We start from the raw sequence: 57671 nt of genomic DNA on the forward strand, positions 1-57671 counted from the left end.
ATGCCTTGTTTGTACTGAGTGCATTGACCAATCTGTACCTGGCGCGGCGACGATTGCGATGCCCGACATAGGATTGGTGCGCCTGATAAACCGCAACGGCGCACAAAACGGCTAGAAAACGGCCCATGTTGAGCCGAATACTGCCTGCAAACGCTCCTTATGATGAAAAACACAAACATATTGAATCGGCCGTGCTGGTTTGCATAACTTATTCAGACGTTCCTTAAGATTGATTGGCAGAAGATCAATGGATATTCGCAAAGTCAAGAAACTCATAGAACTACTCGAAGAGTCGGGCATCGCTGAGTTGGAGATACGCGAGGGCGAGGAGTCCGTGCGCATCAGCCGCAACTCTCAGGCTCCCACTACCACCTATGTAACGGCACCCCAGATGGCCCCGCAATCGGCCACCGCGGCGCCGGTGCCGCATGATGCACCCACGCCACCGGCACCCGTGGAACACCAGGGTCACACGGTAACCGCACCCATGGTGGGCACTTTTTACCGGGCACCTTCGCCGGGGAGCAAGGTATTCGTCGAAGAGGGGCAGAGCGTCAAGGAGGGCGATACGCTCTGCATTATCGAAGCGATGAAGATGCTCAATCAGATCGAGGCCGACCGCTCCGGCGTGATAAAAAAAATTCTCGCGGAAAACGCTCAGCCCGTGGAGTTCGGACAGCCCCTTTTCGTCATCGAGTAACTGGCGGACAGGGGTTCGCGCAGACAACGGGCGGTGTGGCCCCTGCGGCAGACCGACAAATGCGGGCGACAACTCCTATGGGCAAGCACTCGACATCACCCAACCACAGAAATCACTCATGCTGGACAAAATAGTCATCGCCAACCGCGGAGAGATCGCACTGCGCATCCAACGCGCCTGCCGCGAACTGGGCATCAAGACCGTCGCCGTTCATTCCATTGCGGACCGCGAACTGAAGCATGTGCGGCTGGCCGACGAGTCGGTCTGCATTGGGCCGGCGCCCTCCGTCGATAGCTATCTCAACATCCCCGCAATCATCAGCGCCGCGGAAGTGACTGATGCTGTCGCCATACACCCCGGCTATGGCTTTCTTTCCGAGAATGCGGATTTCGCCGAACGCGTTGAACAGAGTGGGTTTATCTTCATCGGTCCACGCCCCGAGACCATTCGCCTGATGGGCGACAAGGTCTCCGCCATTGCGGCGATGAAGCGTGCCGGGGTGCCGTGCGTCCCCGGCTCCGATGATCCGCTGGGTGAAGATATCGAAGAGAACATGCGCATGGCCCGCAAGATCGGCTACCCGGTGATCATCAAGGCGGCCGGGGGTGGCGGTGGGCGCGGTATGCGCGTGGTCCATACCGAGGGCAATCTGCAGAACGCCATATCGATGACTCGCAGTGAAGCCGCTTCCGCTTTCGGCAATGACATGGTCTACATGGAGAAATTTCTGGAAAATCCACGCCACGTGGAGTTTCAGGTGCTCGCCGACGAACACGGCAACGCCGTGCATCTTGGTGAACGCGACTGCTCCATGCAACGCCGCCACCAGAAAGTCATCGAAGAGGCACCGGCACCCGGCCTCAGCAACGACCAACGCAACGCAATGGGCGAGCGCTGCGCCGCTGCCTGTCGCGAGATCGGCTATCGCGGTGCGGGAACGTTCGAGTTTCTCTACGAGAACGGTGAGTTCTATTTCATCGAGATGAACACCCGCGTTCAGGTGGAGCACCCGGTCACCGAAATGATCACCGGCATCGATATCGTGCGGGAACAACTGCTGGTTGCGGCGGGTCGACCACTGAGCTTCAAACAGGACCAGGTCCGCATCACCGGGCACGCCATCGAGTGCCGCATCAATGCGGAAAACCCTGACAACTTCATGCCCTGCCCCGGCACGATCACGCAGTATCACATGCCCGGCGGCCCCGGCATCCGCATGGATTCACACCTCTACAGCGGCTATACCGTCCCGCCCTACTACGATTCGCTCATTGGCAAGCTGATCGCCCATGGCGATAGCCGCGCCTCCGCGCTGGCACGCATGCGCACGGCCCTGAGTGAGATCGTGATCGGCGGCATCGAGACCAATGTTCCCCTGCATCTGCAAATCATCAATGACGCGGCCTTCCAGGCCGGCGGCACCAACATCCACTACCTGGAGCAACAGCTGCGTTTGCGCAAGCACTGAGCACGGTCGCCGGTGCTATCTCGAGCGTTCAGCGGCATGAGCTGAGCTGATATGCCCTGGACCCAACTGACCATCGCCTCGACCGCCGAGCGCACCGAACTCCTGACCAGGACATTGGAGGCGGCCGGGGCGCTCGCGGTTACGCTGGTGGATGCAGCCGATCATCCCGTCCTCGAACCCGGCCCCGGTGAAACGCCTGTATGGCCCGCCACGCAAGTGGTGGCGTTGTTTCCTGCAGATACCGATCTTGCGCCCCTGCAGGCCGCACTCTCGCCCCATCTGACGCTCACCGAGCAACGCTCCTGGTGCAGCGCGACGCTGGAGGATCAGACCTGGGAACGAACCTGGCTGGAACATTTTCACCCGTTGCGCTTTGGCCAGCGACTCTGGGTCTGCCCCAGCGATCAGCAGCCACCCGTTACCGATGCGGTGATCGTGCGCCTCGATCCAGGTCTCGCCTTCGGCACCGGCACGCATCCCACCACCGCGTTGTGCCTGGAGTGGTTGGACGGAACGCCACTGACCGGCAAAACAATGATCGATTACGGCTGCGGATCGGGCATTCTCGCGGTCGCCGCCGCGAAGCTCGGGGTGGCAGCGATACGTGCGGTCGATATCGATCCCCAGGCATTGGTCGCAACTTGCGAAAACGCTGCACGCAATGCCGTCGAGCAGCGCATTGACACCTGTTTACCCCGGGACCTGGAGCGCACCCCGGCGGATCTGGTCGTCGCCAATATTCTTGCCGGCCCATTGGCTGAGTTGGCGCCCGAACTCATCACCCTGCTCAAACCCGGCGGAGATCTCGTCCTCTCGGGTCTGCTCGGCAGCCAGGTGAGCACGGTGCAAAACGCTTACGGCCCGGCTGTCACCTGGTCTCCACCCGCCTTTCAAGCGGAGTGGGCGCGCCTTCACGGCGTGCGTGCCGGCTGATCCTCGGTTGGGCTTGTAGACGCCTCGCGTTATGCTGTATCAAAACCTGACCGCCGAGTAACCGTGAGTCCACAAAAACTCGTCACCCAATGTCCCCATTGCGACACCCGCTTTCGCATCACTGAGGCGCAACTGGATGCCGCTGGCGGCAAAGCGCGATGCAGCCGTTGCCATCGGGTATTCAATGCACGCGCCTATCTGCAGGAAGGCGTCGGCAAAGCATCGCGTGGGGAAGCCGCCCATCGAGGGCGGCGCGAGACAGCGTCTGCCCCACAACCCGCCCCGCCGCCCGTGGAAACGGAACGCCCTGGGCTCACAGCCACGCCCTCGACCGATCTCGACATCGAATCCTCTGTGGCAGCGGACACCGGCATCGCGCAGGTGGATTTTGAGCTGGCGAGCGACTTCGGCGCCCCCGAGGATCCGTTTCCGTCGCAGCGACCGGCTGATGAGCCCACCCCTGAATTCCAACCCGTCGATACCCCGCCGCCCACACCGGAAACCGCCCAAACAGACGAGAGCACATTCGCCTTTGACGCCGCATCCTGGGAATCGCCACCTGAAGCGGATGCGATCGACTCGGCGGTCGACGCTGCCGGGGAGCAGGCACCGGCCGGGGAGTTCGATTTCGACCTCGCCGGACTGGCGGGCGACCACGCTGCCGACGAATCCGGCTTAACGTCCGAGTTCGAACATTCGCTGACGGAGGATGCCGACGCCGGGGAGATCGAATTCGACTTCCGCGAGCCGGCCAGCGACGAAGTCGCCACGGCTGAACGCGCCGAAGACGAGGAGACAACCCTCGGATTGCCCCCCTGGTCTTTCGATTCACCCGAAACAACCGATCCGTTGTTCGCCAGCATTGCCGAAATCGACACGATGGAGGTGAATGACTACACCGGCGACGCCCCCGAGTCACTCCCGGATTTGGCGGCAACCGCCGCCGAACCAACCAGCAACAGGCCAACAGCAGATCAAGAGTCTGTGGACGACGGCGCGCTCGACAACAGCGATGAGCCTGAGAGCAGCTACGAGCAGGCCATCGACGCTTTGCAAGCGAACGATTCGGTAACCGAATCGTTGTTCGCCGGCTGGGGACACGCCGCGGCGCAGGAACCCACCGATCAGCCTCAATTCGCTGACGAGGTGCCCCAGGTCGAAGTCGAGGCATTATCCCCCTCCGACGCCACGGCGCTCTTCGATGAACCCGAGCCCGATCTGCCCGAGTCCGACGCGCCGCCGCCGCTTCCTGAGACCGACGAACGTCGCACAGAACCTTACAGCAGCGCATTGGCGCAAGAGCTGGAAGCAACCCTCACCCAGCGCAAGCGGCAACTCCCCACCCTGCTCTTCGGGACGGGATCGCTCATTCTGCTGGCGCTGCTGCTGGTTCAGGCGGGCAACACCTTTCGCGCCGAAATCAGCCAATACCCCGCCTTGGCGCCGATTGCCGGCCGGTTCTGCGAAGGCCAGGAGTGTGTAGCGCCGGAAAAGCGCGCGCCTGAAAGAATCCGCATCGTCAATCGCGACGTCCGCCCCCACCCCGAAGTGGCCGGGGCGCTACTGATTTCGCTCAGCTTTGTAAACGAAGCCGAGTTCCCCCAGGCCTATCCGACGTTGGAAGTAAGCTTTTCTGATATCCACGCTCAACTGATCGCGCTGCGCCGCTTTCAGCCCGCCGAGTACCTGGGAGGCGAGCGCCGATCTTCCAGTCCGCTTCCGCCGGGCGAACTGGTGGCGCTCAGCCTGAGCATCGTCGATCCCGGCGAACAGGGTGTCAGCTTCCGTTTCGAGTTTTACTAGAACCCGTGCTTCACCGCGCGGAGCCCTTACATCGGATTGATTCTCATCGCCGCGAACGGCGCTTTCACGCCAAACTGTTTGAAGGTAAACTGTCCGCCCCCTCAGGTCATGGTCTCGCTCGCCGTCCAACAACCGGCAGATCGGATCGGCGGCCTTGGGAGGCACAGGAGTCCTCACCGGGTACCGGCTGAACAGCGCGCCCGGATCGAGACCACAGCTGAAAAACGAGGCGACAACACCCCGGAAAATAAGATGCGGTTCGGGCCACTGCCACCCGCACAGTGTTATGCAGATTGGATCCTACAAACTAACCAACAACCTGGTCCTTGCCCCCATGGCCGGCGTAACGGATCGTCCGTTCCGGCTGCTCTGCCGCCACTTCGGCGCTGGACTGGCGGTCTCGGAGATGGTCTCTGCCAACTCCTTGCTGTGGGGTAGCGAAAAGACCAGGCGCCGCGCCGATCATAGCGGTGAACCTGAACCGCGCTCGGTGCAGATACTCGGTGCCGACCCGGGGATGATGGCCGCGGCCGCGCGCCACAATGTCGCCAACGGGGCCGAGATCATCGACATCAACATGGGGTGTCCCGCCAAGAAAATATGCAACGCGGCCGCCGGATCGGCATTGCTCCGTGATGAACCTCTGGTCCGCAGGATTCTCGAGGCGGTGGTAGGCGCCGTCGATGTCCCGGTGACCCTCAAGATCCGTACCGGGTGGGATGCCCAGAATCGCAACGGGGTACGCGTCGCGCAGCTGGCCGAGCAGGCCGGCATCCAGGCCCTGGCCATTCATGGGCGCACCCGCGCCTGCGGATACTCGGGCGACGCCGAGTACGAAACCATACGCGCCATCAAGGCGGCTGTATCGATCCCCGTCATTGCCAATGGCGATATCCGCACACCGCAAAAGGCGCAGGAGGTACTGGCCTACACCGGCGCCGATGGCATCATGATCGGTCGCGCCGCCCAGGGGCGCCCGTGGATCTTTCGCGAAATCGACCACTATCTGCGCACCGGCCAGGAGCTTGCGCCTCCCGCGCTGGAAGAACTGCGCGCTGTGCTGCGTGGACATCTGCACGCACTTTACCGTTTTTACGGGGAACACACCGGCGCCCTCATGGCTCGCAAGCATGCGGCCTGGTACACCAAGGGACTGCCGCATGGCGCCTCTTTCCGGCGCGCCATCAATGGGGAGACATCCACCGCCAGGCAGCTTGCGCTGATGGATGAATTTTTCGACCGCCTCGGGGACCAGAAGGAGTTGGCGGCGTGAACAGAAAAACGACTGATACATCAAAAACCGAAACCCTGCGCGACTGCGTTCATCGTTCGCTCGACGGGTATTTCGCACAAATGGACGGCCACCCCGCCAGTGATCTCTATCAGCTGGTGATGGGCGAAATCGAGCCGCCCCTGCTGGAGTGTGTGATGCGCCACTGCGGCGGCAACCAGACCCGGGCGGCTTCGATTCTGGGATTGAGCCGCAGCACGCTGCGCAAGAAACTTCGTGCCTACGGCTTGGAGACACCCACCGTCCCGTGAAAGCGGGCGCCGACGGCGCCCTGGCGGAGACTCCGCACCCCGCGTTCCTGCTACGCGACACCAGAGTGCTGTTTTTCGTCAACCAGACCAGAAAGTAGCCATGTCCAAGATTGAACGCGCCCTGATCAGCGTCTCCGACAAAACTGGAATCGTCGAATTCGCCCAGGGCTTGGCGGAACTCGGAGTCGAGATCCTCTCCACCGGGGGCACCGCCAAGCTGCTGTCGGAAAATCACATCGCCGTCGTCGAGGTCTCGGACTACACCGGTTTTCCAGAGATGATGGACGGCCGTCTGAAGACCTTGCACCCGAGAATCCACGGCGGATTACTGGGCCGCCGCGGGACCGACGAGGCGGCGATGCACGAGCATGGCATCAAGCCCATCGATCTCGTGGTGGTCAACCTCTACCCTTTCGAACAGACCATCGCCCGTACCGATTGCAACCTGGCGACGGCCATCGAGAACATCGACATTGGCGGCCCCACCATGCTGCGGGCTGCCGCCAAAAACCACCGCGACGTCGCGGTGGTTGTGGATGCCGGCGACTACGAGATCCTGCTTGGTGAACTGCAGGAGAGTGGCGGCCTGCTCGAGGCGGACACCCGGTTCCGTCTCGCGGTGAAAACCTTCGAGCACACGGCTCGCTATGATGGGGCCATCGCCAACTACCTGGGCAGCATTTCCGATTCCGGGGAGCGCGTCACCTTCCCGCACACCTTCAATGTGCAATTCCGCAAGATGCAGGAGATGCGTTACGGGGAAAACCCTCACCAGGACGCAGCCTTCTATGTCGAGCACCGCCCGAGCGAACCGAGCATCGCCACCGCGCGCCAACTGCAGGGCAAGGAACTCTCTTTCAATAACATCGCCGACGCCGACGCCGCCCTGGAGTGCGTGAAAAGTTTCGACGGCGAAACGGCCTGCGTCATCGTCAAGCACGCCAATCCCTGTGGTGTCGCCTTAGGGGGCGATCTCCTCGAATCCTACGATCGCGCCTACCAGACCGACCCCACATCGGCCTTCGGCGGCATCATCGCCTTCAACCGCATGGTGGATGACGTCACCGCGCAGGAGATCCTCAACCGTCAGTTCGTCGAGGTGATCATTGCCCCGCGTTTCGACGGCGACGCGTTGGAGATTCTGGCGAAAAAACCCAATGTGCGGGTCCTCGAATGCGGCGCCTGGGGCGAGAGCCGCGTTCCGAGCTTCGATTACAAACGCGTCAACGGCGGCCTGCTGGTGCAGGATCGCGATCTTGGCAGTGTCACGCGTGCTGAGCTCAAAGTGGTCACCCAGCGCGCCCCCACCGAACGGGAGCTGGGCGATCTGCTGTTCGCCTGGAAAGTGGTGAAGTTCGTCAAATCCAACGCCATCGTCTATTGCCGCGGCGGCCAGACCATCGGCATCGGTGCCGGTCAGATGAGCCGCGTCTACTCGGCGCGCATCGCCGGCATCAAAGCGGCCGATGAGGGACTGGAAGTGAAAAGCTCGGTGATGGCCTCCGATGCCTTCTTCCCCTTCCGCGACGGTATCGACTCGGCGGCGCGGGCCGGCATCACCGCCGTTATTCAACCCGGTGGATCGATGCGCGACGAAGAGACCATCGCCGCCGCCAACGAACACGGCATGGCCATGGTGTTCACCGGGATGCGACATTTTCGGCATTGAGTTTTTTCTCGCGCCAAGCCGCCAAGTCCGCAAAGGAATATCGGACGCTTCACCGGGCGCCTCCTGGCGTCTTGGCGCGAGATCCAGCCCGATTCAGACCATGGACTACCGACTGACCACTTTTGACGACCTGGCCGTGGGCCAGGAAGCGGACTTCACCAAAACCGTCACCGAGGCGGACATCGACCATTTTGTCGCCATAACGGGTGACACCAACCCGCTGCATGTGGATGCTGAGTTTGCCGGGCAGACCTTTTTCGGCGAGCGCATTGCCCACGGCATGCTGTCGGCCGCGCTGTTTTCCACCCTGGTGGGGCTGCACTTGCCGGGCATTGGCGCGATCTATCGCTCGCAGACGCTGCAATTCCTGCGTCCGGTCCATATCGGTGACACGATCACCGCGCGCTTGCGCATTACCGCCATCGATCGCGAAGCCGAACGCATCGAAATGGAGAGCTGGATCGACAATCAGCGCGGCGAACGCGTCATCGAAGGCACGACCGTGGCGAGCCTGCTGCGGAAGTTGAAGAAGTGATGATAGAGCGCTGGTCTCGCGCCAAGACGCAAGGGCGCCACGACCGCAAAGGGTTAACGAAGAACTTTCTTGGCGACTCTTCGCGTCCTGGCGTCTTGGCGCGAACCCCAAACGCAATGAATATTGGAGCCACACAATGAAAGTACTGGTTATCGGCGGCGGTGGTCGCGAACACGCATTGGCCTGGAAGCTGACCCAATCGCCCAGGGTGGAGCGCGTTTACGTCGCCCCCGGCAACGCCGGTACCGCGCACGAGCCGCGGATGGAGAACGTGCCCATCGGCGCCGAAGATATTGCCAGTCTGATCCACTTCGCACAGGAGGCACAGATCGCATTCACGGTAGTCGGCCCGGAGGCGCCCCTGGTCGCCGGCATCGTCGATGCCTTCGCGGTGGCGGGCTTGCGCTGCTTCGGCCCGACGCGAGGCGCAGCCCAGCTGGAGGGCTCCAAGGCTTTTACCAAGGACTTCCTGGCCCGCCACCGCATCCCCAGCGCCTGGTATCAGGTGTTTACCGAGGTCGAACCCGCGATCGCCTACATTCGCGAAAAGGGTGCGCCCATAGTCGTCAAGGCCGATGGGCTGGCCGCCGGCAAGGGAGTGATCGTCGCGCAAAATGAAAACGAGGCAATTGCCGCCGTGCGCGACATGCTGGCGGATAACGTCTTCGGAGCAGCGGGCAGCCGCGTGGTCATCGAAGAGTTTCTGCGTGGCGAGGAAGCGAGCTTTATCGTGATGGTCGACGGCGAGCACATTCTGCCCATGGCCAGTTCGCAGGACCACAAGGCGCGCGATGACGGCGATCGGGGCCCCAACACGGGCGGCATGGGCGCCTACTCGCCGGCACCGGTGGTCACACCCGAGATGCACCAGCGAATCATGACCGATGTCATCGAGCCGACAGTGCGCGGCATGGCCGCCGAGGGGTATCCCTATACCGGCTTTCTCTATGCTGGCGTCATGATCGACGCTGATGGCGTTCCCAAGGTACTGGAGTACAACTGCCGGTTCGGCGATCCGGAGACCCAACCCATCATGCTGCGGCTGCGTTCCGATTTCGCCGTACTCATCGAGGCGGCTTTGGACCAGCGTCTGGAGCAGGCGGCCGCAGAGTGGGACCCCCGCGCCAGCCTCGGCGTCGTGCTGGCCGCCGGCGGCTATCCCGCCAGCTACCGTAAAGGCGACGCGATCGACGGCCTCCCCTCGGAGGAGGAGACCGATACCAAGGTGTTTCATGCCGGCACCGCCGAGAAAGGGGGCAGGGTGGTCACCAACGGTGGCCGTGTCCTCTGTGCGTGCGCCCTGGGCGCGACCGTCGGCGAGGCACAACGGCGCGCCTATCAACTCGTCCGGCGCATCCACTGGGACGATGTCTACTATCGCAGCGATATCGGCTATCGGGCCGTGGCGCGGGAGAAGGCGGGCAATTAGCCCGGCGCAATAGCTTCAATTCCATACATTGACTCAGGTCAACTCGATTTGGCCGTGCCCCATCGGCCCGGTAGAATGCAGCGCCTATGTCAACCGATACGATTGTCTATCCCATCGGCGAGCGGCTCTATATCAATCTCACCGACCGCTGCACACTGGCGTGCGCGTTTTGCCCCAAGCACAACGGGACATGGCAGCTGCGCGAGCATGACCTGGCGTTGCACCATCGACCCGCGGCGCGGGAGGTGATCGATGCCGTGGGTGATCCCGGCCGTTACCAGGAGGTCGTTTTCTGCGGCTATGGTGAACCGACCCTGCGCATCACAGAGTTGCTGGAGGTGGCCCGCCATATCAAAGGACTGGGCGGCCGCGTGCGGGTCAACACCGACGGGTTGGCGAATCGCATCCACAAGCGCAACGTGTTGCCCGAGTTGGGCACCTGCGTCGATACATTGTCGATCTCGCTGAATGCCCAGAATGCGGCCGTCTACGAGCACCACTGCAAACCGGCTTTTCCCGGTGCTTATCAGGCGATGCTCGATTTTCTGCAACTCGCGCCACGTTATGTAAAAGAGGTTACCGCCACGGCCATCGACGGGCTGGAGGACGTGAACGTCGAGGCCTGCGCCCGCCTGGCGGCGAGCGCCGGGGCAAAATTTCGCCGGCGCGTACTCGACGTCGTCGGCCAATGATCACCGATCGGGCCCGCGCCCGTTAACGGTAAAGCACTCTGGCTTCGCCAAGGGGGAAACAGTATGGAGCTCGTCTGTCCCGCAGGTAACCTGCCCTCGCTGAAGGCGGCCATCGATCAGGGTGCCGATGCGGTCTACATGGGATTCCGCGACGACACCAATGCGCGTCACTTTCCCGGACTGAATTTCACCGAAGGCAACGCCGGCGACGGCATCCGTTACGCGCAGGATCGCGGTCGGCGCGTCTTCGTCGCACTCAACACCTATCCCCAACCGCAGGGCTGGGAACGCTGGCAGCGCGCTGTCGATCACGCCGCCGATCTCGGCGTCAACGCCTTGATCATGGCCGATATCTCGGTCTTCGAATACGCCGCGCGCCGCCATCCCGGTCTCAACCTGCACCTTTCGGTACAGGGCTCGGCCACCACCCCGGAGGCGATCTCGTTCTATCACGAGCACTTCGGCATCAAGCGCGCTGTGCTACCGCGCGTGCTTTCGATGAAGCAGGTGGAACAGGTGGTCGCGGACAGCCCGGTGGAGCTGGAGGTATTCGGCTTCGGTGGGTTGTGCGTCATGGTCGAAGGGCGGTGCACGCTCTCTTCCTACGTCACCGGCGAATCCCCCAACAACTGCGGCGCCTGCTCGCCGGCCAAGGCGGTGCGTTGGGAAGAATCAGCGGGCGGGCTCGAAACCCGCCTCAGCGGCATGCTCATCAACCGCTTCAACAAGGAGGAGAAGGCGGGATACCCCACCATCTGCAAGGGGCGCTACCGGGTGGGTGAACACACCTATTACGCCATCGAAGACCCCACCAGCCTCAATACCCTCGAGCTGCTGCCCGAGCTCTACCGCATGGGTATCGCCGCGATCAAGATCGAGGGTCGGCAACGCAGCCCCGCCTACGTCAAACAGGTGGCGCGCGTCTGGCGTCAGGCGATCGACAGCTGCGAAGCCAATCCCGATGCCTTCACGCCAAAACCCGAGTGGCAGATGGAATTGGCCAAGGTCTCGGAAGGCACCCAGACTACGCTCGGTGCCTACAACCGGCCGTGGCAGTAACACGGTCAAGAACATTCGTCTCACGCAAAGACGCAAAGTTCGCAGAGCCGATTAAGCGAATTGAAAAACTTCGTGACTCTTTGCGTCTTGATGTCTTGGCGCGAGACAAAACTCAGATAGCAGCATGCGCATATGACTGAACACAAAATGAAGCTCTCCATCGGACCCGTGCTCTACTACTGGCCCAAAGAGCAGCTGCGGGACTTCTACGCCATGGTGGCGGAGTCATCCGCCGATATCGTCTACCTGGGGGAAGCCGTCTGTTCCAAGCGCCGCCAGTTTCGCGGCGACGATTGGCTGGAGACCGCCGAGATGCTCGCCCACGCAGGCAAGGAGGCGGTGATCTCAACACTGGCGCTGATCGAAGCCGACTCCGAACGCAAGACTCTGAAGCGGATCTGCGCGAACGGCCGTTTCACGGTCGAAGCCAACGATGTGGGTGCGATCAACCTGCTCGCAAACCAGGCGATCCCCTTCGTCAGTGGCCCAAGCGTCAACATCTACAACGACCGTACCCTCGCCTTCTTCGCCAAACTGGGGTTGAAACGCTGGGTAATGCCCGTTGAACTGTCGCGAGAGACTCTGGCGCAGATCCAGCAAGGGCGTCCGGCAGGCGTCGAAACCGAGGTGATGGCCTACGGGCGCATCCCGCTGGCCTGGTCGGCGCGCTGCTTCACCGCCCGCGCCTACCATCTGCAAAAAGACGACTGCCAGGAAAAATGTATTGCCGATCCCGACGGCCTCACTGTCTACACGCAGGAAGACGATGCCTTCCTGGCGCTGAACGGTATTCAGACCCAGTCGGCCCAGACCTACAATCTGCTGGGCGAGATTGGGGATTTGCGCCGGCTTGGAATAGACGTGTTGCGCATCAGTCCCCAGTCAGCCCATATGCAGAGCGTCATCGAGAAGTTTGCCGCCGTACTGGCGGGCAAGGTGGACGCGCGTGAGGCAGCGCACCAACTGGAGGCGCTGATGCCGGTCGGAAGCTGCAGCGGTTACTGGTTCGGCGACGCAGGAATGCAGACAGGCGCGCCGACCTGAATCGTTTTACGGGCGGACAACGAAGCGCTCGCAGAAGGCGACGGCCCGCTCTCCGGCGCTTTGAATCGGCTCCGGCACATGGGGCAGCGAGTACTCCAAGCCATCCAGCAGGTTCTTCACCATCAGGCCCACCTCGGTATCACCCTCCATGCGCAGGCGCCGCTGAAAGAAAAGCGTGTCCGCATCTTCACGGCGGGTGGCCAGGAGCAGGAAATCGTAGAGCGTACCCGAGATCGAGGCTGCGACGGGTTGCTGGCGATCAACAGCCACCAAACGTCCCCTGCTCTTGGTGAGCCGGTACTCGATTCCCGCATCCTCGATCGCGATGCGCAGTACCCGATCCTGCAGAAAATCGAGTTCACCATCGCGCACCAACAGCGCGAACAGCCGGCTCAGCGCCACACCGAGCGCGGTGGAATGGACGATATTGGGAACCAGGCGCAGCGGTGCAGTTAACAGCCGCGGCAGGGAAGGAGTGCTTTGGCGCATCTTCTCGGACTCCGGACGCTTACCGGGACTAGCGCTTCATCGAATCGAAGAACTCGCTGTTGGTCTTGGTCCCCTTTAGCTTGTCGTGCAGGAACTCCATGGCCGCCAGCTCATCCATGGGGTGGAGCAACTTGCGCAGTATCCACATCTTCTGCAACTCATCGACGAGTGTCAGCAATTCCTCGCGACGCGTACCGGAACGATTGATATTGATGGCGGGGTAGATACGTTTCTCCGCAATGCGGCGATCCAAATGGATCTCCATGTTGCCGGTGCCTTTGAACTCCTCGTAGATCACATCGTCCATGCGCGAGCCGGTATCGATCAGGGCGGTGGCGATGATGGTCAGGCTGCCGCCCTCCTCTATGTTGCGCGCAGCGCCGAAGAAACGCTTGGGCTTCTGCAGGGCATTGGCATCGACGCCACCGGTCAGCACCTTACCCGACGAAGGAACCACGGTGTTGTAGGCGCGTGCCAGACGGGTGATGGAGTCGAGCAGGATCACCACGTCCTTCTTATGCTCCACCAGACGCTTGGCCTTTTCGATGACCATTTCCGCCACCTGCACATGGCGGCTGGCCGGTTCGTCGAAGGTGGAAGAGACCACCTCCCCACGTACCGAGCGTTCCATCTCGGTCACCTCTTCAGGGCGCTCGTCGATGAGCAGCACGATGAGATAGCACTCGGGATGCTTAACCTCGATGGAGTGCGCGATATTCTGCAATAGCATCGTCTTGCCGGCCTTGGGAGGCGAGACGATAAGGCCGCGTTGCCCCTTGCCAACGGGCGACATCAGATCGATGACGCGCGCCGTAATATCCTCGGTGCTGCCATTGCCCAATTCCAGCGACATACGCTTGTTGGGGTGCAGCGGTGTGAGATTCTCGAACAAGACCTTGTTCTTCGCCGTCTCGGGCGATTCGTAATTGATCTGGCCCACCTTGAGCAGGGCGAAGTAGCGTTCGCCCTCCTTGGGTGGACGGATCTTGCCCGAGACAGTATCTCCCGTGCGCAGATTGAAGCGCCGTATCTGACTGGGCGAGACATAGATGTCATCGGGGCCTGCCAGGTAGGAGCAATCCGCTGAACGCAGAAAACCGAAACCGTCCTGCAGGATTTCCAGCACCCCATCGCCAAAGATATCTTCGCCGTTCTTGGCGTGGGCCTTGAGGATGGAAAAGATCACATCCTGCTTGCGCGACCTTGCCATTCCTTCGACGCCCATATCCTGGGCAATTTGTATGAGTTCTGAGGCGGTTTTTTTCTTGAGTTCGGTGAGATTCATGGCGCTGTGTCAGATGGGTTGAAACCGGAAACGGAGGAACATGCACAATGCCTGGCGAGTCCAGACACTATGGAAAATCAGGGGAGTTTTTTTGGGTATGGCTGCGGCCGCAACGACCGCAGCCATACGCTATCACTTTGTTCAGCCAGGGTCTAGGTTTTGGTGTGCTCCGGCCGAAATAACCTTACAGATTGCTATCGATAAACGCGGTAAGCTGCGACTTCGACACGGCGCCCACCTTGGTCGCCTCCACATTGCCATTTTTGAACAGCATCAGCGTTGGAATTCCGCGGATTCCATATTTCGGTGGTGTATTCGGATTCTCGTCGATATTCAGCTTGGCCACCTTGACGCGCCCATCGTACTCGTCGGATATCTCATCGAGTATCGGTGCAATCATTTTGCACGGACCGCACCAGTCGGCCCAAAAATCGACGAGCACGGGGTTTTCGGAATTCAGTACGTCTGCTTCGAATGTTTCGTCGGTAACGTGTACCATGCGTTCGCTCACCTTGATTGCCTCCAGTGGGCTCCTTACCGGACTTCAATAATTGCGATCGGAGAAAGGAACTCGGGAAAGTTGCTGTCACGCGGTGCGTCTTTATTGTGGCTGCATGACTCGCGACACCGCTGACCGACATCCGTACCTCGATGATGCCGGCCCAACCTAGCATCATTTCAGCCGAATCGTCCCCATATTGCAAGCCTAAAAAAGCCTCGCCCCTTGTTCCATATGGGGTATGCTTGCCCGCCATGGATAACTCACATTTGTCGAAAACCACCTTTTCGGAGCTAAATCTGCCCCCTGAATTGCTGCGCGGCACAACCGAAGCAGGCTTTACTCTCTGCACGCCAATTCAGTCCGAAACCCTGCCCCTGGCCTTGTCAGGTAAGGATGTCGCCGGTCAGGCACAGACCGGTACCGGCAAGACCGCCGCCTTTCTGTTGGCCACCATGACGCATCTGTTGCGCCGCGCCCCGCCCCCGGCTCGCAAGGCGACACAGCCCCGGGCGCTCATACTCGCGCCTACGCGCGAACTCGCGATTCAGATTCACCGTGATGCCGAGAGCCTGGGCGCCTATACGGGGTTGACCCTGGGCCTTGTTTACGGGGGAACCGGTTACGAGGAACAGCGCAGAATGCTCCAAGCCGGCGTAGACATCCTGATCGGAACGCCCGGTCGACTGATCGACTACTTCAAACAGCACATCTTCGATCTGAAGGCCATCCAGGTGATGGTGCTCGACGAGGCCGATCGCATGTTCGATCTCGGCTTTATCAAGGATATTCGCTACCTGCTGCGGCGCATGCCATCACCGGATCAGCGCCAGGGCATGCTCTTCTCGGCGACCCTTTCCTATCGCGTGACCGAACTCGCTTACGAGCACATGAACAACCCCGAGTTGGTGATGATCGAGCCCGACAAAGTGACGGCCGACAAGGTCAAACAGACAGTCTATTACACCGCCAACGATGAAAAGATCGCACTGTTGATAGGGCTGCTCCAGCATATGGATCCGAGCCGCAGTATCGTTTTTGTCAACACCAAGCGAACGGCGGAGCGCGTCACTGACTACCTGGAGGCCAATCAAATCCACGCAGCGATGCTCTCCGGCGATGTGCCGCAGACAAAACGCCAACGACTGCTGCTGGCCTTCCAAAAGGGCGAACTGCCGATCCTGGTGGCTACCGATGTGGCCGCGCGGGGCCTACACATCCCGGACGTCAGCCACGTCTTTAATTTCGATCTGCCGCAGGATGCCGAGGACTACGTCCACCGCATCGGTCGTACCGCCCGTGCGGGCGCGCTGGGTGATGCCATCAGCTTTGCCTGCGAGGAGTATTCGTTCTCCCTGCCGGAGATCGAGGCCTACATCAGCCATAAGATCAGCGCTGAATCATTCGATCCATCCCTGCTTACGGATTTGGTCCACCCCAAACGGCGCCAATCGCGCGTGCGACCGGGAGGAGCGCGTCGTCGTCCGACGGGGCAGAACAAACGCCCGCAAAACACCTCACGTCATAAACCGAAGCCGAGAAATTGACCCTCCGCGTCACTTTGTGACCCCGGTCGCATCCCCCACTGTGACCGGATCATCCCTCCCCGCATTCAGGATCGGCACCACTCCCGCGCTTTCAGTGGACAGCAACACTCCCGACGGTTTTCTGTAAAGTCCTGTTATTACAACCTCTTAAGAAAGCGTTGCAAAACGCAGCCGACAAAAAGCGACCAACCGCGCACTGAGTTGGCACGCATAGTGCTTCAGCAATAACGAGTTTCGTTACAAAGGCAACCCGCCCGAAAGGGCTGGATCGCAAAGCTACCTGCCTTGAGGTCGCAAATGACCATGGTAGAGGGGCTGCAGGAGAAACTGATGAACAGAATCAGCCGAATCCGCTCCAGAATCGCACCGCGCCTCAGTCGGCCGGTCGAACTCCTGACGCCGCTCTTCTTACCAATGCTCACCAAGGAGAAGCGGCATGAAAGCAACAACCCGTTTCAACCGCTCTACGCAGAGGCGATCGCGCCGCGCCTACCGCATGCGCCGCAAGACGCGTATCGCTGGAAAAGGAGAGACACCTAGCGGATAGGCTTCAGTTTACGGAATCTGGTCGATTTCCTTCGCTTACTCTCGCTCCTCCTCGCTCCGACCAGATTCCACCAACCGGGGGTGCTGCGGCCCAATTTGGGCCCAGCCATTTCACCCCACCCCTAACCGGGTGGGGTTTTTTTTGCAGTGTGGTCAGCGCTCCACCTTGGTCAACACCTGCGTTTGATTGTCACCCGAGCGCAGGTAGACATAACGCTCCTGCATTTGCTCGAACTCCCTGTCGCGGCGCCGCTCGGAGGCAAACCAGCGAAAGTATTCCAGGTTCTCCAAAAGATGCGCTTTCGCCATAGCATCACCCTCTGGCAAAACAACCCGTATCCCAAATCGCTTATCAGTCATGCCAATTCCCGCCAGCTGTGGATTCGGTGGCGATTATAGCGGATGGCGGCGCTGGCTCAGACCGGTAACGCACGACTGGAATATCAACCGGGCATGCGGCGCGGGGTGGCCCGGTTCAATCGCCGAACCCCTTGCCATTTATCTGCAAAAAGTCCCCAGCCTGCCAATTCCTCCAACACTGATCGCGCGTCATTCGCTCTGCCGCAAGGATTGTGGGGTCACGCGCTCTGCCCGTGAACAGCGCGGCAAAGCGTTAATCGGATTGTTGGTGCTCGAAACCGATCGAGTTGCGCTTTTGACGTTGAAACCACGAGCGACCCGCACAGTTGGCGTGGGATTTTGAGACAGGTTCTAGATGAAGCACGGTTTGCTATACTCGACCCCTTCGTCACTTCTTGCACTTTCGATTCAATGAACAGAGCGAGCGGAAAACACCGCACCATAGAAATCACGCCTGAAACCAAATGCGGTTTCTGTCACAACAGCAAGTGTTGCACCTACATCACACAGCACATCGACACGCCGAAAAAGAAGGAGGAGTTTGACTTTCTGCTCTGGCAGCTGTCCCACGAAAACGTCCAGGCCTATAAGGACGAAGACGGCTGGTTTCTGCTTTTCAATTCGCGCTGCAGACATCTGCTGAGCAACGGTGGTTGTGGCATCTATGAGACCCGCCCCCAGATCTGTCGCGACTATGACAACGATTTTTGCGAGCACGACGAACCCGCCGAAAAACATTTCGAAATCTTTTTCGACAGCTACGAAACACTGGATAAATACTGCCGCAAGCGCTTCAAGAAATGGGATAGGCGGTTTAAGAAAAACAGCTAGCTCACTGCGGTCACCGAACTCCCGGCATGAGTTCCAAAAAATGATGTACGGCTGGAAACTCGCTGATTTCGCGTTCGCGCTGTTGTGAATCAGGTTTGCGCACCCCCAGCACGTATCCCAACCCATAGCTGCTGGCCGATCGCAACACCGCGAGGCTGTCATCGATCAACACGGTGCGATCGAGTTCGAACGGTTCGCAGTCGCGCAGACGATCCCAAAACCGCGGATCCTCCTTGGGTACACCCAAATCGTGGGCACAAACCAGGGCATCGAGATGGGCACCCAGTGGCGTGCGCCGCATCTTCAGCGAGATCGCCTTGCCGTGAGCATTGGTTACCAGAACGCGTCGTTTTCCCGCGCGCTTCAACGCTTCAAGGAACTCGATGACATGCGGGTGCACGGCAATCAGGTGATCGACCTCCTCCTTGAGCAAGGCGATATCCATGCCCAACTCACGCGTCCAGTAGTCGATGCAGTACCAATCAATAGTGCCTTCCACCGCCTTGTAACGCGCCAGCAACTCCGCCAGTGATTGCTCAATTTCCAATCCGTGCAGTTCGCCGTAGCGTCTCGGCACGTGCTCCAGCCAGAAGTGATTGTCGAAATGCAGATCGAGCAGCGTGCCGTCCATATCCAGCAGCACGGTGTCGATGCAGTCCCACTCGAGCAGTTGCGGCATGATGCGACCCCTTAGAACCGGGCTACATTGTAGGCGGGTTTCTGACCACTGTCGTCACGGCGTATACTGGAAAGCGTCATCCCAACCCCGACAGTCACCTCACGATCTCATGAGAAAAAAGCCCGAAATACTGAATCGCCGTGAGGTGGCCCGCTCGCGGATCTTTCGTATCGAGGAGCGCGAACTGCGCTTCCCCAACGGTACGGTAGTGCATTACGAGCGGCTGCTGACGGCACGCCACGGAGCGGTGCTGGTGGTGCCCATGGCTGATCGCGACACTGTGTATCTGATTCGCGAATATGCGGCTGGCACCGACCGCTACGAACTGGCCCTGCCCAAGGGTCTGGTCTCCGACGGTGAGACGCCGCTGCAGGCGGCCAACCGCGAGCTGAAGGAAGAGATCGGCCACGGCGCGCGCCAACTCAGCCATATCAATACGCTGAGTGTGGCGCCCGGCTATCTGGAGCACTGCACCCACATCATTCTCGCGCAGGATCTCTTCGAGCAGCGCCTGCCGGGCGACGAACCGGAGGAGATCGAGGTCGTACCCTGGTCGCTCAGCCGCCTGACCGAACTCGTGGCGCGCGACGACTGCACCGAGGCCCGCAGCATCGCCGCGCTGTATATGGTGAAAGAACTCCTGGCCAATGAATCCTGAAGACCCAACCGGCCTCACCAACGATCTGGAATCACTACTCAACCCCGTCATCACCCTGGCACGCAGCGCGGGCGACGAAATCCTGGCTGTTTATGACAGCGATTTCGCCGTTCAGCACAAGGACGATGACTCGCCCCTGACCGCGGCCGACCTGGCATCTCACCACGCCATCGTCGCAGGATTGCGCGCACTGTCACCCGATCTCCCGATCCTCTCCGAGGAGTCCGCGCCCCCCGAGTTCGCCACCCGCGCCCGGTGGCGCCGCTACTGGTTGATCGACCCGCTGGACGGCACCAAGGAGTTCGTCAGACGCAGCGGCGAGTTCACCGTCAATATCGCACTGATCGAGGACCAGCAGCCGGTGTTGGGGGTGGTCTACACGCCGGTGCAGCGCCTCACCTATGCCGGCGCAAGAGGGGTCGGTGCATTCAAACTACTGGACGATCAGGCTCGTGAACCGATCCACGTGCGCCCGCTGGCGAACGGCGCGGTGACGGTGGTAGGCAGCAAGTCCCACGGCACCGAGGAACTCAACGCCTACCTGAAACGGCTGGGCGAGCACCAACTGCGTTCCATGGGCAGTTCGTTGAAGTTCTGCCTGGTGGCCGAGGGCGCGGCTGACCTGTATCCGCGCCTCGGCCCCACCTGCGAGTGGGATACCGCGGCCGCGCAGGCGGTGGTGGAGGCGGCGGGTGGTCGGGTGACGGATCTGGAGATGAATCCCCTGCGCTACAACACCAAAGCGTCGCTTCTCAATCCGCATTTCTTTGTCTTCGGCGATCCGCGCGGGCAGTGGGATCGCTACCTCACGCATTGACGGAGAAATGGCATCACCGATCTCTCGCCAGGACGCGAATATCGCCAGGAAAAACCTTTCGATCTTTTCCTTTGCGCGCTTTGCGTCCTGGCGAGATAAACAACGTCATCCGCTTCCCTGCTTCAGCCGCTTGAGCTGAAACAGGGTATTGCGCTCTTCTTCCTCCAGCACCGACTCGATGTAACGCACCGTCGCGCGGTAGCGCGGGATGATGTTGTAACGCAGTGCGTTGACCCGCTTCTGGGTCTTGCGCTGCTCCTCCAGCAGCCGCCACAGCGCCGTCTCGGACTCGCCCAGGCGCGCCAGCACCACCGCGGCACGGGCCAGATCGAGGCGCGTCTGATCGAGGCTCGGATCGGTGCCGAGCAATCCGACCGGCTGCAACGGCTGCAGGCGCGCGGTAACGCTCGGATATTCCACGCCCAGACTGCGCCGCGGCAGAATCTCCACTTCCAGCGCCGGCGCCAGACCGATGGCCACCTGGCCCAATGCCTGGCTGCTCATGCGCAGTGTGGAGATACCCAGCCAACGGTACGCCGCGGCCAGGAGCGTGCGCGCCTCGCCGCGCAGTTCGCGGTACTGGGCGAGACGCTCGTAGACCAGGCGGGTCAGCAGCTCTTTCTTGCGCTCCAGCAACTGATGGCCCTGTTCCAGAAAGGCGACCTGGCGCCGTACTGCCAGCAGCGCACTGCGCGTGGGCGGAATGTTCAGGCGTCGGCCCATTCCGTCTCCATCGGGTGGTGATAGCGCTCCAGCTCCGCTTCGGTGACGCGGGTCAGCTCGTCGGCCGGCAGCAGCGACAGTAGATCCCAGGCGAGATCCAGCGTCTCGACGATGCTGCGGTCGTCAGCCGCCCCCTGGTTGACGAACTGGCGCTCGAAGGCGTCGGCGAAACGCAGGTACTGACGGTCGCGCCGCGACAGCTCGTCGGCACCGATGATCGAGGCGAGGTTGCGCGCCTCGATCGCGCGTGCGTAGGAGGCGTAGAGCTGACTCGCCACCCGCGGGTGGTCGGAACGTGTCTCCTCCTTGCCGATGCCGTCCTTCATCAGCCGCGAGAGCGAGGGCAGCACCGTCACCGGCGGGTAGATGCCCTTGCTGTGCAGCTCACGGCTGAGCACGATCTGGCCCTCGGTGATGTAACCGGTGAGATCGGGAATCGGATGGGTGATGTCATCGCTCGGCATGGTCACCACCGGCACCATGGTGATGGAGCCGTGACGGTCGCGGATGCGCCCGGCACGCTCGTAGATCGCCGCCAGATCGGAGTAGAGATAACCGGGGTAGCCTTTGCGCGACGGCACATCGCCCTTAGCGGTGCTCACCTCGCGCAACGCCTCGGCGTAGTGGGTCATGTCGGTCATCACCACCAGTACGTGGCGGTCCTGGTCGAAGGCCAGGTACTCGGCGGCGGTGAGCGCGGTGCGCGGCAGGATCAACCGCTCCATGGGCGGATCGTCGGCGAGGTTGATGAACATCACCACGTTTCCCAGCACACCGCTGTTCTCGAACTCCTCCTGGAACAGCCGTGCATCCGCGTAGGAGACCCCCATGGCGGCGAAGACGATGGAGAAGTTGGCCTCCTCGCCGGGCAGCCGCGCCTGACGCACGATCTGCGCGGCGAGCCGGTTGTGGGGCAGCCCTGAGCCCGAGAAGATGGGCAGCTTCTGGCCGCGCACCAGCGAGTTCAACCCGTCGATGGTGGAGATGCCGGTCTGCATGAACTCGCGCGGATAGGCGCGCGCCGCCGGGTTGACCGGCGCGCCGTTGACATCGCGCCGTACCCGAGAGAGCAGCGGCGGCCGCCCGTCACGCGGCTCGCCGACACCGCTGAAGATACGGCCCAGCAATTCCAGCGACAACGGCAGCTCGAAGGGCCGATCCAGAAACCGCACCCAGGTGCTCTCCAGATCGAGATCGTCGGTGCCCTCGAAGAGCTGCACCGCCACCTGGTCGCGGCCGCTCAGGATCACCTGTCCGTTGCGCACGCCCCCGTCACGATCACGCACCGCGACCCGATCGCCCAGCGCAACCCCCGGCACCGCCGCCATATAGAGCAGCGCACCATGGGCAGCACTTGCTGTGCGGTACTCCTTCTCCCTCATGGCTTTTCCTCCTCGCGCGGCAGGCACTCGGTCCGTAGCCGGTCGAAGGCCGCTTGAATCTCGCTGCCGAAGGCGCGCAACTCCTCCAGCCGATCATCGTCGAACTCGGCCTTGAGCCGCCGCGCCCGGGACAGGAGTTTGAGCTCCAGCAGCCGCTGCACCGGCAGCCCGAGATCGAGCAGCCGCACCCCCTCCTCGTGGATCAGCAGCAGCAGATCCAGCAGCATGAACTGCTTGACCGGCGAACAGTAGGCATCCATGGGATCGAGGGCGCTCTGTTGCAGGATCCCTTCGCGCACCAGCGTGGCGCATTCCAGCTTCCAGCGCTGCCCCGAAGAGAGCGCTTCAGGCCCCACCAGGTTGACGATCTGCGCCAGTTCGTCGGCCTCGGTGAGCAACCCCAGCGCCGCCTCGCGACGCTGGCTCCACCGCTCGTCCACCTCCTGATGCCACCAGCGAGCAGCCACCGCAATGGAATCGGAGAAGCTGTCCCGCCAATCCACCGTCGGGTAGTGGCGGGCGTCCGCCAGCTCCTTGGCCAGTGCCCAAAAGGTCTGCACCACCTCTTTGGTGTGGCTGGTGACCGGCTCCGAAAAGTCGCCACCGGGGGGCGAGACGGCGCCGACCAGGGTTACCGAACCCTCCCTGTCACCGAGTGCGGTAACCCGTCCGGCGCGCTCGTAGAACGCCCCCAGCCGCGAGGCCAGATAGGCCGGATGCCCCTCCTCCACCGGCATCTGGCCCAGGCGTCCCGCCACCTCGCGCAGCGCCTCGGCCCAGCGGCTGGTGGAGTCGGCCACCAGCAGCACATCGTAGCCCTGGTCGCGGTAGTACTCGGCGATGGTCACGCCGACGTAGATCGACGCCTCGCGCGCCACCACCGGCATGTTGGAGGTGTTGGCCACCAGCAGGGTGCGTTCCATGAGCGAACGCCCGGTGTGAGGATCGGTCAGCTGGGGAAAACTCTCCAGCAGATCCACCAGCTCGTTGCCGCGCTCCCCGCAGCCGACGAAGAGCACGATATCGGCGTTGGTCCAGCGCGCGATCTGCTGCTGTAGCATCGTCTTGCCGGCGCCGAAGGGACCGGGTATCGCCCCCTTGCCGCCTTTCAACAGCGGAAAGAAGGTATCCAGCACCCGCTGGCCGGTGATCAGCGGCATCACGGCGTGATTGCGCGCCTTGTAGGGGCGTGGCGTGCGCACCGGCCAGCGCTGAAAGAGTCGCAATTTGTGAACCTGCCCGCCCGCGGCACGCACATGAGCCACCACCGTATCCACGGTATAGTCGCCCTCCACCGCCAGCTCCATCAACTCGCCGCTGATCGTCGGCGGCACCAGGATGCGATGCTCGATGCTCGCCGTCTCCGCGATCCGCCCCAGCACCATCCCCGGGTGTACCGGGGTACCGGCGGTCACTTCGGGTTCGGGAACAAAGTGCCACTCGCGTTCCCGATCGAGCGCCGGCACTTCCAGACCACGGGCGATGAAATCGCCGCTCTGGCGGTAGACCTCCGCCAGCGGACGCTGCACACCGTCGAAAATCTGCCCCAGCAGACCCGGTCCCAGCTCGACAGTAAGCGGCCGTCCCAGCGCCTCGGCCTTCTCCCCGGGACGCAGCCCGGCCGTATCCTCGTAGATCTGCGCCACGGCCTGATCGCCATCCAGGCCTATGACCTCACCCACCAGACCCAGGCTGCCGATGCGCACCTGCTCGCCGCTGCGCACCCCCGGCAACCGCAGGCGGGCGATGGGGCCGTCTATCGACAGAATCTCACCCATGCTCCACCCATCCCGCCAGCATCGCCGGTGCGAACAGGCGCTCCAGAACCTCCTCCTGAAGATTTTCCGCCAGACGCGCGCGGCGGCCTTCGAAGCTGTTGTCCACCCGCACCCGATTATCGGCGGTGCGCACCAGCAGGCCGCCGCTGCCGGGCATCGGCTCCTCGTCGAGGGCGAGCTTGCAGCCTGGGACGGCTTCGCTCACCAGCGCCTCCCACTCGGCGGCAAAGCGGCGATAATCCCGGGCGTTGAGGTGCGCCACCAGACCCTCTGCGTCGAGCGCCTCCACCCCTTGGCGCAACAGCCCCTGCAACACCCCGCGATAGCGTGGAGCGTCCTTTACCAACGCGTCGAGCTGGGCATCCAGGCCCGCCAGCGTGGCGCTGACCAATGTCCAGCGCAGCCGATCCAGTTCACCCTGAAGGCGAATCTCCGCAGCCTGAACCTGCCGGCCGTAGAGGCGCTCGGCTTCGGCCTTGGCGGCCAGCACTTCCTTCTCCTCGCGCAGATGAAGCCGTGCCTGGGCCTCCTCGGCGATACGCTCGGCACTGCTGCGGCCCCGCTCGCGGTACTCAGCGGCCAGATTCTCGGCCCGCGCCAGGAGGGCAGTCTCCAGATCGCCGATCTGCTGTGCATCGCTCATAGGCTCTTCTCCAGCGCATTCGGGCCCAGCACCCGGCGCACCAGGGCTTCCACGGGCGGCCGATAGTCTGCCGGGGCATGCAGGGGCGGTACCTCGCTGATCACAATGCGGCCTCCCTCCGCCCGCACCCGACGGAACGCTGGACCGCCCGCCTCGGCCAGCGAGTGTTCGACGATCACCAGGGCTTTGGCGTCGCTGCGCAACAGCTCCTGGAGCACCTGTTCCAGGTCTTCAACCGTGGCATCCGGTCGAGTCTCGAAGCCGAGCAGGGCAAAGCCTTGCGTCAGCGCAGCGCCCCCCAGGGCGATCATCCTCATCCGATTCGTCCCAGCATCAGGATGGTGACCACCAGGCCGTAGATCGCGATTCCCTCGGCCAGCCCCAGGTAGATCAGACTGCGGCCGAACACCTCGGGCTTTTCGGCGATCACCGCCAGCGCGGCGGCGCCCACAGGTCCGACGGCGATGCCCGCGCCGATGGTGGCCAGCGCGGTGGGAATGCCGATACCGATGAGCGCCAGACCCAATCCCACCGACACCTCGACGGGTCCGCCGGCCGCGGCGGTAGCGGGCTGCGCCAGCACCTCCTGAACCCCCAGCAACAGCAGGCCCAGTTCGGCGCCCAGAAACATCAGCAGATTGAGCCCCACCGCGCCCTTGAACCAGCGGCGCGTGCGTCGGCGTTCCGCCAATGGGCGCATCTCCAGGTAGATACCCAGCGCGACGATACCCAACAGACTCAGCGTAATGATTGCCACCATCCCGTACATTGCTACCCCTTTCGTGCCCTCGTTATGAGTGAGAACGCGGTTCGCGCAGCTTCGACTGCGTCCTCCGCTCCGTCGTTCGCTCCAGCCGCAACGGTCGATACTCGCGCCCCGTCCCGGTAAAGAACCGTGAGAATCCCTCGTAGTACTCCAGGCGCAATACCTGGATCGCCACGATAGCCCCTTCCAGCACCGTGATGACGACGTTGCCGATCACCACGGTAATCCAGTACCCCGCTTCGCCCATCATGTCCGCCAGGGTGAAGACCGCCACCGCCAACGCGACGTGATTGAGACTGAAGGCGGCGAGGCGCAAAAAAGAGAGCGTATTGGCGGCGTAGGCGAGCAGCGTCTCGAACGCCTCCATCACCACCACCAGCAGACGTTCGGCGAAGCCCGCCCGATTGCGATAACCGTAGTAGCCCATCACCACCGCCAGGGGAATCAGCACCAGCAGCGCGTGCCAGCCGTGCAGCGGCTGCTGGCGAAACCAGAGGCTGCCAACGTAGAGACCTCCCAGGTAGATCGCCGCCCCCGCCAGACCCCGACCGTCGAACAGGGCATCGCGCCACATCCCCTGCGCCACCCGGTTGACGATGGTGATCAGCGTCGCCAGCAGAATAAAGCCGACACCGCAGTAAAAGGCCACGCCCAACATGCGCTGCGGATCGGAGAGCGGCGCAATCCACAACGGTTCCAGCCAATGCTCTACCCCGAAGACGCTGCCGTAGAGCCAGCCGAAGAGCATCGATGAGATCCCGGCACTGAGAAAGGCGGGACGCAGCCGCCGCCAGCGCCGCGGCAGCAGCAGTCCGGCCACGGCAATCATCGCGCCCTGGCCGAGATCGCCGAACATCATCCCGAACATCACCAGGAAGCTGACCGTGAACAACAGCGTCGGATCGAATTCGTTGTAGCCGGGAACCCCGTAATTGCGCACCAGTTGGACGAAGGGCCACAACCACCGGTGGTGAGAGATCGTGGAGGGGACCTGTTCACTCTCCTCCGGAAACGGATCACGCGCGTGCAATACGAAGGGATGAACGAGACCCTCCTCGAGCTTGAGCTGCAACCGCAGCAACTGCTGGGATGGCACCCAGCCGCTGAACAGGGCGAGACCTCCGCGTCCGCGCAGCACATCGGCGAGACGCGCATAGGGCGCTGCCAGCACCAACACACCATGCAGCGCCTGCAGCTCGACTTCCGACTCCCGGGCCGCGCGTTGCAACCCGGCCTGCATCGTCTGACGCTGGGTGATGATTTCCTGCAGCCGCTGGCGCAGATCGCGCGCCACCTCGGTGGGGTGATCGGTGAACTCCTCGGGAATATTGACCGCGCGAAATCCCGCGGCCTCCAACACCTGGTTCAGCTCTCCCTCCTGTTGCGCGGACGGGCCCGCCACCACCACGTAGGCCGTACCCGCGCTCACCAGAAACACCGTGATGACATAACCGGCCAGCGACACCGCCTGGGTGAGGCGTGGCAAGTTGGCTTCCGGGACGGTACCCACACGCACATCGAGAAAACGTTTACGCCGCTGCAGGTGACCGAGATCGACGTCGAGTGCAGAGAACTTCTGCAGGGTCTCAAGCAACTGCTCCAATTCGCGTCGCTGATCCTCGAGCCGCCGCAAGCCTTCCTGTGTATCCGAAGCAGCGCGCCACAGCTCGCCCAGGCGGTCATCGGCTTGGGCCAGCTCCGACTCCTGGATGACCCGCAGTTCCGGCTCCCCCGCTTCGGGCGCCAGATGATACGCCTCGCACAGTTTCTCCAGTCGGGTATGCGCGCTCTCGTAAAGCTCGCGATAACGCACGCTCAGCAATTCCGGCAACTGCGCGTCGACACCCTTATCGGGCTGGGGATCGAAGACACCGCAGTCGGCGAGCAGCAGCGCCGCCTTGGGTGCGTCCTCACGCAGCACCTGCAGATGGACGCGCTGCATGCGTTGCGGTCTAAACACGCGTTTCCCCACCTCGCCCTTGACCGCCAAAACCGGCGGCAAAGCGGATCAGCGCGGAGTCCAGGCCAAGTTGCCGCCCCTTCAGCACGGCCAGCAACTGCTGCATCTGCAGCTCGCGCAGCAACAGATAGGCCAGCGCCCGCGCCACGCTGAAACCACCGTCGCGCAGGACCGACTCCGCCACCGACTGGGTCTCGCGCTGCAGCCGCCGCTGCACCTCGCTGATGGTCTCGGCTCCTTCCAGCAATTGCGCCAGTGTTCGCGGCAGCGCGCCGATCAATTCGGCCATCGACCCCAGATCGGCCAACGCCAACCACTCGCGCGCGGCAATTCGGTGGCCGGCCGGCGCCAGCAGATAGAAGGCCTGGGCCGGCGGCAGATTGTAGGCGTAGCGATAGCGCAGCAACCAGACGAGATTGACATGGTCGATGTAGGAACCGACCAACCGGTTGAGCAGCTGCCGGTCCTTGCCGTCGAAGCCGCGCAGCTGGCGTGCCAGCCCGGTGAAGTAGCGCTGATCCAAAGTCGCATCAAGGATGAAGAGTTCCGGCTGCTCCTCGAACGCCAGCCGCGCCTGATGCACGATCGAGCCGTAAGCGGTGGTCTCCAGCTGACGCAATAACTCCGCCAGATCCTCCGTCGCCAGCAAGCGGTCGGCAGGCAGAGTGGCGAACGGCCCCAGGCGGACGAGTTCAGCGCGAATCGCGGCAGCGGAGCGGCCGGCCACCTTGCCGCGCAGCAGCGCCTTGAGATTGGCCAGTTCGAAGCGTCGAATCCAGTAGATCAGCAGATCGCGGGCATTACCGTGGGTACCGCGCACCAGCACCGAAAACTCCTGCAAAAGTGCGAGCAGCAGCGCCGATTCCAGAAAGGCAGGATCGACCTGGGCCTCCTGGCCCAGGTCGGCCAAATCGGGAATCAGTGCATGGGCGGCCTGTTCGGGTGTACTACCCTCGATGAGGGCCTCCACCTCGGCCGCGGGCAACAGCCGGTCCGCCATGCCCGACACCCGGGCATTGAGGTAGGCGTAGCGGGCCACCGCACCACTCATCTCACTCCTCCCGCGCGGGATCGAGCACCAGTTCCAGCGCCGCGCGCAGAGCCTCGCGCTCGCGCTGCTGGGCCATTTCGCGCAGCTGACGGGAACGCTCCGCATAGCGGCGTTCCAATTCGTGGATCGCCTGGGCGGCGCGCGTCTCCGCCTTGCCGAGAAAGGAGGCGCGCAGGTCAGGAAGGCGGGCTTCAAACTGCGCCTCCACGGCCCGCGCGTCGGCCAGCGCCTGATCGATCAGGCGCTCCCGCTCCGCTTCGGCGCCGGCGACCACCTCCTCGGCGCGCAGCTCCGCATCCAACAGCCGCTTCAGGGTATCTTCCATTCTCTCTCTCGCTTCAGTGCTGACGGGCACTATCACGCACTACGCTGTCCCCACAGGGTGACCGCTGGCGCGGGTGTTCTGCAACCTCCCTCATTGGCTAGAGAGTATAAGTTCATGGTGCTGGGGTATCGAACCGGCCGCCGGAGCGCGGATCATCGTCTGTGCATCCGCAACGGCACTTCACTGACAGCGCTCAATCGTCTGATGCGGCGCTGATCGGCTGCAGGAGATGAAAGGGCACGCGAAAATAGGTGACCTGGAAGCGCCGATCTTCGGGGATGACGGTGGCGGTGCAGCGGTTGACGCGCTGAATGCGCCCCACCCAGTTGCGCTGCCCCCGGCCGGGAAAGGCGACCCGGTCGCCAGGTGCGAATCGATCGCGCAGCTCTAAAGCGGGCTGGAGCGATTGCGGCGGTACGGTGGCGTTCAGATCCACCCCTGTGCAGGCTGCTGATTCGCGCAGCCGCACCAGCACCTGATGCGCCGCTCCTTCGCTATAGAGCTTACCCAACACCTCGTAGAAGCGCGCATTGTGCACCGAACCGCGCCGCCACCAGCGGTTGGCCTGCTGAATGAGGTGAGCGAATTCATGACACACCGTATGGGCCAGCAGCTCGCCCACCGCGGGCAGACCGCCCCAGTAGCCGTAACGGTGGATTTCGCGCGTCGTCAGCCATTGCGCGGCCAGATCGGGGACGCACTTCTCGCTCACCATGCGCACCCCGAAGGTGATGGTGAATTGATGGCGCTGCTGCTGGCAGTAGGTGGCGCGCCCGCAGCCGGTGCGGATCCGCAACGCGCTATCGGGCAACTTGCGCTCCAGCCAGCGGTTGCGCTGCGGCCAGAGCAGATCCTCGGTCGCGGCGCACATCGCGGCGGCGATGCGCTGATGTGCGGGCAGAACCGGCGGCATGGTCAGCCGCCCAGGCTGGTCATATCGTGCAGCGGCGCCTGCCCCGCTTCGAGGAAATCGTGTTTCATGGGTTTGCGCGCGATAGCGCCGATCAGCACCTCTTTCAATGCCTCATCGCTCAGGCCGCCGCGCAGTTCGTCGCGCAACGGCACGAAGTCGTCTTTGCCGAGGCAGAAGACCAGATCCCCCCGGGCGGTGAGCCGCACCCGATTGCAGGTCTCGCAGAAATGGCGCGACATGGCGGTGATCGCGCCGATGCGCACCGACCCGTTTCCCACCTGATAGTAACGCGCTGGACCTGCGCCCCTGGTGGTGCCCACCGGCACCAGATCACCGCCGAAGCGGGCACGCACCCGTTCCAGAATCTGATCGGCCGGGTAGTAGTAGTCGACCCCCTCGCCCCCCGCCGCGCCCACCGGCATGGTCTCTATGAAGCGCAGATCGGCACCGCGCGCGACAGCGAACTCCACCATCGCTTCGATCTCCCCGTCGTTGAGCCCCTTCATCACCACCATGTTGAGTTTGACCGGTGTCAGGCCCACGGCCAGCGCGGTATCGATGCCGCGTATCACCGCCGCCAGATCGCCGCCGCGGGTGATCTCGGAAAAAACCTTGGGATCGAGTGAATCGAGCGAGATATTGACGCGCGACACACCGGCCTCTTTCATCTCTGCCGCGAATCTCCCCAGGAGGTGGGCGTTGGTGGACATGGAGAGATCGCAGACCTCGGGAATCTCGCCGATCATCCGCACCAGCGCCATGAGGTTGCGCCGCACCAGGGGTTCACCGCCGGTCAGGCGCACATTCTTAACGCCCATTTCGACAAAGATCCGGATCAGGCGCGCCATCTCCTCGTGACTGAGGATGTCGCGCTGCTGGCGCCACTCCAGCCCCTCGGGCGGCATGCAATAGAAACAGCGGTAATTGCAGCGATCGGTCACCGATACGCGCAGGTAGTCGATACGGCGCCCGAACGGGTCGATGAGTTGTCGCGTGGAAGCCTGGGCGTCGGAGGTCATCATTTACTCACTGCCAATGCCTGGTTTTAAAGAGCGCAAGCACCTGTGGAGCGATTGAAGATAGCGGAATCGCCGCGGCCGCGATACCCCACAGATCAAGGAATCGATGGATAGATCTCAGGGTGTCGATTTCTCTTCCAGGTGACTGCGCGGATCCAGTTCCAGCACCGCCGGCGAGGTGCGCATCACCGCGACAAAACTCCCCTGATCCTCCAGACTGACCGGCGCAGCCACCGTCATGCGGTACAGCGCGAAGAGCGTCAGCGCTCCAAAAGCGCCGGCAAAATAGAGCAACAGCATGCTCACGCCGAAGGCATCCATCAGCACTCCGACCACGGCAGGTCCCAGCACCGAGCCCGCGCCATAGATCAGCAACAGCCCGCTGGAGGCTTCCAGCGCCAGCGACGACGGCAGATGGTCGTTGACGTGGGCAACGCTCAGTGAATAGGCGGCGAAGGCCAGCCCCCCGTAGAGGAACATGCAGACCAGCAGCCCGGTCAACGAGTGATCCATCACCCCGTAAGCCACGCCGCCGAGCAGCGCCGCGGCCGCGCAGTTGAGCGTCAGCACCTTGCGCCGATCGTAGCGATCGGAGATATGACCCAGCGGCCACTGCAGCAGCGCCCCACCAAGAATGGTGACGCTCATGAAGGCGGCGATACGCGGTGCATCGAGCCCGATCCCCGCGGCAAAGACCGCCGCCATGCCGAAGAACGAACTGTTGGCCACCCCGGTCACGAAGGCGCCGGCCACGCCCAGCGGCGATACCTGGAACAGTCGACGAATCCGCAGCCCGTGATGTTCGATCACCGCGGGCTGATCGATACGGGTCAGGGCAATCGGCACCAGCGCCATCACCATCAGAATCGTGGTCAGCGCAAACAGCTCAAAACCCGCAACAGGCGCCAGCAACATCAGATATTGGCCACCGGCCATGGCCAGCAGCGTGACCGACATGTAGATGGCCATCACCTGGCCACGGCGCTCGTTGGGTGCGTTGGCGTTGAGCCAGCTCTCGATCACCATGTAGAGCCCGACCACGCATACCCCCATCACCGCGCGCAGCACCATCCACGCCACGGGCGTGACGAACAGCGCATGGCTTATCGCGGCCGCGGCGGCGACGGCGGCCATGGCGGCGAAGGCGCGGATATGCCCCACACGGCGGATCATGCTCGGTACCGCCTGCGTGCCCACCACGTAGCCGGCGAAGTAGGCGGACATCATCACGCCGATCTCGCTTTGACTGAATCCCTCCAGAGTGCCGCGCACACCGAGCAGCGTGCCAAGCAAACCGATCCCGCCCAACAGGATGGCGGTGCCGAGTAGCAGCGAAAAGAGCGAGGTGACGGCGGCAATCATGGGCATGGAATCGTTTGACCATCCCACCATACCGGAAAGCCGGTTTGAAGACTCATCGCAAATCCTACTTTCCGTTTTGTACGCCCTGCCTGCGGACTACGGTACTTGACGCTATCGTCATACCGGTGAAATCAGCGCGCCAGTGCGGCGTCCGATCCAGTCACTTCATTTGCTGATCGAACTCGACTTCACCTTCGATCTCAACCGGAATATCGAATGGCAACTCGGCCATCCCAACCGCACTGCGTGCATGCGCGCCGACCTCCGGACCATAGAGTTCGAGTATCAGATCCGAGAACCCGTTGATGACGCTGGGTTGTTGATTGAAGCCTTCAGCCGAGTTGACCATGCCGAAGACGCGCCCCCAGGCGGTGATACGGTCGAGGTCGCCGAGCGCGCGTTTGAGACTGCCCAGAATCGAGAGCGCGGTCAGGCGCGCGGCCAAATAGCCCTGTTCGACGGTGATTTCTCCGCCGAGCTTACCCAGCGGCGCGGCGATCGAACCATCGTCATTCTGCGGGCCATGACCGGAGACAAGAGCACGGTTACCCGACAGCCTGACGAACTGAAACGGCAGCACGACACCGGGAGGCGGTTTCACAGGCGGCGGCAGCACCAGCCCCAGCGCCGATAGTCGTTGTTCAATGATGGCCATGGATCACCTCGCGATAGCGTCAAGCGTCTCTAAAGATAGGAGGTGCTCACCGTTCAGGAGAGCCCCACCAGCGCCAAGCCTATCGCCGCGGGGAACGCTTGTACAAAGAGAATCTTGCGATCGGCTGTCGCCGCACCAAAGATGCCCGCCACCAGGATGCAACTCAGAAAGAAGATTTTGATGCTGGTGCCGTCGGCGCCCAGGCTCAGCCCCCAGATGAGGCCAGCGGCCAGAAACCCGTTGTACAGACCCTGGTTGGCGGCCAAGACTTTGGTCGCGGCAGCAGCCGCTCTTGTTTGACCGAAGGTTCGCAGCCCCAGAGGCTTATCCCACAGAAACATCTCCAGCACCAAAAAGTAGACATGCAGCAGAGCGACCAGGGCGATGACGATATTGGCAGCGGTGGTCACGGCATTTCCTTCCGTAGAGCGCTGAGTGTTGGCAGCGAGCGGTAAACAACAGTCTGGCGGTGCCTGCAGGTTTGAACCCGAGGTCAGTTCCGCGCGTTGGCCTCGCTGGTGCCGACGTCGCACCACATCTGGATTTTCGACACGAAGCCAGCGCCCACGGCAACCGCCAGCGGTTCGATGCCAAACGGAACGAAGCCGCATTGCACGTACAACGCCTGGGCGGCCTGATTCCCCTGTGTCACGGTCAACTGAACCACCCGCATGCCGGTGCGCGTCTTGGCCTCCGCCAACGCGGCCTGGACCAATTGACGACCGAAACCGCGACGCCGAAACCTGACCGCCACATACATGCCGAAAAGCCTCGCTTTGTGGCGAACCTCCTCGCGCGATTCGAACGCGAGACCGGCGACCCCCGCCAGGCATTGCCCTTGAAATACGCCGACCACGATCTCGGCAGCTTGCGAGTCACCCGATAAGCGCGCTGCCCACCAGTCAGGCGCGAGCACAGCGCGCTCCGCGGCGCTCGATGTGAACGCATCGGGATGCAATGCGTACGCTTCCAGCATAAGCGCCTGATACGCCGATGCATGCGCTGGAAGCAGCCGCCTGACAGCCATGCCGGTCTCAGTCCGCACTCGACTGTGCGCCATGATATTCGGCCGCCCGTTTATAGAGCGCTCACCCAGACACCCACGTCGAGCGCCGTTCCGGGCGGACCAACGAATGAACCAGCTACCGGCGGCACCGATTCCGGCAACCTCGCCACCGCCACAGCGATATGGTTGGGCCCGACGAGTTCACCCACCGTGGGATCGAACCCCTTCCATCCCACACCGGGCAGGTACACCTCGGCCCAGGCATGGGTCGAACCGAAATCGATTGTCGTGGGCGGGGCGTGGAGATAACCGCTGACAAAGCGTGCAGCAAAACCCAGGTGCCGTGCCACCTCGATGAACAGCTGCGCGAAATCGCGGCACGAACCCGTACCCAGCTCCAGCGTCCGCGTCGCGGCTTGTACGCCGGGTTCCTCGCGCAACCGGTAGGAGCATCCCTGGTGGATGGCGCCGTTGAGTCGTTGCAGTAAGGCAAAGGTTGGGAGGGACTCGCCGGGTTGCCAGATACCCTTGATCCACTCAGCGAGCGCATCGTCGCCAGGCTCCTCGGCAGCCACCCTATAGGGGGCCAACACCAACTCGTCCTCTGCCGCGTAGGTGAACGGGTAATCCGCCGCCGCATCAGTCACCAGGAAATTGAACGGGGTCTGATCGTATTGCTGAATGATCACTTCGCTCTCAATCAGGAGTTGATTGGTCGATCTATCGAAGGTGGCAATGGCCACCGAGTTGTCTTCGACATCAAAAAACCACTGCAGATTGGCCCGCGGTGAGATGTCCAGCTTCGATGACTCGATCCGCAAATTGTGGCCTTCTCTAGGCCGCAAACGCAAAGCATGGGGTCCGAGCTGCACAGCGGCGGAGAAATTGTAATAGGTACGATGCAGAATCTTATAACGCTGCATTATTCATCCTGCCCACTGTGTTCTGCAGGGTTGCCAGCTTGCTCGAAACCGTGCCCGGCCCCGTGCACCCCTGTTTCCAGTTGCCGTCGATTGCAGCGGGGGCGGACTCTGCGCAGAACCATCCCCAACCGGGATCGGGCGCCCATCATGCATGCGCCGCACAAAAATCGACAAACGCTGCGTCGTCCATGGGTTTTGCCAGGAAAAACCCCTGCGCCGCATCACAGCCCATCTCTCTCAGGAGTTCCCAATCCGCTTGGGTTTCTATACCTTCGGCGACCGTTGTGATCGCCATCCCCTTGGCAACCGCCAGGCTTGACTGGATGATGATCTGCGCCTCCGAACTCCCGGCACAGCCGGTGACAAAACTCCTGTCTATTTTGAGTTCGCTGAAAGGCGCTCGCGTCAGTTGCTGCATGCTGGAGAATCCGGTTCCATAATCATCGATGGAAAGGCCGAATCCCCACATGCGAAGCCGGGACAGATTCTCCAGCACCGGAGCTATCTCTGCGGTCGCGGCGGTTTCGGTAATTTCCAGCGTGACGTATTGTGGCTCCAATTTGGCAATACGCACCGTATTCAACACCTTCTCCGCGAAAGTGGTATCGGAGAGCGAAACGAGCGACAGGTTCACCGAAACCGGAACTTCGTATCCGCGCTGTCGCCACGACCGGCAACTTTGGGCGGATAGCGCCAGCATCAGAAAGGTAATATCGTCCATTTGCCGGTTTCGTTCGAGGACTGGTAGAAAGGCCTGCGGATTGACGATGCCGTGCTGTGGATGCAGCCAACGCACCAGGGCTTCCGCGCCAATCAGCTTCCCTGTCACCAGATTAAACTTGGGCTGGAAAAACGGTCTGAATTCCATTCTTTCGATGCCCGACACAATCTGTTCGAGTGTCAGCATCGGCTGTTTTTCAGCATAACCCGACGAATCACGGTCAACCGGCGTGTGCTGCTCCAGCAGAGCCATCAGGCGTTCTGTGTCGATGGGTTTTTCAATAGTCCCCAACAGCCTGGCACCGTAAGCAACACACATCTTCTCAACCGAGCGCAACAACGGCCTGTCCAGACTGCTGGTAATGATGACCGACAAGTGGGGTTTCGCCTGACTGATGAGCCGGATGAACTCCATGCCGTCCATTTCCGGCATATCCAGATCGCACAGGACGATCTCCGGTTGCGGAACCGAGGGGGAATTCAGCAACTCCAGCGCCTCCCTGCCATTGGCGGCCATTAGCACTTCTTGAAAGTTCAGACTGTGCAACATGCGCATGACAATCTGCCGCTGCATGTCCTGATCCTCGAGCACCATGATCACTTTGTCTGTGGATAGCACCAACTTTTACCTAACTCGTGTGATACCGAATATCACGTGCGCGCGGATGCAGCTTCGCCACTGCGTGCGCGCGAGCAACTCATCGATCCCGCGCCCGCCCACCATCGAGTAAAGCAGTCCGCGGTCCAGCAATCCAGCGAACAGGCCTGGAATACCAATGTGCAAACCGAGGTCATCAATCGACAACGGGCGGAGATTCACTCAAAAATCATACGCGCCACGCGTTTTAGCGCCGCCCGGGCATTGTCACGTTGTGCATAAAAAGCCACGTGATCGTCAGCACCTGCGGTCGGCGACAATTCGACACCCCAGAGGGGCGCGATCTTCTGCGGCAGCATCGAATAACGCACGTCACCGATACGCTGCCCATTGCGCGGATCGACAGCGATATACCCAGCCGACGACTCGCTAAAGCGCTCAATATCGAGCGCCTGCTGCGACTCCGGGCTGAGCCACGGAAAATCACGGCCGGCATTGAGTTTCAAAACACTGTCACCTGGCCAAATTGTCGGTTCTGAAAACGAGGGCTTGACCGCATCCACATAGAATCTGTCGGCGGTTTCGTACACCACCTTCCACACCGCCAGATTGCCAAAACTGGGTTTGGCTTCCAGGCGCAACACCTGATGCCCGCGGCTCTGCGCCACCTCAAAACCAATGGCCTCGGCTCGCTCGTGCTGCAGGTAGCCGATAGATAAATAGACGGCACCCCAGAGCATCGCCCATTTGACGTATTGCCTCGACCTGGTAATCGCCGCGCACGACACCAACACCAACAGCGGGACGGTGAACAGCGGATCCACGATGGAGATGATATCCAGGGAGTAGCGTTGGTCGCTGAGCGGCCACAACAGCTTGGTGCCGTAAGTCGTGCACCCGTCCAGCAAACCATGAGTGGCATAACCGATGATGCTCCACATCAGGGTTTGTGCGTAACTCAGCCGCCAGCGTTTACCCAGTATCGGGTACAGCAGCAGGCTGCACAGCAAACCACCGATCGGGATGAACAACAGCGAATGGGTGAAGTGGCGATGAAACTCGACCGCCAGCAGCGGATCGGCGGATGACTTGATCAGTATATCCAGATCCGCCGCCATTCCCGCGATGGCGCCGATAACGGCGGCTTTGGCCAAACCCTGTTTTGGGCCGCGCGTCTGGGCAAACACGGCGCCCAGGACGCCCTGTGAAACGGGATCCATGAATGGGTTACTTTATGTGGGGATTCGGCGACCAAACACAGCGGGCAAAACTTCCAATCGGGGCATCCTGTTCAGAATAGACTTCACCAGCAGTGTAAACGGTTCGTGCACGCAAGGTACACCGCTCATTGGGGTTGCCGATGTGCAAGACGTCCAGGATTCCGAAAAACGTTCTCAATCGCGCGGTTCGAGCCGCCATAACTTACCGTTCGAGCTGTCGGTCAGCAGGTAAAGAAAACCGTCGGGCCCCGAACGCACATCGCGGATGCGCTCGCGCAACTCCCCGAGCAGCACCTCCTGCGCGACCACTTTGTCACCCTGGAGTTCGAGACGGCGCAGATGCCGTTTCGCCAACGCCCCGACGAAGAGATCGCCCTGCCATTGCGGGAATTGCGTGCCGCTATAAAACGCCATACCCGAAGGCGCGATGGAGGGATCCCAGTAGACCACCGGCTGCTCCATGCCCGGCGCCTCGGTCAAGTCAGAGATCTTGAAACCGGAGTAGTCGATGCCGTAGGTGATGGCCGGCCAGCCATAGTTGGCGCCGGGCCTCAGGATGTTGACCTCGTCACCGCCGCGCGGTCCGTGCTCATGGGCCCAGACCGTGTTGGTGCCCGGGCGCAGCGCTATGCCTTGCACATTGCGATGGCCGTAGCTGTAGATTTCCGGCTGGGCGCCGGGACGGTCGACGAAGGGATTGTCCGCCGGCACCCCACCGTCGCCGTGCAGGCGCACGATGGTGCCCAGGTGATCCTCGATCGACTGCGCGCGATCGCGGTAGTTGTAACGGTCACCCAGGGTGACGAAGAGATAGCCATCGCGATCGAACAACAAACGGCTGCCGTAGTGATTGCTGCCGCCGGTTTTCGGCAGGGCGCGGAAGATCACCCGAGCGTCATGAAGACGCCGCCCGTCGAAGCGCGCACGCACCACCTCGGTATTGACGCCGTCGGGACCGCGGCCCGCGTAGCTGAGATAGAGCAGGCGGTTGGTCCTGAAATCGGGGTGCAGTGCGACGTCGAGCAGCCCGCCCTGCCCGCGTGCCACCACCTCCGGCACGCCGGCGATGGGCTGCGGCTGCAGCACCCCGGCGGCGCTGATCAGGCGCAACCGCCCCGGGCGCTCGGTGACCAGCAGGGCGCCATCCGGAAGAAAGGCCATGCCCCAGGGATGTTCGAGATTGTCGGCGACGGCCACCACCTCGAAGGTCGCCTGTTGCGTGTGCTGCACCTTGGCGGCCTCGACGCAGCCGGAACCCGCCAGGGAGGCAACAACCAGCAATACCCACGCCGGGCGTAGCGACTTCATCGTCTCTGTTCGTCCTTTGAAGGTGAAGAAATTCTGGACCAGCCTACACCGGTGGTCAAACTTGCCCGATATTGCGGATGGCGACGATACGGATAGGATGAAATCAGGTTGAACTGGCTGCCCGATACCGCTCTTCCACCTTGGCAACTCTTTTTATGCCGCCAAGACGCCAGGCGTGCAGATGAAAACACGGCCGCTAATGCTGAACATCATCGCGCACAGCCGATTGATGGCACAATTGATGGTTTTCTGGCGTTTCCTGCCGGATTGGCGAGAGTGGCGAATCCTCCCCAGCCTCCAAATTGCGCTAGCCACAGTACTACGCGTAAATTACAGGCATGAAGGACGACCCGGAACACAATCCCATCACCTCGTTGCGCGATGACGTACGCCTGCTCGGCGAACTGCTCGGGGAAACGCTCATCGAACAGGCCGGTCGCGAGGTATTCGACAAGGTCGAGGCCGTGCGCAAGCAGGCCAAGGCAATTCACGAAGCCAAGGGTTACGATCGCAGCGCACTGCACGACATCATCTCGGAACTCGCGCCGCAGGAGGTGCTGTCGGTGGCGCGCGCGTTCACACAGTTTCTCAATCTCGCCAACATCGCCGAACAGGCGCACGGCGCGCGCCCCTACGGTCAGGTAATCGCCGAGGCGCAAGACCCTGCGGCGCTGGATGCCTGTCTGGGGCGTCTGCTGAAATCAGGCATCACTTCCGAACGGCTACTGCAGACATTGCGCAACCTCAACATCGAATTGGTGCTCACCGCTCACCCGACCGAGGTCAAACGCCGCACGCTGATCCGCAAGGACAACAATATCGCTGCGCAACTGGAAGCGCTGGAACTGGCGCGACGTACCGGTGAACCGCAACGCCTGATCATCGACGAGTTGCGCCGCGAGATCAGCGCCTACTGGCTGACCGACGAGATCCGCCGTAAGCGTCCGACGCCGGTCGAAGAGGCGAAGTGGGGCTTCGCCGTGATCGAGACGGTGCTGTGGCAGGCGGTGCCGCGCTATCTGCGCAAACTCGACCGGCTGGTGCGCGCACACACCGGTGAATCGCTGCCGCTGGATCTTGCACCGGTGCGCTTTGGCAGCTGGATGGGTGGCGATCGCGACGGCAATCCCAACGTCACGCCCGACGTGACCCGCGAGGTGAGCCTGCTGGCGCGCTGGATGGCGGCGGATCTCTATTGGCGCGATATCAGCGTGCTGCGCGCCGAACTCTCGATGCGCAAGGCGAGCGATGAGCTGCGCGCACGGGTCGGCGATTGCCCCGAACCCTACCGCGAACTGCTGCGCGAGGTGCGCGACCGCCTCGCCGCCACCCGCGACTGGGCCGAGGCGCGCATCGACCGCACCCAACATCCCGGCCCGCGTCCCTATCTCACCCGCGAGCAGCTGCTGGAACCGTTGCTGCTCTGCTACCGCTCCCTGCACGAGGTGGGTGCCGGGCGCGTCGCCGACGGCAAGCTGCTCGATACGATCCGCCGGACGGTCTGCTTCGGCACCACGCTGATGCGCCTCGACATCCGCCAGGAATCGACGCGCCACAGCGATGTCTTCAATACCATCACCGAACATCTCGGTCTGGGTACCTACAACAGATGGGGCGAAGAGCGCCGCCAGCAGTGGCTGCTTTCCGAACTCGACAACCGCCGCCCGTTGATTCCGCCCGATCTGCCGGCCAATCCCGAAGTCCAGGAGGTGCTCGACACCTTCACCATGCTCGCCGACCGCGGCGAAGAGACGCTGGGCAGTTACATCATCTCCATGGCCACCGATCCCTCCGACGTGCTCGAAGTGGCGTTGTTGCAGAAAGAGGCGCGGCTGGCGCATCCCATGCCGGTGGTACCGCTCTTTGAAACACTGGACGATCTGGAGCAGGCGGCCGACAGCATCGACCGACTGCTCTCGTTGCCCGCCTACCGCTCGCGCATCGGCGATTTTCAGGAGGTGATGATCGGTTACTCCGATTCCGCCAAGGATGCCGGGCTGCTGATGGCCGCGTGGGCGCAGTATCGCGCGCAGGAACAGCTCACCACGGTCTGCCGGCGTCACGGCGTGCGCTTGCGTCTCTTTCACGGCCGTGGCGGTTCGGCCGGCCGCGGCGGTGCGCCCGCACACGCGGCGATACTGTCACAGCCCCCCGGATCGGTGAACGGCAATCTGCGCGTCACCGAACAGGGCGAGATGATCCGCACCAAGTTCGGCCTGCCACGGCTGGCGCTGCGCACGCTGGAGAGCTACACCTCGGCGGTGCTGGAAGCGACGCTGGTACCGCCTCCGGAACCCAAGGCCGAATGGCGTGAACTGATCCAGCAACTGGCGGACGACTCCGTTGGCGGCTATCGCGAAATCGTGCGCGACACTCCACAGTTCGTGCCTTACTTTCGCGCCGCCACGCCGGAACAGGAACTGGGCGAACTGGCCATCGGCAGCCGCCCTGCGCGCCGCCGCGCCGAAGGCGGTATCGAAAGCCTGCGCGCCATTCCGTGGATATTCGCCTGGACGCAGAACCGCCTGCTGCTGCCGGCGTGGCTGGGCGTGGGTGTGGCGCTGCGCGAAGCGCTCGACAACGGACTGGGCCCGAAACTCACCGAGATGATCACCGAGTGGCCGTTCTTCGCCGCCACCCTCAATCTCGTCGAGATGGTGATCGCCAAGGCCGACCCCAATATCGCCGCCTGCTACGACGCCGGGCTGGTGCCCGCTGAGCTGCAGCCGCTGGGCGGTTCGCTGCGCCGGCGTTTTTTCCACACGCGCCAGGCCGTACTCGATGTCATCGGGCATCAGGAACCGTTGCAGGGAAACCCGGACCTGCTGCGCTCCATCCAGGTGCGAAACCCCTACGCCGACGCGCTCAACCTCATGCAGGTGGAACTGCTCAGCGCCGTGCGCGAGCAAGGGAAAAACGCCGATCCACGGTTGCAGGATGCATTGCTGGTGACCATTGCGGGAATCGCCGCAGGGATGCGCAATACAGGGTAGTCCGGCCATCCCGACAATACGCGATCAAACCGAATCCACAGGGCTGATCACGCCCCTTCCACCGCATTTGACTACATGTGTATATATCTCGGTGGTTGCGACGTTGGAGTGCCCCAGCAATTCCTGAATCGAAAACAGTCGGGGACAGACCCTGAGGTTTCCAGGTCCGACAAAAACTTCGAAACCTGCTGCTCTCCTAAATCCACCGGGTGTTTCTTGTCATGGAAACAGATGAACTTTCTGATCCAATTCAGGTAGGTTTTTTGGGTTTTACAGGCCAGCCCACGCTCTCGAATTACCGCGCGAACTTGTCGCAAGAAAGGACTCTTTTCCCTGTTCAAGGGTATAGGGATATCGTCCATGACATGCTTCTCCGAATACCGATGTTATTGACAGCAATACGACTGGGATCTGAGTCGGGAAGGTTCAAATCTACCCAGTTCAATGGAATCGTTCCGTATATTTCCAGGACAGCAATTTTGGCGACGGAAAAACCATTGAATCTTCAAAGCGATAGGGATATGTTCTCTTTTGGACATAATAAATAGACGGCAGGGAATTAGCTGGAACACTTCCGTATAATTCTCTGACTGTAATTCCATCTCGTAGAATGCTTGGGGATTTTTTCGGCGTTGTCAGAAATAGACTGCGCGGGAGATATCTGAATTGTTCCGTTGAAAAAACTGTTATGAGTAATAAAATGGAACCTGAAAATCTGACACCTCGAGATTTAGATAAAGCAGGAAAGCTCGATGAAGTTAAAGCTTGGCTGAAAAATGATTTTGATAGGTCTAGAGATGCAGAGAGCCAAGCCATAAATGAGTTTGAGAAAACTCTGTGGCTCGCAAACTCAGCGGCGGCAACAATTACAATTGGCTTCTTAACAAGCAATGATACCCCTACTATTTATCAATTCTATGGCAGCTTTTCTTTTGTTTTGGCCATAGTTTTACTTCTACTAATGAAACTAGTTGCTGAGTTCAATGCTTCCAGAGACAGATACCGCAGGCAAGATCATTCAGACAAGTTTTATACCGAAAATAGGCCGCTATCATTCATAAGTGGAATCGGGGATTTTTTGTTTAAGTTGCTTAATATCGCGTACAAAGGCCTTAAATACAGCTCCGCCTTTCTATTTGTTCTGGGCTGTTCCTTTACATTGGCAGGGGTGTACCCAAGCATTGAAACTCATAACTAGGTGCTCAATTCGCAGCCTTCGGCTGCTGGGGCGCCGCAAAGCGGCGTGAACTAGCACGGCGTTAGGTTTCACCGATCAACGTCGTGGGAAAACCGTTCAGAACCGTAGTTGGTGGGCAAGTTCGTTTCGCTATACTCCCCGATGCGCCTTGTCCGTGTGGGTCGGCGTCGCCAGCCGAGAAGTGCTGCCTCACTTCTCGCGGTTTAGTCAAACAACCGGTTTCATCAAGCCCACCCGGAGCCGCTACCGGGAATCAAGTTGAGCGGTGCTATGCAGCCCAGTTGAATGACTGCGGATCGGGAATTTCTAGAGAGCACTACGTTTCAGAAGTTCTGCTCAAGTTACTAGATTCCGAAGGTGCTTTGACAGTATCAGGGCTCTCTTGGACCGGTGACGAGAGCAAGAAATTGAGTCCAAACTCATTGGCTTCGAAGGTACTTTGCGAGAGGCACAATTCGGCATTGGCAACTCTTGATGCAATAGCTCTAAGTATCTTTCAAGCTTTCGATGAGCGCGGTGCAGCGGGAAGTAAACAGAGGCGTCTACATCTATTCAGTGGCCATGATCTTGAGCGGTGGTTACTGAAAGCTTTGTGTGGTCTCGCAAGCTCGAACTCTTTCGTTCTCGATCGCCACGCCGATCTATCCATACCGAAGTACTGGTTGGACATTCTCTTCTCGGGTACGCAGTTTCCCGATGGGCAGGGGCTATACGTGTGCAGGTCAAAGGGGCATGAGTTCAAAGGGCCGAGCGGGCTCGCGATCCAGGCGATCATCTCTGGCCATGGCAGACTTACCGGTATCGGATTCAAGATCTGCGGCTACGAGCTGGTATTGTCAATGTCCGGGTTTTCTTCGCGGAGATTCGATGGCAGGGAATTCGCGTATCGTCCGTTGGAGCTTTACGCTACGGCTAATGACTTCGAAAAGAGCATCGTCTTTTCTTGGGATGGCCAAGCTGATCTTGGGACTATCGCAGTCAGCTTGGGCGAAACCTAATGTTTGTAAAAGATGCTATAAAATGCACAAAAAGGGGGCGGAGGGAATAAATATTCCATATGTTGCTTTCAAGCTAATGGGACACTGGCAAATGCGTAATACTCAAAGACAGCTTCGCCTGCTTCGCAGACTGCGGCCGGGGTTAATCGTAACCACCCACACAACAATATAAGCATATATATGTCACCTCTACTTCTGACAATCATAAGCCTTATAGTAATAGGTATGGCTATTTGGGGTTTAATATCCGGCAAAATCATGGCTGGATCGAGAGGTCTACGACCAAATTATTATGCTAAAACAGATAGCCCGGTTTTATACTATAGTTTTATCTGTATTTACCTGTTAATTGGTGCGTTTTTACTATTCATAGCCTATTAGAACCTATCTCAAAATCCCCCGCGAGCTGTGCCGGTCGCTCGTGGCTCCAGCGCCAAACGCGGCGAGCGTGGTTGGGTCATTCCCAATGAGCGAGCCGCAACACCGCGCTGGAGCCGCGAGCGCCCGGCCCTTCGGGTTGGCCCCAGAGGTGCGCTGGCGGTGTTCTCGACTTGCCAATAGCGTTGCTATTGGCTGCGCCTTCGGGCCTACCCAGCGCACCTCTGGGGCTCAACACAGCACGCGGGAGATTCTGCGATAGGTTCTAGTAAAGAACCACGGATTCAGCCCATAGATAAACAATCGGAGACAGACCACAGTTTCGAGCCGCCAGTTTCAGCCGCCTGGGTCAGAGAGCAATTATTTCCAGTAGAGGCAGCACCAATACTAGAGCGTGCGCTCTCTGGCCCGGATTTTCCCATATGCTGAATCTCCACCGACATATATGAAATGAAAAGAGTAACCGCAGGAATAGCAATTATTACATTTTCCATGTCGAGCTATGCCTACGACATCCCTGAGAAAAATTGGGGTGTCGCTATAGGCATACGAAGCGCAACCATCCCGCTTAAGGCAAAAGAAGAAAACGTTCGGGATCTGATCCCACTTCTATATTACGACGGCGATCGATTTTTTATTCGCGGTTTGAGCGGTGGTGTAAAGATATATAAAAACGATGCGTGGCAATTCAGCCTGCTTGGAAAGTACCGCTATTTTGACATTCCTGCGGAATATCAGAACCTGGTGCAGGGCAATGCGCTTGATATCGGCGGGCAAGTAAAATATCACTTTAACGATAATTTTGAAGCCAACTTTGAGATATTACGCGACCAGGATAGTCGGTACTACACTTCCTTGAATACACGTTATTACTGGAAGTCCGGTTCCTGGGAATTGTTTCCATACGTCGATCTGCGCTTCAAGAGTGCTGACTTCAACAATTATTACTATGGTCTGGATGGCTTTAACAATCCGGCTACTCCATCCAGTACTTTAAACAATAAAATCGGCAGCGGGTTTGATATAACAGTGGGTAGCGAGTTGCGTTATCACGTAGTGAGCAATTTTTATCTTATCGGTCGCGCTCAGTATACTGTCCTGGATAGCAATACCCGCAACTCGATCAGCATCCAGGATGGCTCCTACGGTGAAGTCTATATGGGGGTCGCTTTCTTTAATGATAGAACCAACAGGAAAACACCGTCACTAATGTCAAAACCTTATATTCGGGTCGCTCATGGCTGGGCAACACCATCAAACGTGGGGGAGATTATTGAGTTTAACGTAGAGGATGACGAGCAGAACAATCAGTTCACATCTTTTTTTTATGGGCATCCAATCGCGGACAGTCTGTTTGGAATTGAAGATCTCGATCTCTATATAACTACCGGTTATGTGTATCACCATGGCGCCAACCCCTACAGCCAGACTCTGATACCCGGGCAGGGCATCAACACGCCTGACTCGGTTGGTCTTGGCAATAACCCCTGTGACGGTGTTAATCCCTGTACAATCACCTATAACAAGCAGCCTAGCAGGGAATATATTCTGGCTATCAAGGCCTATTACAACATGACCTGGCCGGTGCGCTGGCGAATTGGTCTGGCTGAGGGTTTGTCCTACATTGAGACCGTTGGCAATCTTGAACAAAGAGAGATGGACAAAAAAGGCTATCGCTCCAGTCAGCTCATGAACTATATGGACATCACGGCCGATTTTAGTCTGGGCGACGCCTTTGGCGTTGGCACAATGCGTGAAGTCTACCTTGGCGCCGGCATTCACCATCGGTCTTCCATATTTGAATCATCATCTGCCTTCGGGCGGATAAAGGGCGGCAGCAACTATCTATCTCTTTATCTGCAATACCATTGGTAGTATGAAAAGTATGATATATGGAACCTATAACTTTCAGTCGGAGCAGTTTCGGAGTAAGCGTAGTATCAACCAAGACTGACCCCAGTGGTCTCCATCGAAGCGAATCTGCTCAGGCAACTGCCCGAAGGAATCTCCGGCCATGATGAAGTGCGATCCTGTCACGGGCGCTTGCCTGCTGCCCGACCTGGACAAGCCCGTCGATTCCGCCGCACCTGCTGCGCGCCGCGGCTGGGCCATCCACTATATCGGCGATCCGATGTGCTCCTGGTGCTGGGGCATCTCGCCCACCGTCGGCGCAGTAGAGGCCTTCTGCGAGGCGGAGGGCATCGAATTCTCGATCACCATGGGCGGCCTGCGGGTGGGCGGCGGCGACCCGTGGAACGCGGAGTTCAAGGACTTTTTGCGCAACGAATGGCGGCAAATCGCCCAGACCACCGGCCAGCCCTTCGGCTTCACGCTACTGGAGGCACCGCATTTCGACTATGATACCGAGCCCGCCTGCCGCGCCGTGGCGACCATCAAGCTGCTCCAGGCCCGGAATCGCCTTCCGATCTCGATCGCGTTGAAGTTTTTCTCGGCGGTTCAACACAAGTTCTATGTAGAGGGACAAGACCCCAAAGTGGTGGACTTCTACGCCAGCATCTGCGCCGGCCTGGCACTGGATTTCGACGAATTTCGTGCCGTGTTCGATTCACCAGAAGCCCGGCAGGCGGTTCAGCAGGAATTCGTTCGCTGCCGGCAATGGGGCGTGCGCTCCTTTCCGACGCTGCTGCTGGAGCGCCATGGCGAGACAGAGCCGCTGGCCGTGGGATTTGTCACGACAGAGCAAATACTCTCTCGGCTGCGGCAAGAGATCACCGCGTGAGTCGAATCTCTCCATGCCCGCGAAGCAAAGGAGGGAAAGGGGGGGCAGATTTATTTTCCACGAAAACAACCTGTCTTTTGTTTCCCCGCTGCACCACATGATGTGGAAAAATTGTTAAAGGGGTCAAAGCCTTTTTTGCCTCTGGTCAATCCCGGGCCGCTGCGCTGAAGCAATATTGCGCCCGTCACGCCGGAAAACGGATCCTCGACAGAGCGCCAGGTACGGGCGAGCTTTCGGCTTCGACAGGGTCTTCGCGGAGTATTGGCCGTGAGGCGTTCAGCACCACCAGAATGCTACTCACCGACATGGCAAGGGCGGCCGCCAAGGGGTTGAGATAACCCGTCATCGCCAGCGGGATCGCCACCCCGTTGTAGGCAAGCGCCCAACCGAGATTCTGTCGAATACGGTTACGGGTGACGCTGATGAGCTTGAAGGCGTCAAGCACGCGCTCCAGTTGTTTTCCGGGGATAACGATATCGGCCGCCTCGGCCGCCAAGGCCGTCGGTGCACCGAAGGCGATGCCGAGATCGGCCTCGGCCAGGGCCGGTGCGTCGTTGCTGCCGTCGCCGATCATCGCCACCCTGCCGCAGGTCTTGAGCTGACGGACCACGGCCGCCTTGGCCTCGGGCGGCACTCCGGCGTGGACTTCATCGGTATGTGCCTGATAGCCGTTGGGGTGCTCGGCACCGGTCAGCAGCACCACGCGGCTGAGCCGGCGCAACCGTTCGGCGATCCGCTCCCAGTTCGGGCGGGACTGGTCACGAGTCAGGATCGCACCCTCGGCACGACCATCCCAGCCGACATAGGAGACCACACCTTCACCGTGACAACTCTGCTCGATGCGGGCCGCGAGCGGCTCCGGAATCGCCCAGCCCAGGGTCGCAAACAGCGTCCGGCTGCCGACCGCCACGCGCCGGCCGCCGATATTGCCCAACGCACCGCGGCCCGGGTGGGTCTGAATATCGCTGGCGTTGAGACCCGTATCCAACCGCGCGATAGCCTGGGCAACGGGGTGCGGTGAATAGCGCTCGACAGCCGCGGCATGAACGGCGATTTCGGGTGGGCCGACCACCTCGACCACGGCCATCTCGCCGCTGGAGAGCGTTCCTGTCTTGTCGATAGCGACGATATCGATATGCGGCTCCTGCTCGAACAGGTCGGCGCTGGTGACGATGATGCCGCGGTGCAGCGCCGAACTGATGGACGCCGCCGTGGTCAGCGGAATCGCCAGACCGAAGGTGCACGGGCAGGAGACAATGAGCGTCGCCAGACTCGCCAGCAACGCCCTCTCGAGCGGGGCACCGCTGATGTAAAACGCGAATCCCACCAGTGCCGCGAGCACCAGCACGGCGGGCACGAACACACGCGAGAGCCGGTCTATTTGGCCTTGAACACCGGCACTGGAACTCTGCATGTTCCAGAGGATGCGCGCCAGGTTCGCCATGCGGCTCTCCACCTGTGGTCCCGTCTCTATTTCCAGATTGCCCTCGAGCAATACACTGCCGCCGATGACCTGTTCACCCGCGCCACGCGCCATCGGAAACGGCTCACCGGTCATGAGTGATTCGTCAATCGCGCCCTGGCCGACGACGAGGGTGCCGTCGACGGGAATGGTCTCCCCCTGACGCACCAGCACGCGATCGCCGGGGAGCAGATCATCCAGTTTGCAGACGACGTACTGGCCACCGCGCCGCACGCAGGCCTCGGGCGACCAGGCCTGCATGATGGTGTTGAGTGCCTGGGTGGCGCGCACGCGCACGCGGCGCTCAAGGTAGCGGCCGATGGTCACCACCGCGACCAGCGTGCTTGCCACTTCGAAATAGAGATCGATGGGATCGTGGAACAATTGAACCACGCTATAGCCATAGGCCGAGAGGAATGAGAGCGCAACCAGGCAATCCATGTTCAACAGACCGGCGCGCACGCCCGTCCATGCCCCGCGCAGGATGGGCAAACCGACGTAGAAAACGACGATGGTGCTCAACACAAACAGGGCGATGGGCGTCACCTGGAAGGCCACCCAGCTGATCGCCTCGTAATCGGCCGGCACCGCAAAACCGGCATGGATGGGGTAGATGAACAGGAACGACAACATCATGACGAAGGATGCCAGGGTGCCGCCCGTCAGCATCCGCAGCAGATCCGGTCGCTCGTCGTACTCCGGTGCCGCCTCATCGCGCAGCCGGGCATGGTAGCCCGAGCGGTTGAGAAGCGTGGGCAGCTCAGCCTCGCTTATCTGGTCAGGGTCGTAGGTAATCTTTGCCGTCGAGGTGGCGTAGCTTGAAACCGCCGCGAGCACACCGCGGGCCTTCAGCGCGATTCTTTCGATAAGGAACTCGCAGGAGGCGCAGTGCATGCCATCGATCCACAGATAGGCATCCTGCCCCTGAACGGCAGGTGCTGCATCAGGGGTCCGTTGTCGCTGCGCTGCGAACACGGCCTCACCGAAGCAGCGATACACCTCACGGCAGCCATAACAGCAGAACTCGTGCGCGTCATCACGTATCGGCGGGTTGGGCGTGGGCAGGCCGCAAAGCGTGCAAGGCATGACGGTCCTCGTGAGGTCAGTGCGCAGCGTCGTCTCTCCGCTGCTGGGACTGTCGGTGGTGTGCAAAACAACAGAGCGTCCGCATCGCTGCGGACGCTCTCATAGGGTTACAGATCTTGCGCTGGAGATCTACGCCGGTACCTGCTCACCCAGGGGCGTGGAAATCTCGCGAGACTTCATCAGATTGTAGGCATAGACGACCAGAGATGCGCCCAGGATCAGCCCGAAGATTACGATCAGATTGCCGTAAAGCATCCAACCCTCCTGGTTCCAATCGGCGAAACGCCGCGGCATGCCGGCGGAACCGGCCGCCAGCATCGACAGGGCCGCACCTACGCCGCCGATCGTAAAGAGCTTGACGAACCAGGACCCCAGCACGGGATCGAGCTTACGCCCCGTGATCACCGGGTAGTGGTGATAGAGCACCCCCAGCCACATGGCGGACATCGCCGCGATCACCGTCATGGTATGGCCGCTCTGCCACATCGTGCCATGCAGTACGTACGCCCAGGCGACGTTCGAGGTCACCATTGCGCTGGCGCCGTCGAGGATATAGAGCAGCCAACCTACCAGCACTGTGATAATGCCCGGCTCCGGCCGCAGGCCGTGCTTCCAGATCGTGGCGAAGACGGTGAAGATGGTGATCGCCGCGCCGATGCCGGTACCCCAGCTCATGATATTGCCCCAGTAGGAGAGCACGACCGGCTGATTGGGGCTCAGGGTGATGAAGTGGTGCAGGAACGAGGTGACCGAGGTGAGCAGCAGGATCCACAACGCCAGATTGGCAAGCTTGTTGCTAAACAGCTTGCGCGTACCGTCGGCGAGGTAGAGCGGCAGCGTCGCGTACATCGCGCTCGTCACCATCAGCGCCATCACCTCCATCAGGTTGTGGGCGAAGATGTAAAAGCTGTACTGGAACACCACCGGCTCGGCCGCCCAGGCGGCCATGGACATCGGGATGATCCCGTACAGCGCGGCCACCAGTGTCGTGCCGACCACCACCAGCGGGGCACCCGTGACCAACAGTACCAGTGTGGCGAGGATCATGCCCAGCATGCCGGGATCGTTCAGAGAACGTGGCGAGAGTAAGAGTTCCTGGCGCTTCTTGCCGAAAAACATCACTTTGAGCACGAGCAGTGGGTAGAACAGGATCATGCAGGCCAGCACCAGGTAGATGCCGGTGAAGCCCACGATCACCGAGTTCATGCTCCAGACGCCCATCTGCGCACCCACCAGGGGTAACGGGTACATGACGATGAAACTGACCTTCAGGCCCATCAGCACGGCGACGGTGAGAATCGCTGCACCGAGATTCATCGTGATGTACACCATTGCCGGCAGCCAGCCGGTGATCGGTTTACCGACGCAACCGGCTACCCGGTGCAGCCCGACTCCCGCCATGAGCTGGAACGAGAAGGGAAAGACGAGCGCCGCGGCGTGGAGCGTCATGGTTGTATAGTACAGATCGGTGTTGAGCTCGAAGATCTGCGTCGCCGGCATGACGAAGCCGAGCACACCGGCGACGGCCAGCCAGACGAACGATGTCATGATCATCAGGGCCGGCCAGGCATTGATTTCTTCAAGCCCGGTGCTCTTGTCGACGGTGAACATCTTGCCGAAGATCGGTGTGTTCTGAACTAGTGTGCTGGCAATACTCATTGTATGTCCTCCTCCGCAGTAGATGCGCTCAGTTGCTCGCAACTACGGTTAATTCGTCCTGCATGGCATGGTGAACGATGCCGCAGTATTCGAGGCAGCGAACCTTGTATTTTCCCGGTTCCTTGAACGTATGGACTACCTGAGTCGGATTGGTAAGGCCCGGCATGAGTATCATGGTGAAAAGCAATCTGCCGTCAGGATGGTACACAGCGAAACCATGCTGGGTGTCGCTGCTCTTGCCGGAGAAACGCACCGGGCTACCGGCCACGATCTCGCGATTGGAGATGTCGTAGGACCAGGATTGCGCGGTCAGCTCGATCTCCTGAACCGGTTCCCCGCTGGTCGCCGCATGCGCGGCGGCAATGGTCGGCATGAATCTGAGACTGGCGAGGTTTACGCCGACGAAGACCACGAAGACCACGGTCATCCAGACGCCTTCAAGCTGCGACAACTTGTTGCGTGGGGTGGCACTGGGGCCGGGGTCGACGACGCTCTTTCTGCGAATGATCCAGTAAAACATCAGCGCAAACGGGGCGAGCATAAACAGCGTCATCCAGAATGCGCCCCACCCGGTAAACAGGAAGTCCAGCATATCTATCCCTCCTCAGTCTTTTCAGTATGCGGGAAACCCTACCGCGCGCGGTATTGGCAGCTTTATCGCCAATCGCGGGGACTCCCCTTTTATTGTATATGCCCGACCATAGGACGGAGAGATAGCCATAGCAATTAGGACATTCACCTAGTGAGCTGTCGGTTTTTCCCTAGTTTTCCTACCTCTGGCATCAACTAAATCGTGTTTAAACTCCCTGCGCCGGTGCCGTCAGGCCGCGACGGAACGATCATTGCATAACGTAAGTACACCTTCGACCTGCAACCGGCGATCATCACTGCGACGAGTGTGTTTCGGTGACCGTCAAAGCGTGTCGCGACTACCGATTCGGTGCGCCGCTGCGGCAGTGCAGCACGGGTTGCCGGCATCCAGTTCGTTGGTCTGCTCGAACCGGTCAACCCTGTGCCGGCTTCCCTCTTGCGCGGTTACCCGCTACGGTTACATCATTTTGGAACGAACAATCTTCTACGAGTGCTTATGGAAAGCGATGCGATCTGGTTGGGTGTGGTAGCGCTTGGTTGGCTTTCAACATCGGCGCTGATCGGATGTGCGGTGCTGATCCTGAATCACCGCGAGGCCGAGCGTCGGATACACGACCAGGAGGTCGCCCACCAGGAGATCACGAAGCGGCTTGAGGAGAGTGAAACCCGCCTGCGGGCGATCATCGAATCGGAGCCGGAATGCGTAAAGCTGCAAGCTTCCGACGGCACGGTGCTGGAAATAAACCCGGCAGGGCTTACGCTGCTCGATGCGGGATCGCCCGCAGAGATCATCGGCAAACCCATCTACAACTTTGTCGCGCCGGATTTCATACCTTTCTACAAAGAAAACATGCGGCGCGTCTTCTCGGGCGAATCCATGGTCTACGAGTTCAAGTCGATTACGCTCAAGGGTCGGGTCTGCTGGATGGAGACGCACGCAGTTCCGCTGCGCGATGAACAAGGCACCGTTTACGCACTGCTCGGCATCACTCGTGACATCACCGAGCACAAGTGGGCGCTGGACCAGGCGCGCCAGCATCAATTGGAATTGGCACGGGTGGCGCGACTGTCCACGATGGGCGAGATGGCGACCGGGCTGGCCCATGAACTCAACCAACCGCTTGCGGCAATCGCCAATTTTACCCGCGGCTGCATTCACCGCCTGCGCAGCGGAAAAGTGGCGCCGACGGAATTGATCGAACCGCTCGAGGAGGTCTGCGAGCAGGCGGAACGCGCCGGAGAAATCATGCGCCACGTGCGCGATTTTGTGCGTAAAAGCGAACCCCGGATTATTGCGGCCGATATCAATCAGATCGTTCGCAGCGTGGCCAAGTTCGTGGAATTGGAGACGCGGCAACAGGACGCGCGGGTGACACTGGAACTGGCGGAAGATCTACCGCAGGTGCAGGCGGACGCCATCATGATCGAACAGGTCATCTGCAATCTGGTCCGCAATGCGGTCGAAGCGATGGTGGAGTCCAATTCTCCACAACGGGAAATCACCATTTGCACCAAACATCGGGACGCGGGCGATATTCTGGTCGAGGTTGGCGATACGGGTCCGGGTATAAGCAGATCGATTGCCGACAAGATCTTCGATCAGTTCTTCACCACCAAGCGTGAAGGCGTCGGCATGGGACTCTCCATCAGCCGCTCGATCATCGAATCCCACGGCGGGAAGTTGCGTGCACTACCGCAGCCCGACAGCGGAACCGTCTTCACATTTTCATTGCGGACTTTCATACCAGGACAACCCAACGATGAGCGGGCCCACCGTATTTATCATTGATGACGATCCAGCCGTCGCACGCAGTCTGCGCTGGCTGATCGAAGCGGTGCAGCTCAATGTGGAACTGTTCAGCTCGGCACAGGCTTTTCTCGAAGCCTACGACGCGACCACGCCGGGATGCATGGTTCTCGATGTGCGCATTCCCGGATTGAGCGGGCTGGAACTACAGGAGCAACTGGCGGGAAAATACGCCTACCATGCGCCGATCATCTTCATAACCGGCCACGGCGATGTCAAAATGGCGGTGCGCGCCATCCAGGCAGGCGCATTCGACTTCATCGAGAAACCTTTTCGCGATCAGGAACTGCTCGATCGAATCCAGAGGGCGATCATCTTTGACGCGGAACAGCGCGGCAAAATCGCAGAACGTGTAGAGATTTCAGAACTGTTTGCGACGCTCAGCCCGCGCGAACGCGAAGTCTTCGGCCTCGTTGCCGAAGGGATGTCAAACAAAGCCATCGCCTACGATCTCGGCCTGAGCTCCAAAACCGTCGAAGTCCATCGCGCCAAGGTCATGGAAAAGCTGCATGCGCGATCACTTGCCGATCTGGTCAAGATGTCGATGCAGATGAAGTCGGGATAAGGCCGTTCAGTACGGCAGATAATGATCGACAAGCAGTGCCGCAAAAAGCAATGACAGGTAGGAGATGGAGTAGCGAAATGTCCGGCGGGCGGCCGCGTCGCTGTAGCTCAGTTTCATCCGCCATGCCTTGACAACGAACAGGACGCTCAGAACGGCAGCCGATACCAGATACACCCAGCCACTCATGCCGATGAAATACGGCAGGGTCGCAACGAGCCCTAATACGATGGTATAGGCCAGAATGCTGTTCAACGTGTATTCGCGCCCCTTCACCACCGGCAACATCGGCAGTCCCGTACGTGCGTATTCATGGGTCCGATAGAGCGCCAGCGACCAGAAATGCGGCGGCGTCCAGAGAAAGATGACCAGGAACAGCAACCACGCCTGATACGGCGCCTCTCCGGTCATGGCTGCCCAGCCGAGCACCGGCGGCATCGCGCCTGAAGCGCCGCCGATGACAATGTTCTGCGGTGTCAGCGGTTTGAGTACGATCGTATAGATGATCGTATACCCCACAAAGGTCGCCAGGGTCAGCCACATCGTCAGCGGGTTCACAAAATAGTAAAGCACACCAAGACCCACGCAGGCGGTTACGACCAGGAAGAGCAGCGCTTCGATCGATCCCACTTCCCCGCGCGGCAGCGGGCGGCCACGAGTGCGCGCCATCAGCGCATCGATCTTCTGCTCCACCAGGCAGTTCAACGCCGCTGCCGCTCCGGCTGCCAATGTGATTCCGAAAATCGCCGCCACGAGGACCACCAGAGGCACCATGCCGTCGGTCGCGAGCAACATCCCAATCGCGGCGCAGAAGATTATCAGCGACACCACGCGCGGTTTTGTCAGGCGAAGATAACGCTGCACAGTGGCACTGGGGCGCGTCCGGGAAAGTACCGTCTCGGTCACATGAATTCCTATCAGTACATTTTCGGCAATCTCAGTCTATTGGCCTCGGTCGGCGATTCAATAAGTAGAAACCGCTAAGGAGTTAGGTATATGTCCTTACTCCACGAAGTCTCGATGTATGTACTAATAGATAAGGAACCTCTGATCAGTGACTCTGTTGCCCGGAAGCGGCGGTTTCGGTGTTGGAAAGCTTGGCAATAGCGGGCTATTACCCGCACTTTCCGCCTTGAACTCGCCCCTTCTGTACAGCACTCTCATCTGAACAGACCCAATCAGAGGTTCCATGAGGATCGTTCGTTGATTATTCACGATGTCTATGCCAAGGTTTTTTGGAAAACAACTTAAAACACGAAGTCGGAGGAGTTTTTATGAAGATTCGCGCAGCTGTCGCCTGGGAACCGCAGAAACCATTGGCCATCGAAGAGATCGATATCGATGGCCCGCGCGAGGGCGAGGTATTGCTGAAGGTAGTGGCCACGGGGGTATGCCACACCGATGCATTCACACTTTCCGGCGATGACCCCGAAGGCGCATTCCCCTGCGTGCTGGGTCACGAAGGCGGTTGCGAGGTGGTGGAGTGCGGCCCCGGCGTGAAGAATCTCAAACCGGGAGACCATGTGATCCCGCTCTACATCCCCGAGTGCGGCGATTGCGAGTATTGCCGCTCGCCGAAAACCAATCTTTGCCAATCCATCGCAGCCACCGTGTGGACGGGCTACATGCCGGACGGTACCCGGCGATTTTCCAAGAACGGCAATCCCATCTACCACTATATGGGCTGCTCCACGTTCGCGGAGTACACCGTTGTGCCGGAGATCGCGCTTGCCAAGATCAATCCCGCCGCGCCGTTGGACAAGGTCTGTCTGCTGGGCTGCGGCATTACCACCGGTATCGGCGCAGTTCTCAATACGGCGAAGGTGGAACCAGGCTCCAGCGTAGCGGTATTCGGTCTGGGCGGCATCGGCCTTTCCTGCATCCAGGGCGCGGTGATGGCCAAGGCGGAACGCATCATCGCCGTGGACATCAATCCCGACAAATGGGAGATCGCCAAGGCCCTCGGCGCGACCGACTTCGTCAATCCCAAGGAGCTCAGTGGCACCGCGATGGAAGCGATTGTGGAGATGACCAACGGCGGCGTCGACTACTCCTTCGAGTGCATCGGCAACGTCGAGGTGATGCGCGAGGCGCTGGAATGCTGCCACAGCGGCTGGGGTGTCTCGACCATCATCGGTGTTGCCGGTGCCGGCCAGGAAATTCGCACGCGACCGTTTCAGCTGGTTACCGGTCGCACCTGGAAAGGAACAGCCTTTGGTGGTGTCAAAGGTCGCAGTCAGCTACCCGGGTATGTAGAGCAGTACATGAGCGGTCAAATCGAGCTGGACAAGATGGTCACTCACACCATGCCGCTGGAAGAGATCAATACCGCCTTCGATCTCATGCACGAAGGGAAAAGCATTCGTTCCGTGATCATATTCTGAGGTGGCTATGGAACCCATTGAACGCATCAAAGAGTTCGACGGATGGCTGAACCGCTACCAGCACGCATCCGCAAGCTGCCACTGCGACATGACCTTCTCCGTCTACCTGCCGCCGGCAGCGAAGTATCGGCGATTACCGGCGGTGTACTGGCTTTCGGGGCTGACCTGTACCGACGATAACTTTCGTACCAAGGCGGGAGCGCAGCGTTACGCAGCCGAGCACCAGGTGGCCCTGATCATTCCCGATACCAGTCCGCGCGGGGACGATGTACCAGATGAACCGGAGCGCTACGATTTAGGCAAAGGAGCGGGATTCTACGTCAACGCCACCCGGCCGCCGTGGGCTCGGCACTACAACATGTACGACTATGTGGTGCACGAACTGCCGCAACTGATCGAGGCCGAGTTTCCGATAGAGCCGGGTAACAAGTCGATCATGGGGCACTCCATGGGTGGCCACGGTGCACTAATCTGCGCGCTGAAGAACCCTGGGGCGTACCGTTCGGTTTCGGCCTTCGCGCCGATCTGCAATCCCATGCAGTGCAGCTGGGGAGAGGGCTGTTTTGGCGCCTACCTCGGCGCCGACAGGAACGACTGGGAGGAATACGATGCCACCTCCCTGATCGCATCCGGCGCACCCCCTATCGAGCTGCTCATCGATCAGGGTACGGATGACGAGTTTCTGGCCGACCAACTGCACCCGCAAAATCTCAGGGAGGAATGCGAGCGGAAGAACTTTCCACTGCAACTGCGCATGCAGCCCGGGTACGATCACAGCTATCACTTCATCGCCACGTTTATCGGGGAGCACATCGCCTATCACGCCGAGAACCTTCGCACCCGTTAGCAGCGTGACGACCAACCCACCCCGTTTCT

Annotated in this window: 57 protein-coding genes and 1 riboswitch; of the genes, 26 read left to right on the forward strand and 31 right to left on the reverse strand. The window is 60.6% G+C overall.

The window, feature by feature from the left end:
• Positions 1–247 precede the first annotated feature (247 nt).
• From DWQ09_01490 to DWQ09_01545, 12 genes are all read left to right on the forward strand, one after another.
• A complete protein-coding gene (locus DWQ09_01490) occupies positions 248–700 on the forward strand; it encodes an acetyl-CoA carboxylase biotin carboxyl carrier protein (GenBank protein KAA3630031.1) in 453 nt (150 codons plus the stop codon).
• 118 nt (positions 701–818) lie between these two features.
• Positions 819–2168: an acetyl-CoA carboxylase biotin carboxylase subunit gene (accC, locus tag DWQ09_01495; protein ID KAA3630032.1), complete on the forward strand. Its 1350-nt coding sequence runs from the start codon at positions 819–821 to the stop codon at positions 2166–2168.
• 51 nt (positions 2169–2219) lie between these two features.
• Positions 2220–3101 carry a 50S ribosomal protein L11 methyltransferase gene (locus tag DWQ09_01500; GenBank protein KAA3630033.1) on the forward strand — a complete coding sequence of 294 codons (882 nt, stop codon included), beginning with the start codon at positions 2220–2222 and terminating at the stop codon, positions 3099–3101.
• A 63-nt stretch (positions 3102–3164) separates the two neighbouring features.
• Complete coding sequence (locus DWQ09_01505; GenBank protein KAA3630034.1) at positions 3165–4904, forward strand: DUF3426 domain-containing protein; 1740 nt, start codon at positions 3165–3167, stop codon at positions 4902–4904.
• Between the two features lie 286 nt (positions 4905–5190).
• Entirely contained in the window at positions 5191–6177 is a 987-nt protein-coding gene (locus DWQ09_01510) for a tRNA dihydrouridine synthase DusB (GenBank protein KAA3630035.1), read from the forward strand.
• Positions 6174–6446, forward strand: coding sequence for a DNA-binding transcriptional regulator Fis (locus DWQ09_01515; protein ID KAA3630036.1), 273 nt, complete (start codon positions 6174–6176; stop codon positions 6444–6446). The genes DWQ09_01510 and DWQ09_01515 overlap by 4 nt, the downstream gene beginning before the upstream one ends.
• A 100-nt stretch (positions 6447–6546) precedes the next feature.
• Positions 6547–8115: a bifunctional phosphoribosylaminoimidazolecarboxamide formyltransferase/IMP cyclohydrolase gene (purH, locus tag DWQ09_01520; GenBank protein KAA3630037.1), complete on the forward strand. Its 1569-nt coding sequence runs from the start codon at positions 6547–6549 to the stop codon at positions 8113–8115.
• A gap of 100 nt (positions 8116–8215) precedes the next feature.
• Positions 8216–8650, forward strand: coding sequence for an enoyl-CoA hydratase (locus DWQ09_01525; protein ID KAA3630038.1), 435 nt, complete (start codon positions 8216–8218; stop codon positions 8648–8650).
• Positions 8651–8786: 136 nt separating this feature from the next.
• Entirely contained in the window at positions 8787–10079 is a 1293-nt protein-coding gene (locus tag DWQ09_01530; protein KAA3630039.1) for a phosphoribosylamine--glycine ligase, read from the forward strand.
• A gap of 86 nt (positions 10080–10165) precedes the next feature.
• Positions 10166–10771, forward strand: a complete 606-nt coding sequence (locus DWQ09_01535; GenBank protein KAA3630040.1) for a radical SAM protein — start codon at positions 10166–10168, stop codon at positions 10769–10771.
• A 63-nt stretch (positions 10772–10834) separates the two neighbouring features.
• Positions 10835–11830 (forward strand): U32 family peptidase, encoded by a 996-nt coding sequence (locus tag DWQ09_01540; protein ID KAA3630041.1) that lies wholly within the window; start codon positions 10835–10837, stop codon positions 11828–11830.
• A 132-nt stretch (positions 11831–11962) separates the two neighbouring features.
• Positions 11963–12874: a U32 family peptidase gene (locus DWQ09_01545; GenBank protein KAA3630042.1), complete on the forward strand. Its 912-nt coding sequence runs from the start codon at positions 11963–11965 to the stop codon at positions 12872–12874.
• Positions 12875–12880: 6 nt separating this feature from the next.
• Here the strand turns inward: DWQ09_01545 and DWQ09_01550 are convergent, their stop codons facing one another.
• From DWQ09_01550 to DWQ09_01560, 3 genes are all read right to left on the reverse strand, one after another.
• A complete protein-coding gene (locus tag DWQ09_01550) occupies positions 12881–13363 on the reverse strand; it encodes a sterol-binding protein (GenBank protein KAA3630043.1) in 483 nt (160 codons plus the stop codon).
• 28 nt (positions 13364–13391) lie between these two features.
• On the reverse strand, positions 13392–14648 hold the full coding sequence (rho, locus tag DWQ09_01555; GenBank protein KAA3630044.1) for a transcription termination factor Rho: 1257 nt from the start codon (positions 14646–14648) through the stop codon (positions 13392–13394).
• Between the two features lie 184 nt (positions 14649–14832).
• The gene (locus DWQ09_01560; GenBank protein ID KAA3630045.1) at positions 14833–15159 is read right to left on the reverse strand and encodes a thioredoxin TrxA; all 327 of its coding nucleotides are present in this window, start codon (positions 15157–15159) and stop codon (positions 14833–14835) included.
• Between the two features lie 242 nt (positions 15160–15401).
• Between DWQ09_01560 and DWQ09_01565 the strand changes: the two genes are divergently transcribed.
• Both DWQ09_01565 and DWQ09_01570 read left to right on the forward strand, forming a co-directional pair.
• Positions 15402–16694, forward strand: a complete 1293-nt coding sequence (locus DWQ09_01565) for an ATP-dependent RNA helicase RhlB (GenBank protein ID KAA3630046.1) — start codon at positions 15402–15404, stop codon at positions 16692–16694.
• Between the two features lie 234 nt (positions 16695–16928).
• Positions 16929–17017, forward strand: a riboswitch (cyclic di-GMP riboswitch).
• A gap of 7 nt (positions 17018–17024) precedes the next feature.
• Positions 17025–17234, forward strand: coding sequence for a hypothetical protein (locus tag DWQ09_01570; protein KAA3630047.1), 210 nt, complete (start codon positions 17025–17027; stop codon positions 17232–17234).
• 159 nt (positions 17235–17393) lie between these two features.
• Here DWQ09_01570 and DWQ09_01575 read toward each other — a convergent pair whose 3' ends face one another.
• Positions 17394–17600: a hypothetical protein gene (locus tag DWQ09_01575; protein KAA3630048.1), complete on the reverse strand. Its 207-nt coding sequence runs from the start codon at positions 17598–17600 to the stop codon at positions 17394–17396.
• 411 nt (positions 17601–18011) lie between these two features.
• Here DWQ09_01575 and DWQ09_01580 point away from each other — a divergent pair, with 411 nt between their 5' ends.
• The gene (locus tag DWQ09_01580; GenBank protein KAA3630049.1) at positions 18012–18431 is read left to right on the forward strand and encodes a YkgJ family cysteine cluster protein; all 420 of its coding nucleotides are present in this window, start codon (positions 18012–18014) and stop codon (positions 18429–18431) included.
• 10 nt (positions 18432–18441) lie between these two features.
• Here the strand turns inward: DWQ09_01580 and DWQ09_01585 are convergent, their stop codons facing one another.
• Positions 18442–19110, reverse strand: coding sequence for a GMP/IMP nucleotidase (locus tag DWQ09_01585; protein ID KAA3630050.1), 669 nt, complete (start codon positions 19108–19110; stop codon positions 18442–18444).
• Between the two features lie 109 nt (positions 19111–19219).
• Between DWQ09_01585 and DWQ09_01590 the strand changes: the two genes are divergently transcribed.
• The gene (locus DWQ09_01590; GenBank protein KAA3630051.1) at positions 19220–19768 is read left to right on the forward strand and encodes an ADP compounds hydrolase NudE; all 549 of its coding nucleotides are present in this window, start codon (positions 19220–19222) and stop codon (positions 19766–19768) included.
• The gene (cysQ, locus tag DWQ09_01595; GenBank protein ID KAA3630052.1) at positions 19758–20585 is read left to right on the forward strand and encodes a 3'(2'),5'-bisphosphate nucleotidase; all 828 of its coding nucleotides are present in this window, start codon (positions 19758–19760) and stop codon (positions 20583–20585) included. Before DWQ09_01590 ends, cysQ begins: the two co-directional genes overlap by 11 nt.
• A 105-nt stretch (positions 20586–20690) precedes the next feature.
• On the opposite strand, the gene DWQ09_01600 is transcribed toward cysQ, so the two are convergent.
• The 20 genes from DWQ09_01600 to DWQ09_01695 all read right to left on the reverse strand — a co-directional run bounded on the left by DWQ09_01600 (position 20691) and on the right by DWQ09_01695 (position 38937).
• Positions 20691–21308 (reverse strand): V-type ATP synthase subunit D, encoded by a 618-nt coding sequence (locus DWQ09_01600; protein KAA3630053.1) that lies wholly within the window; start codon positions 21306–21308, stop codon positions 20691–20693.
• A complete protein-coding gene (locus tag DWQ09_01605; GenBank protein ID KAA3630054.1) occupies positions 21293–22690 on the reverse strand; it encodes a V-type ATP synthase subunit B in 1398 nt (465 codons plus the stop codon). Before DWQ09_01605 ends, DWQ09_01600 begins: the two co-directional genes overlap by 16 nt.
• Complete coding sequence (locus DWQ09_01610) at positions 22687–24468, reverse strand: V-type ATP synthase subunit A (GenBank protein KAA3630055.1); 1782 nt, start codon at positions 24466–24468, stop codon at positions 22687–22689. The genes DWQ09_01605 and DWQ09_01610 overlap by 4 nt, the downstream gene beginning before the upstream one ends.
• On the reverse strand, positions 24461–25111 hold the full coding sequence (locus DWQ09_01615; protein ID KAA3630056.1) for a V-type ATP synthase subunit E: 651 nt from the start codon (positions 25109–25111) through the stop codon (positions 24461–24463). The genes DWQ09_01610 and DWQ09_01615 overlap by 8 nt, the downstream gene beginning before the upstream one ends.
• Positions 25108–25428 carry a hypothetical protein gene (locus DWQ09_01620; protein KAA3630057.1) on the reverse strand — a complete coding sequence of 107 codons (321 nt, stop codon included), beginning with the start codon at positions 25426–25428 and terminating at the stop codon, positions 25108–25110. The genes DWQ09_01615 and DWQ09_01620 overlap by 4 nt, the downstream gene beginning before the upstream one ends.
• On the reverse strand, positions 25425–25880 hold the full coding sequence (locus DWQ09_01625; protein ID KAA3630058.1) for an ATPase: 456 nt from the start codon (positions 25878–25880) through the stop codon (positions 25425–25427). The genes DWQ09_01620 and DWQ09_01625 overlap by 4 nt, the downstream gene beginning before the upstream one ends.
• Positions 25881–25902: 22 nt before the next feature.
• Entirely contained in the window at positions 25903–27819 is a 1917-nt protein-coding gene (locus DWQ09_01630) for a hypothetical protein (GenBank protein KAA3630059.1), read from the reverse strand.
• Positions 27820–27829: 10 nt separating this feature from the next.
• Positions 27830–28993, reverse strand: coding sequence for a hypothetical protein (locus tag DWQ09_01635; protein ID KAA3630060.1), 1164 nt, complete (start codon positions 28991–28993; stop codon positions 27830–27832).
• Positions 28890–29213: an ATPase gene (locus tag DWQ09_01640; GenBank protein KAA3630061.1), complete on the reverse strand. Its 324-nt coding sequence runs from the start codon at positions 29211–29213 to the stop codon at positions 28890–28892. The genes DWQ09_01635 and DWQ09_01640 overlap by 104 nt, the downstream gene beginning before the upstream one ends.
• A 193-nt stretch (positions 29214–29406) precedes the next feature.
• Entirely contained in the window at positions 29407–30126 is a 720-nt protein-coding gene (locus DWQ09_01645; GenBank protein ID KAA3630062.1) for a hypothetical protein, read from the reverse strand.
• 2 nt (positions 30127–30128) lie between these two features.
• Positions 30129–31145 carry a GTP 3',8-cyclase MoaA gene (gene moaA, locus DWQ09_01650; protein KAA3630063.1) on the reverse strand — a complete coding sequence of 339 codons (1017 nt, stop codon included), beginning with the start codon at positions 31143–31145 and terminating at the stop codon, positions 30129–30131.
• A 117-nt stretch (positions 31146–31262) separates the two neighbouring features.
• Complete coding sequence (locus tag DWQ09_01655; GenBank protein KAA3630064.1) at positions 31263–32537, reverse strand: MFS transporter; 1275 nt, start codon at positions 32535–32537, stop codon at positions 31263–31265.
• A gap of 130 nt (positions 32538–32667) precedes the next feature.
• Positions 32668–33162: a RidA family protein gene (locus tag DWQ09_01660; protein ID KAA3630065.1), complete on the reverse strand. Its 495-nt coding sequence runs from the start codon at positions 33160–33162 to the stop codon at positions 32668–32670.
• Between the two features lie 53 nt (positions 33163–33215).
• Positions 33216–33572 (reverse strand): DUF1304 domain-containing protein, encoded by a 357-nt coding sequence (locus DWQ09_01665; GenBank protein ID KAA3630066.1) that lies wholly within the window; start codon positions 33570–33572, stop codon positions 33216–33218.
• Between the two features lie 83 nt (positions 33573–33655).
• Positions 33656–34189 (reverse strand): GNAT family N-acetyltransferase, encoded by a 534-nt coding sequence (locus DWQ09_01670; GenBank protein ID KAA3630067.1) that lies wholly within the window; start codon positions 34187–34189, stop codon positions 33656–33658.
• A gap of 50 nt (positions 34190–34239) precedes the next feature.
• Entirely contained in the window at positions 34240–35091 is an 852-nt protein-coding gene (locus tag DWQ09_01675; protein ID KAA3630068.1) for a transglutaminase family protein, read from the reverse strand.
• Positions 35092–35236: 145 nt separating this feature from the next.
• Complete coding sequence (locus tag DWQ09_01680; protein ID KAA3630148.1) at positions 35237–36406, reverse strand: EAL domain-containing protein; 1170 nt, start codon at positions 36404–36406, stop codon at positions 35237–35239.
• Positions 36407–36436: 30 nt separating this feature from the next.
• The gene (locus tag DWQ09_01685) at positions 36437–36631 is read right to left on the reverse strand and encodes a hypothetical protein (protein KAA3630069.1); all 195 of its coding nucleotides are present in this window, start codon (positions 36629–36631) and stop codon (positions 36437–36439) included.
• Positions 36628–37629 (reverse strand): metal-dependent hydrolase, encoded by a 1002-nt coding sequence (locus DWQ09_01690; GenBank protein KAA3630070.1) that lies wholly within the window; start codon positions 37627–37629, stop codon positions 36628–36630. Before DWQ09_01690 ends, DWQ09_01685 begins: the two co-directional genes overlap by 4 nt.
• A gap of 174 nt (positions 37630–37803) precedes the next feature.
• The gene (locus DWQ09_01695; protein ID KAA3630071.1) at positions 37804–38937 is read right to left on the reverse strand and encodes a PQQ-dependent sugar dehydrogenase; all 1134 of its coding nucleotides are present in this window, start codon (positions 38935–38937) and stop codon (positions 37804–37806) included.
• Positions 38938–39275: 338 nt separating this feature from the next.
• Here DWQ09_01695 and DWQ09_01700 point away from each other — a divergent pair, with 338 nt between their 5' ends.
• On the forward strand, positions 39276–41930 hold the full coding sequence (locus DWQ09_01700) for a phosphoenolpyruvate carboxylase (GenBank protein ID KAA3630072.1): 2655 nt from the start codon (positions 39276–39278) through the stop codon (positions 41928–41930).
• A gap of 24 nt (positions 41931–41954) precedes the next feature.
• On the opposite strand, the gene DWQ09_01705 is transcribed toward DWQ09_01700, so the two are convergent.
• Positions 41955–42068, reverse strand: a complete 114-nt coding sequence (locus tag DWQ09_01705; GenBank protein KAA3630073.1) for a hypothetical protein — start codon at positions 42066–42068, stop codon at positions 41955–41957.
• On the reverse strand, positions 42002–42292 hold the full coding sequence (locus tag DWQ09_01710; protein KAA3630074.1) for a hypothetical protein: 291 nt from the start codon (positions 42290–42292) through the stop codon (positions 42002–42004). Before DWQ09_01710 ends, DWQ09_01705 begins: the two co-directional genes overlap by 67 nt.
• Positions 42293–42618: 326 nt before the next feature.
• On the opposite strand from DWQ09_01710, the gene DWQ09_01715 reads away from it, so the two are divergent.
• The 4 genes from DWQ09_01715 to DWQ09_01730 all read left to right on the forward strand — a co-directional run bounded on the left by DWQ09_01715 (position 42619) and on the right by DWQ09_01730 (position 47244).
• Positions 42619–43128, forward strand: a complete 510-nt coding sequence (locus DWQ09_01715; GenBank protein KAA3630075.1) for a hypothetical protein — start codon at positions 42619–42621, stop codon at positions 43126–43128.
• Positions 43129–43589: 461 nt separating this feature from the next.
• Entirely contained in the window at positions 43590–44126 is a 537-nt protein-coding gene (locus tag DWQ09_01720) for a hypothetical protein (GenBank protein KAA3630076.1), read from the forward strand.
• 828 nt (positions 44127–44954) lie between these two features.
• Positions 44955–46379: a MipA/OmpV family protein gene (locus DWQ09_01725; protein ID KAA3630077.1), complete on the forward strand. Its 1425-nt coding sequence runs from the start codon at positions 44955–44957 to the stop codon at positions 46377–46379.
• Between the two features lie 139 nt (positions 46380–46518).
• Positions 46519–47244 (forward strand): DsbA family protein, encoded by a 726-nt coding sequence (locus tag DWQ09_01730; protein KAA3630078.1) that lies wholly within the window; start codon positions 46519–46521, stop codon positions 47242–47244.
• 184 nt (positions 47245–47428) lie between these two features.
• Here DWQ09_01730 and DWQ09_01735 read toward each other — a convergent pair whose 3' ends face one another.
• The 3 genes from DWQ09_01735 to DWQ09_01745 all read right to left on the reverse strand — a co-directional run bounded on the left by DWQ09_01735 (position 47429) and on the right by DWQ09_01745 (position 52043).
• A complete protein-coding gene (locus DWQ09_01735; GenBank protein ID KAA3630079.1) occupies positions 47429–49792 on the reverse strand; it encodes a cation-transporting P-type ATPase in 2364 nt (787 codons plus the stop codon).
• A 129-nt stretch (positions 49793–49921) separates the two neighbouring features.
• Positions 49922–51451 (reverse strand): hypothetical protein, encoded by a 1530-nt coding sequence (locus DWQ09_01740; protein ID KAA3630080.1) that lies wholly within the window; start codon positions 51449–51451, stop codon positions 49922–49924.
• A gap of 28 nt (positions 51452–51479) precedes the next feature.
• Positions 51480–52043, reverse strand: coding sequence for a hypothetical protein (locus DWQ09_01745; protein ID KAA3630081.1), 564 nt, complete (start codon positions 52041–52043; stop codon positions 51480–51482).
• Between the two features lie 495 nt (positions 52044–52538).
• Here DWQ09_01745 and DWQ09_01750 point away from each other — a divergent pair, with 495 nt between their 5' ends.
• Positions 52539–53831 (forward strand): PAS domain S-box protein, encoded by a 1293-nt coding sequence (locus tag DWQ09_01750; protein KAA3630082.1) that lies wholly within the window; start codon positions 52539–52541, stop codon positions 53829–53831.
• The gene (locus DWQ09_01755) at positions 53803–54414 is read left to right on the forward strand and encodes a DNA-binding response regulator (GenBank protein KAA3630083.1); all 612 of its coding nucleotides are present in this window, start codon (positions 53803–53805) and stop codon (positions 54412–54414) included. Before DWQ09_01750 ends, DWQ09_01755 begins: the two co-directional genes overlap by 29 nt.
• Positions 54415–54420: 6 nt before the next feature.
• Here DWQ09_01755 and DWQ09_01760 read toward each other — a convergent pair whose 3' ends face one another.
• Positions 54421–55317: a protoheme IX farnesyltransferase gene (locus tag DWQ09_01760; protein KAA3630084.1), complete on the reverse strand. Its 897-nt coding sequence runs from the start codon at positions 55315–55317 to the stop codon at positions 54421–54423.
• Positions 55318–55685: 368 nt separating this feature from the next.
• Between DWQ09_01760 and DWQ09_01765 the strand changes: the two genes are divergently transcribed.
• Complete coding sequence (locus DWQ09_01765) at positions 55686–56795, forward strand: S-(hydroxymethyl)glutathione dehydrogenase/class III alcohol dehydrogenase (protein KAA3630085.1); 1110 nt, start codon at positions 55686–55688, stop codon at positions 56793–56795.
• 7 nt (positions 56796–56802) lie between these two features.
• Positions 56803–57642, forward strand: a complete 840-nt coding sequence (gene fghA, locus DWQ09_01770; protein KAA3630086.1) for an S-formylglutathione hydrolase — start codon at positions 56803–56805, stop codon at positions 57640–57642.
• The last annotated feature ends 29 nt before the right edge of the window (positions 57643–57671 follow it).

The organism is Pseudomonadota bacterium (genome assembly GCA_008501635.1).
Classification (GTDB): Bacteria; Pseudomonadota; Gammaproteobacteria; order QQUJ01; family QQUJ01; genus QQUJ01.

Excerpts from the sequence above, each read along its gene's own strand:
- DWQ09_01490 (KAA3630031.1), top strand. The coding sequence starts at position 248 with ATGGATATTCGCAAAGTCAAGAAACTCATAGAACTACTCGAAGAGTCG.
- accC (KAA3630032.1), top strand. The coding sequence starts at position 819 with ATGCTGGACAAAATAGTCATCGCCAACCGCGGAGAGATCGCACTGCGC.
- DWQ09_01500 (KAA3630033.1), top strand. The coding sequence starts at position 2,220 with ATGCCCTGGACCCAACTGACCATCGCCTCGACCGCCGAGCGCACCGAA.
- DWQ09_01510 (KAA3630035.1), top strand. The coding sequence starts at position 5,191 with ATGCAGATTGGATCCTACAAACTAACCAACAACCTGGTCCTTGCCCCC.
- purH (KAA3630037.1), top strand. The coding sequence starts at position 6,547 with ATGTCCAAGATTGAACGCGCCCTGATCAGCGTCTCCGACAAAACTGGA.
- DWQ09_01525 (KAA3630038.1), top strand. The coding sequence starts at position 8,216 with ATGGACTACCGACTGACCACTTTTGACGACCTGGCCGTGGGCCAGGAA.
- DWQ09_01530 (KAA3630039.1), top strand. The coding sequence starts at position 8,787 with ATGAAAGTACTGGTTATCGGCGGCGGTGGTCGCGAACACGCATTGGCC.
- DWQ09_01535 (KAA3630040.1), top strand. The coding sequence starts at position 10,166 with ATGTCAACCGATACGATTGTCTATCCCATCGGCGAGCGGCTCTATATC.
- DWQ09_01540 (KAA3630041.1), top strand. The coding sequence starts at position 10,835 with ATGGAGCTCGTCTGTCCCGCAGGTAACCTGCCCTCGCTGAAGGCGGCC.
- DWQ09_01545 (KAA3630042.1), top strand. The coding sequence starts at position 11,963 with ATGACTGAACACAAAATGAAGCTCTCCATCGGACCCGTGCTCTACTAC.
- DWQ09_01550 (KAA3630043.1), bottom strand. The coding sequence starts at position 13,363 with ATGCGCCAAAGCACTCCTTCCCTGCCGCGGCTGTTAACTGCACCGCTG.
- rho (KAA3630044.1), bottom strand. The coding sequence starts at position 14,648 with ATGAATCTCACCGAACTCAAGAAAAAAACCGCCTCAGAACTCATACAA.
- DWQ09_01565 (KAA3630046.1), top strand. The coding sequence starts at position 15,402 with ATGGATAACTCACATTTGTCGAAAACCACCTTTTCGGAGCTAAATCTG.
- DWQ09_01570 (KAA3630047.1), top strand. The coding sequence starts at position 17,025 with ATGAACAGAATCAGCCGAATCCGCTCCAGAATCGCACCGCGCCTCAGT.
- DWQ09_01575 (KAA3630048.1), bottom strand. The coding sequence starts at position 17,600 with ATGACTGATAAGCGATTTGGGATACGGGTTGTTTTGCCAGAGGGTGAT.
- DWQ09_01580 (KAA3630049.1), top strand. The coding sequence starts at position 18,012 with ATGAACAGAGCGAGCGGAAAACACCGCACCATAGAAATCACGCCTGAA.
- DWQ09_01585 (KAA3630050.1), bottom strand. The coding sequence starts at position 19,110 with ATGCCGCAACTGCTCGAGTGGGACTGCATCGACACCGTGCTGCTGGAT.
- DWQ09_01590 (KAA3630051.1), top strand. The coding sequence starts at position 19,220 with ATGAGAAAAAAGCCCGAAATACTGAATCGCCGTGAGGTGGCCCGCTCG.
- cysQ (KAA3630052.1), top strand. The coding sequence starts at position 19,758 with ATGAATCCTGAAGACCCAACCGGCCTCACCAACGATCTGGAATCACTA.
- DWQ09_01600 (KAA3630053.1), bottom strand. The coding sequence starts at position 21,308 with ATGGGCCGACGCCTGAACATTCCGCCCACGCGCAGTGCGCTGCTGGCA.
- DWQ09_01605 (KAA3630054.1), bottom strand. The coding sequence starts at position 22,690 with ATGAGGGAGAAGGAGTACCGCACAGCAAGTGCTGCCCATGGTGCGCTG.
- DWQ09_01610 (KAA3630055.1), bottom strand. The coding sequence starts at position 24,468 with ATGGGTGAGATTCTGTCGATAGACGGCCCCATCGCCCGCCTGCGGTTG.
- DWQ09_01615 (KAA3630056.1), bottom strand. The coding sequence starts at position 25,111 with ATGAGCGATGCACAGCAGATCGGCGATCTGGAGACTGCCCTCCTGGCG.
- DWQ09_01620 (KAA3630057.1), bottom strand. The coding sequence starts at position 25,428 with ATGAGGATGATCGCCCTGGGGGGCGCTGCGCTGACGCAAGGCTTTGCC.
- DWQ09_01625 (KAA3630058.1), bottom strand. The coding sequence starts at position 25,880 with ATGTACGGGATGGTGGCAATCATTACGCTGAGTCTGTTGGGTATCGTC.
- DWQ09_01630 (KAA3630059.1), bottom strand. The coding sequence starts at position 27,819 with ATGCAGCGCGTCCATCTGCAGGTGCTGCGTGAGGACGCACCCAAGGCG.
- DWQ09_01635 (KAA3630060.1), bottom strand. The coding sequence starts at position 28,993 with ATGCGGAGCGTTCCCGTCAGCTGCGCGAAATGGCCCAGCAGCGCGAGC.
- DWQ09_01640 (KAA3630061.1), bottom strand. The coding sequence starts at position 29,213 with ATGGAAGATACCCTGAAGCGGCTGTTGGATGCGGAGCTGCGCGCCGAG.
- DWQ09_01645 (KAA3630062.1), bottom strand. The coding sequence starts at position 30,126 with ATGCCGCCGGTTCTGCCCGCACATCAGCGCATCGCCGCCGCGATGTGC.
- moaA (KAA3630063.1), bottom strand. The coding sequence starts at position 31,145 with ATGACCTCCGACGCCCAGGCTTCCACGCGACAACTCATCGACCCGTTC.
- DWQ09_01655 (KAA3630064.1), bottom strand. The coding sequence starts at position 32,537 with ATGGTGGGATGGTCAAACGATTCCATGCCCATGATTGCCGCCGTCACC.
- DWQ09_01660 (KAA3630065.1), bottom strand. The coding sequence starts at position 33,162 with ATGGCCATCATTGAACAACGACTATCGGCGCTGGGGCTGGTGCTGCCG.
- DWQ09_01670 (KAA3630067.1), bottom strand. The coding sequence starts at position 34,189 with ATGGCTGTCAGGCGGCTGCTTCCAGCGCATGCATCGGCGTATCAGGCG.
- DWQ09_01675 (KAA3630068.1), bottom strand. The coding sequence starts at position 35,091 with ATGCAGCGTTATAAGATTCTGCATCGTACCTATTACAATTTCTCCGCC.
- DWQ09_01680 (KAA3630148.1), bottom strand. The coding sequence starts at position 36,406 with ATGGTGCTCGAGGATCAGGACATGCAGCGGCAGATTGTCATGCGCATG.
- DWQ09_01690 (KAA3630070.1), bottom strand. The coding sequence starts at position 37,629 with ATGGATCCCGTTTCACAGGGCGTCCTGGGCGCCGTGTTTGCCCAGACG.
- DWQ09_01695 (KAA3630071.1), bottom strand. The coding sequence starts at position 38,937 with ATGAAGTCGCTACGCCCGGCGTGGGTATTGCTGGTTGTTGCCTCCCTG.
- DWQ09_01700 (KAA3630072.1), top strand. The coding sequence starts at position 39,276 with ATGAAGGACGACCCGGAACACAATCCCATCACCTCGTTGCGCGATGAC.
- DWQ09_01710 (KAA3630074.1), bottom strand. The coding sequence starts at position 42,292 with ATGGACGATATCCCTATACCCTTGAACAGGGAAAAGAGTCCTTTCTTG.
- DWQ09_01715 (KAA3630075.1), top strand. The coding sequence starts at position 42,619 with ATGAGTAATAAAATGGAACCTGAAAATCTGACACCTCGAGATTTAGAT.
- DWQ09_01725 (KAA3630077.1), top strand. The coding sequence starts at position 44,955 with ATGAAAAGAGTAACCGCAGGAATAGCAATTATTACATTTTCCATGTCG.
- DWQ09_01730 (KAA3630078.1), top strand. The coding sequence starts at position 46,519 with ATGATGAAGTGCGATCCTGTCACGGGCGCTTGCCTGCTGCCCGACCTG.
- DWQ09_01735 (KAA3630079.1), bottom strand. The coding sequence starts at position 49,792 with ATGCCTTGCACGCTTTGCGGCCTGCCCACGCCCAACCCGCCGATACGT.
- DWQ09_01740 (KAA3630080.1), bottom strand. The coding sequence starts at position 51,451 with ATGAGTATTGCCAGCACACTAGTTCAGAACACACCGATCTTCGGCAAG.
- DWQ09_01745 (KAA3630081.1), bottom strand. The coding sequence starts at position 52,043 with ATGCTGGACTTCCTGTTTACCGGGTGGGGCGCATTCTGGATGACGCTG.
- DWQ09_01750 (KAA3630082.1), top strand. The coding sequence starts at position 52,539 with ATGGAAAGCGATGCGATCTGGTTGGGTGTGGTAGCGCTTGGTTGGCTT.
- DWQ09_01755 (KAA3630083.1), top strand. The coding sequence starts at position 53,803 with ATGAGCGGGCCCACCGTATTTATCATTGATGACGATCCAGCCGTCGCA.
- DWQ09_01765 (KAA3630085.1), top strand. The coding sequence starts at position 55,686 with ATGAAGATTCGCGCAGCTGTCGCCTGGGAACCGCAGAAACCATTGGCC.
- fghA (KAA3630086.1), top strand. The coding sequence starts at position 56,803 with ATGGAACCCATTGAACGCATCAAAGAGTTCGACGGATGGCTGAACCGC.